Below are 53,471 nucleotides of genomic sequence, written 5' to 3'. Positions count from 1 at the left end.
AAAAGATACCGCATGCGCATTATACGTTCGCAAATGCCAAATATGAATGGAGAATAAAATATGCGTCGTATTTTGTTAGCTGCTGTTGCAACTGCTGCACTTGTTTCTTTTGCAAATGCGCAGAGCGCTACCGCAACGCAAGAAGAGGTATTTGTTACTGCAAAGCCTACCGACGTTATTACTAGTAATATTCTTAACCTTGATGTTACGAATTCTAACGATGAGAGCATCGGCAAGATCCAGGATGTAGTGATGGGCGACGGTGACGTCGAAGGCTATATCGTATCGGTTGGCGGCTTCTTGGGCGTCGGCGAAAAGTATGTAGTCGTTGATCCGGATGCCATCGAGATTGTCTATTCTGAGAATGATAAGAAATGGTCGGCGAAAATGAACGCCACCAAGGAACAGCTCGAAAAGGCCACAGAGTTTAAGTACGAAGGCCGATGGGCCAAGTAACCAGTTTTTGAGAGAGCGGCTTTCGGGCCGCTCTTTTCATTTTTGGTAAGCTAGAGGCGCGAGCAGCTAACAGCTGCTTTTCAGGTTCAAGCGCTCTCCGGATCATGTGAATGCAGACGGCTTAAAGAGAACTATCAGCCCCGCTGGGCCGTGGTTCCTATTTATGCCAGCGTGTAGAGCCAGATTACCGGCGCCACGATCAGGAATGCCACGCCGCTCCAGAAAGCGCGCCAGCCCACGCTCTTCGTTCCCACGAATGCCGTTATGGCTATAGCCGCCGCTATCATCACGGTAATCGGCCAGTAGATTGACATATAGACGAGGGCGGCAACCCACCAAGAAATTGAAATCATACGCGCTTGTAGCTGGTGGGTAGTGCTTCGGCAATATTGTGGTTGTTGATAGCAAGCAAAAAAATATGACAACTATCGGGCCACTGTTTTTACTCTGGCGTCATAAACGCGGCGGAGGGGCCACAAGTAACGCATTCCGTATGATGTCGGATTTCAATCGTCCCGGACTGAGACCGTGACGTAATTTTCGTAAATTTCGACATATATCAGCGGCGTTCCGTTTAGCACCGCGCTTTCGGCGCCACCGAGGTAATGGCCGTTGGCGATCATTCGTTCGAGTCGGGCGCGGTTAGCCTTGTCAGAAAACGTATAATCCGAATCATCTTCACGATCGCGCTTCCCATAAACATGGAAGTTTGCTCGATCCTGCCGAATAATCGCTGCCGCTGTAGTTAGGCGCTCACCCGCTGAATTGAAATGATCTTCGGCGCTTAATCGAGCGTAGTACGACTCGATGGGTTTTTCTGCCGCGCCCACATAAATACTGGATACAAGTAACGCGCCTAGGGCCAAAATCGCACGCATTTAAACACCTATGTTGTTTAATTTTGAAGTATTTATGGTGAGTCGGCGGCCGTACTCCAGCCCAAATTTTAATTATGAAATCGTTTCTTACATGAATATTTATTACTGAAATCATTCTTTCATGCGCCGTTAACACCACGTTTATCGAGACATTCCATCCTTCCTTTTGCGCCGCTCACCACGGTTACCAGGTCGGCGCCGGTCATTTCGTATCTTCTAACTGAAATTCCCGCCTGACCAGATCGGCAATATTCTCACGCCAGTTGGAATCAGTTGCTTGTATCCGGCGCACCAATTCCGCTTCCAACCGAATGGAAATACTGAGCTTTTCAATAGGATTCTTCGGGCGCCCACGGCGCTCACGCCTCTGGTCTTCGTTCATTGATTACCCCTCTTCCATATCCTCAAAACAGAAGCTGGGTGATGAACCTTGCCTGAAGGTTACGCGGCGTCTTTCTTATTCCAGCTTGACATCTCATCTCGAGACTCATTCTCTTTCCACTATCGGACGACCAATCCGCGCCGCGAGTCGGCTACCAAACCAAACACGAGGAGACTGTATGTCCCATGACAGACAGGGCGCGGTTGCGCGCCTTTCACACGAAGAACTCCTGCGCCGCGCTGAGGCTTACCGCGAGCACGGCACGCTGGTTAAGGCTGCCGCGGCGCTCGGCATAAAGAAGTCGGCATTCCACGAGAGCATCAAGCGGGCGGCAGAGCTGGGGCTATTGGGTCCGTCGCCGACGTTGCCTGGATACGCGATCAAAAGCCTGACCGAGACGCCGAACGGCACATATATGCGCCAGACGAAAGAGGCTGGTCAGGTTTACGAGCCGACGGTCGGCCTCGCGGTCAAGGGCAAGACGACGCTCGTCAATGCCGAAGGCCGGGTTATCACGCAACATATTATGGAGCGGGCGGATGCCAGCGCACAGCGTGCGGCGCTCGATGCCATGGTGGCAGCCTTGTCCGAAAGCCTACCGCGCGTCAGCATAATGCCGGCTCCGCGCGGCTGCAATGCCGACCTTCTCAACTTCTTCTGCTTGACGGATGCCCATTTCGGGATGCTGGCATGGCGTGAAGAAACCGGTGCCGATTACGATATCGAGATTGCAGAGCAGCTTGTTACGGACTGGTTTGCTGCCGCGATTGATCTTGCGCCAGATGCGCACACCGCTGTTTTGGCGCAACTCGGTGACCTTGCCCATTACGACAGCATGGAAACGGTCACGCCTGCCAGTAAGCACGTGTTGGATCCGGACTCACGACTGCAGAAGATAATTCGCGTCATCATCCGGACCGTTCGGCGTGTCATCGACATGCTGCTGCAAAAAAATCAGCACGTGCACATCATTATGGCGCAGGGCAACCACGACCCGGCCTCCTCGGCATGGCTTCGAGAAATGCTTGCAGCGATGTACGAAAACGAGCCCCGCATCACCGTCGATAACTCGCCCAGCCTTTATTACGCCTACGAGTGGGGCAAGACAGCGATCTTTGCGCATCACGGTCATAAGCGCGGCGTCAATAACGTCGATGCGACGCTCGCTGGCATGTTCCGCGAAATGTATGGACGGAGCAAATATGCCTATGCGCACATCGGCCATTTGCATTCGGACGAAGGGCGCAAGTCTGGTCTGATGTATGTCGAGCGCCACGAGACGCTGGCGGCGCCAGACGCATATGCTGCCGGCGGAGGTTGGCTGTCAGGCAGATCGGCGAAGGTCATCACGTACTCAAAGCTGTACGGCGAAGTTTCGCGCCTGACGCTCAGGCCTGAAATGGTCCAAGGCGCTGCGCGTTTGCTGGTGGCCGCGAATGATAACCAGCCTAAGCGGGCTGCAGCTTAAAAAGAAAAAGGCGGGTTTTGCCCGCCTCTCACTTCGTTGTCCTATTGTGCAGCAAGAATGCCTGCAATCAATCCGGTGGCACCTGCAATGAGAAGGAACTGATTATCGACCTTAACCCAATGCTGGCCACGACCAGGCTTACGAAGACCGTAGCGATTGTAGTCGCGGATTTCCTGATGGCGGCGCCAATCGCTGTAACGCTGACCCTTTGACCACTGATGACGGCCGTAGTCGCGGCGATCATGGCGATAGAACTCCTTGCCGTGATGCGGGCGCTGCGGCTCATAGCGCTGTGGAGCAGGCTTGCCGTGATGGTAATCGCGGGCCTGTGCCATTGGAGCGGCAACGAACGTCATAGCGATGGCGGCTAGTACAGCTTTCTTGAACATGAATGCTCTCCTTTGTTGTCCGCAAGATATCGGGAGCGAACTGAACGCTAGATGAACAGACGAAGGTGCAAACATTAAATAAAATCAATGTGATGTTAGTAAAATATTAACCAAAATACTAACCACCGCAGCCAAAAACACGAGGAGAGAATATGCTTGAAGAAGCAGAAGACCGCGCCGCGCGAGCGGCTGTTGAAGGATGGCAGATAAGGGCAGGTGGGAAGGTTATAAGTCGCCTGCCAAAACCTTATAACGACAACCTGCCAACTACCGGCAAGCCACTCGTCATCATCGAAAGCCCTTACAGCGGCGACGTGGAGCACAATACCGAATATGCGCGCGCTTGCCTTCTAGATAGTCTGCGCCGGGGCGAAGCACCGATTGCGAGCCATTTGCTGCATACGCAGGTGTTGGACGACTTGCGGCCTGATGAACGTGAACTCGGCATCGAGGCTGGCCTCGCGTGGTATCGGGTGGCGGATAAATGCGTTGTTTACGGTGACCGTGGCATTAACGGTGGTATGATCGAGGGCATCGAGCGGGCCAAGCGGTACGGAGTGTTGGTCGAGTTCCGCAATATTGAAGCAAGCGCCGCAGGAGAAAACCCATGAGTAACCTTGAAACAGCAATTGCGGTAGCGGCAGCGGCGCATATGGACCAGAAGAGCGACAACGGCGACCCGTACATTCTGCATCCACTGCGCGTTATGATGGCTCAGGAGACCCGCGAGACGCAGATCCTCGCAGTTATGCACGACATGATCGAGCACACGAATACCTCGCTGAACGATATCTATTCGTTCGGTTTTGATGACGACATCGTGCTCGCTCTAAACGCGATAACTCGGCGCGATGATGAAGACTATCTCGTCTACGTCAAACGGGCCTGCTCTAACCCTATCGCGCGACCGGTGAAGATCGCAGACCTGCGCGACAATCTACGTGCCTATGGCGACGATGAAGAGCACCGAGCGCGCTATACAAAAGCTCTCGAAATCATCGGGGAAGCGCCATGACCCCTTTCAAAGTTGGTGATCAGGTCGTCTGCATCGATGCCAAAGTCGGCTTCGAGCAGTTCATCGAGATCGAGGAAGGCAAAATTTACACCATAAGCTGGATCGGACCGTTCGAGCACTACACGCAGGGCAGCTACATCGGCGTTCGCCTTAAGGGCATTGATCGAGGCATCTGCCCGCAGTTCGGTTATGACAATCCGCCGTTCGCGGCGCGTCGGTTTCGCCCGCTTGTTCGCGACAAGCTGTCGTCAGTTCGAGGACTACTCGCAGGCGGTCCAGTAACTGAGAAGTTTGAAGAGCCGAAGCGTAAGGTGAGGGAGGTTGTCTAATGGGTGTTATTGGACCAAACGGCAAGTTTATGAGTGCGCCCCAGCGGATCGGCTCGCTGCCAGCCTATGCGCCAGCTATCAAATCCGACGGCGGCAGCACGAGCTATTACGAGCTGCCTCCCCATGCGACCGAGCTAAACGACCTGATCGAGCACAAAGGCATGTCCTTCGCGCTCGGCAACATCTTCAAGGCTTGCTATAGGTTCGGTGAGAAAGACGCGGCCAGCCGAATGTACGATCTGAATAAGATTATTTATTTCGCGGAGAGGCTGAAGGCATTGGAAACGAGAAGAAAAACCTAGCCAGTAACGCGGCTCCCTTGGGTTCTTATCTACGAAAAGAACGTTTTCGCGATGAGCCTCCGCACGACCGCCTAAGTATATTGGAAAGTTTTGTCCAATCTTCTGAGGGGGATGACATCTGTTTGTGCGCGTCTTCAATATCGCGCTGCGTAGCAACAGCATTTTTCACCACGCTAAAATTACTGTTCGGAATGGTAATTCCGATATTCACTTCATGGTTATTCATTCTAATCTCTCTTTCGTGTTGGCTCCCTTGCCGGGCAATAAAAAAAGGTCGGGCTATTGCCCGACCCCAAAAGTCAACTTCTTCCGATTGTGCCAGTACATCCGTGGTCACTAGAAAGAAGAAACTTCATTCAAGCCGCCTGCAAATTACAAACGGACATTTTTCCAGACTTGCGATCCTGTTCAAGATCATAAGTCAGCTTCTGACCTTCACTGAGCGTATGCATACCTGCTCGCTCAACAGCGGAGATGTGAACAAACGCATCCAAACCGCCGTTTTCAGGCTGAATGAAACCAAAGCCTTTTGCTGCGTTAAACCATTTAACTGTGCCGGTGCTCATATGAACCCCTTTCATAGCAATATTGATATCCGCGTTTGAATTAAACGCAGAGATGAAACGATTTTTTAAAGGGAGTTTTCGTTCGGCGCGCAGTGCTAATCGCGCAGGGAGCAAATCTCAGCAAGAAAATCTCGATTTCTAGCTTTTATCAGCTTAAATAAATTTTGTCAAATTATTAATATCTCACGATCTCTTTCATAGAGAGAAAAACTTAAATCTATTACTATTTCTGTTGTCTTCATATAGAGATAACGAGTTACTTGAGAGGCCCGGTGCGGGCTCCCTCAAATGATGATTGTTAAGCTGTGCCGTAAGAGAATGAGCCATCAGTGTGGGGGCCTGCATTCGCTTGAATGTCGCCCATGACCTCAGCCATAAAGCTATTTAAAATCAATACCGAGTCATTGTAATGAGGACCCGGCAGTGGCTTCATCCTGGCTGTTAAATAACCGGCTTTCATAATCATCTGCTTCAGTATGCGATGGTTTGAGTGAAAATCAATATTATGGATGTTGGAAGACATAGCGTCCTCCTTTCAAATTGCGGGCAAGGGCAGTTCAGCCCGCGTCAGCTGAGCCCGTATTCAATCAAAAGCTGACAACCTATGGTGGACGGACTGCACACGAATAGCAAGCGGACAATTAAGGTCACTTAAGGGCAAACCGTACTTTGTACCAACGGCCCTACAATTGATTCATTAGCGGAAGTTTAATTCGTATCAAAAAAGAACCCCGCAGCGAAAACCGCGCGGGGTAAGGCTACTGAGCCCTCTCTCCCAAGGGCGACAAAAATTTACCCATCTGGTCAAAAAAGTAAAGCCTGACATGAAGTCAGGCTTCAAACTTTCTGCCTTTCAGGGACGTAGGCCGCCTTCTTCGGCGGCTCGATGGCTGGCGGCCAAAGAGGTTGTCCATCTGGGAAAAAAATCAAAAGGGCCCCGGATTCCTCCAGAGCCCTTTTCGCCTAAGCGGATTGGTTATCTGTGGTAAGATAAGCCACCCCAAATTCTGCCTTCGTCACGATGACGGCCTCCGTGTATAGCTCCGACGTAGGCTGCCACAGCGGCAACGAGAGCAGATGCTGCAAGCAGGAATGCAGTGAGAATGCCAGTTATTCTGGCCTTTTCAGCAGTTTCAGCCGTTTGAGCCTTTACTTCTTCAGCAGCTTTCTCGGCCTGTGCTTGAGCGTCGGCGAGTGCCTTCTTTGCTTCTTCCACTTTCGCCTGAGCTTCGGAGCGCAGAGCCTGAACGCGCTCAACGGTCTGGTTCACTCGCGTCTGGGCGTCATTTTGACTAAGTCCCGTCCGCGTGGCGACTTGGTTTGTGAGCCAAGCGCGGTCAGCGTCAGAAATTTCGCCAGTACTAAGCAGGTTTCCCAGAATGCCGCTTATCTGACGTTGGAAATCCGCCAAGTTCTGTGCTTCCTGACCGGCCACAGAGCTTCCTTGGGCGTCTGTGCGCAGCAGGCTATCTGTAAGATAGTCTAATGGGTTGGTTTTCAGTCCTTGCGGCAACATCTGCTCTACGGATGGAGCGGCCGCTTGCCCTGCGCCTTGCGCAAGCCCCGAGACAGCTTGCCCTGCACCTGAAACGATGCCGCCCGCTAACTGACCGGCGCCCTGAGCGGCGCTGCCAACAACTGTACCAGCGGTTTGTACTGCTGTCTCAGCCGCGCTTCCAACCGCTTTTGCGCCACCTGAAATAGCGCTGACGAGTAGTAGCGTGGAAACGATCGTTCCCAAACCCCATACAACCAAGCCGTTCAGGCCGTCCCGAACGGTTAGTTCGTCACGAGTTGCGGTTCCAGCGGGGCGGCGCATTCTTCCGGTGATATATCCGCCGAGCATATAAGAGGCGACCGTCGATATGACGATAAAGAGCGCCGTAATAACGAGCCATACCGTACTTATATCCCCGCCTTCATCGACGGAAAATGAGCTTAAGCCAAGGCCGCCGGCGAATGTGGTCAGGACGGCCATCACACCTGATGCCACTGTAGCGCCAGCAAAGATTGCCGCCCAGTCTACATAGCCGCGATCAGACGTCTTTTCTACGACAGTTGGATCTACCATCAACGTAACCCCAGAAAAGAGAGAATGAACAACACGATGACAACTAGTCCTACTAAATAGATGATAGAGTTCATGTTGATTGTCTCCTTTGCATAGATTAAAAAAATGCCCGAAGGTCGGGATTTTAGTGATCGATGGATTGTGCTCTGGAGATGAGAACTCGGCAGCTATTAAAAAGTTTCATTCAGTATGAATTTTATTTATTCTAAAAATACTTAGTCGGGTCGGTGGGCACTGTCCGAACTGCTTACTTCGACTTTCGTGTCTCGTTCTTCAACGAATTCCGCAAAGTGTCCATGATGTTAATCATAATCGGCTGGTTCCATATTGGAGTTTGCGGCGGGAAAATGATCTTCTGGATGCCGGAATTGATATTTCTGGTGTGTCAATTTGGCGGCCAATTCTGACATGTAGCCGAGGTCTCGAAGCCCGCTCTCATAAAGCATGATAATTGTGCCAGAGAGATCTATCCCCACATACTCTCTTTCGCTTTCATCGAGCAGGACAACAGCATCGGAATAAATCCGTCGCATAAAGTTCACTTCCTCGATTGTATAAATGCGGCTTCCCTCGCTAAAAAACGGCATGATTAGCCTCCCTTCAGTCCTCAACCAAAGCAAAAGCCGTGGGGCATTGATTCAAGTGATATAGGTTAATGCGGAACGGCCCAGAAGGTTTCTGAAAAGTATGCCCTTGGCGCAGAAAAGGCTATTCCATGGGTGTGATAGGTTCCATGGTGTCATCGCCAGTGTAGCGACTGTTGTTGACCTGGGGCGACACGCGCCACGCTTGCAGTACGTCGTCATTTGCGGGTTTGAGCAAATCTTCACGTGGCTCTGACAACCAGAGGTGCCAGTCCTTCTGGTCCAAGATGACGGGCATTCGGGTGTGAATTTTTGCCATGAAGTCGTTAGCGGCACAGGTGATTATCGTGCAGCTTTTCACCTCTTCGCCGGTGGTTCGGTCGCGCCATGTCTCATGCAGGCCTGCGAAGGTCAGGGGCATTCCGTCCTTAGCAGAGATGAACCAGGGTTGGCGCGCTTCTTTCGGGCCCGTCCATTCAAAAAAACCAGAAGCCGGGATAAGGCAACGGGTGCTTTTGAAGGCGGAGCGAAACATTGGCTTGCTGGCGATCTCTTCAGACCGAGCGTTGAAAGTAGCCGGTACACTCTTCAGATCCTTCGACCACCAGTTGGGCACGAGCCACCAACGCATTTCGGAATAGTCGAGTGCGCCGTCTTTCTGCGTGATTACGCCCACCTGCGTGGTCGGCGCGATATTGTAGCGAGGCTGGATATTCCGAGGCGTAACTGCCGTCAGATTGTACATCGCGTGGATTTCAGCCCACGTATAGGTCTGGGTAAATCGTCCGCACATGCGCGCCTCCGGTTGCTGGAAATGTAGTGCGCTTATTGTTTTCGTCCAGCCAGCGCGAAATACGGCGGATGGCGTATTTAATCTACAAGCCTGAATTGGTTGAATGTACTCCAACCTTCCGCAGGGGAAGGGAATATTGGAGGGTGCTATGAAATTTGCAATTATCGCGATGGCTTTACTCTTGGCTGGGGCATCTACAGCGTCGGCTATGGCTAGCTGGAAGCCAGAAAGTCACTGCCGTACCGGCAAAGGATGCAAGACTGGAAGGTAATTCCAACGGGCGCCTGTGAACGGGCGCCTATTTCTTTCTGCCAGCCAGCGCGTCTTCGCCTTCCTGTTTATGCTCACGGCAAAACCAGAGCTGTCCAAAGGCCGTCTTGTAGCCAAACGAACCCCACGCTTTGCAGCCCTTCGAATCACAGTAGTGCTCAAAAAGCTTGCCGCCTTTGGTTGCGACGGTGTTCTCGCTCTTATATCCGCTCATTTTATCTCGGTGCCTTTGTTATCCCGAATTGAGCATCGCCCTTGGCCGTGCAGGCCTTGCACCGCATTCGAGGGTGCAGATCCACGAAATAGGTGTGCGTACCGAACTTTCGCAGAATGATGGTTCTGTCTACGGACCCGATATGGCCGCATCGGCAGCAATAGCCGTAAAGCTCGTACCAGCCGAACAGATCCATTATCCGTGCTGAAGCAGGCATTTCCTTCAGGAAGGTCGGTCTTATTCTCATTTCTCAAAATACGTCTCCCACGGCTTGGAAGACTTGTCGTGCGGGTTATGTGCCTTGCCGCCATAAAGCCGGATGAATTCTTGCTGGCCTTCCTCGGTCTGGAACATGGCCGCGCTGAAATCTTTCTTATCGTGATACACACTTCTCCATAGCCGATACCCGCCTAATCTCTCCCGGTCGTTCAACATCTGAACGAGGTTTGTTCGGTGCCAATCTGTGAGGTAAAGCACGACTTGAAACGGATATTCTTTGTTGATGAGCGTCTTAGGCGGCTCACCGCGTGACCTGCCGCTCATTTTACGAACACCGTCGGCTTCCATCCGCGGGCAAAGCCCATCGACATTGCGAGGCTAGCATATTCGATTTCCTTCACCAGAAAATCGCGGTCTTTCAGCAAGGTCTCTATTGCAGCTCGCACGTCACCGTCATGGAAGGCGAGTACCAGATCAATTTCGTCCTGGTATCCTTCTTTTTGCGCAAGCGCGTTCATTTGTCGTGCTCCTCATAAGCAGACATCTTCATTTCCAAACCTGTCTGAAATTTTATTACCGGTGCCTGCCCTGTTTTCAGGCGCAGGCTCATTCATTATCGCACGACGATTTTTTCCCACTTGTCGGCAGATGCAGAGCCGCCGAATGGCTTCCCGCCGTGCCGTCGCATAAAGGCGCCCATGAGCCTTTCTGTTGGGAAGCTGAATACGCAGAAATCCACGCCCGACTTTCGCGCCATGCGATGAGGCAAACGGGCGCCAAGACGGTCGGCATCGCGATGCACTTCGCGCCGGGCACATTTCAGAGCGTAAGCTTCAGGAAGAGCGACTTGGAACGTTTTCATCACGCAGCTCTCTTAAAAAGGTCGGCGCGTTGGCCATGTGTTACGGCAAGGCGAGCGAGTTCAACTTCACGCGCCAGAAAGTCGCGGTCTTTCAAAAGCGCTTCAATGGCCGCGTGCACATCGCCACCGTGGTAGGCGAGAACCTGCTGAATTTCATCTTCGTAATTTTGCACAAGAGCGTTCATGGCTTCCTCCTGCTAATTTAGATGTTCCTATTTTGTTCTCATTGTACTCCGTCGTCAAGACGCTAAATTTGACGTACTTTAACGTGCAACAACTTGTGCAACTAAGTGTGTAACAAACTGTGATACAATTACGGATGCGTAATTAAAATAATATAATAAAAACAATGACTAAGAGGTTAGTTTGATACCAACCGACCGTACCATTTTTTCAGCCACTCATCAGAAATTATAGTGCTATGTCAACCGCTTAGGCGGATTGATTGCCGTCCCGGCATAGACACCCTAATGAGGCAGGCGCCACAAAAGAATGCCGCCAGCCACTGCGGCGACAATTGCGCCGATGAGCAGGAATATGTGGTCGTATAAAGCGATATCGAACATCGTTAGTCTCGCTCTCGTTCAGCCCAAGCCGTGAATCCGATGAGCGCGAACAGCGACACCATCATTGTGCCAATGAACCATAAAAACCAGCTCATACCGGGTTCCTCCGGCGACCAAACAACCCCGACCGGCAAAAGTTCATCCGACTTACGCAAATTGAACGAAAAACCCCGGCGACGCGGCGCGTTACCGGGGTTATGTCGTCAGCGCACTTCGAGCACTTCGCCCGTGCGGCGGTCTATCACAACGCGCATATCGTCATTTCGACGGTCCACGCCCCGAACAACATACACGTTTCGACGTCGCGACACGCTTTCTACTTCATCCATACCCTCGTTGCGTGCGATTCTGGCAGCTCTACGCTCGCTTATCTCGTCGCCGTAACCGCGTCGATCACGATCCATGCGCCGATTATCGTCTGGATTGACCTGAATCCCGTTGGGCCCGATTTCGATGCTTTGGGCCTGTGCTGGAACGGTCGCCACAAGCGCTGTCACCATCACCGCTGCGATTGCCGAAAACTTATACATGGCACCTATCCTTATCTCGCGCCCGCCGTGCAAATGAACGGCCAGACCCGCCTGTGGTTCCTGTTGGCGCGGTCAACTCTTTATAACGGGGCGATATATTGATCGTTGCGCTGTTGGGCGTGGCGCGGTGCAGCGTCCATGAGAACGACAACGGGGGCGAGAGGCATAAGTGGTGTAGAAATTATGCCTCTCGCGGGGGCGGGCAATTGCTTAGGCTGCCCGGCTCGGGACTTAATACTCACGTGTTTTAGCTGCAACTTTTAAACGCATAGCGTGTGTCTTATTCGATCAGAACGGGACATTTCTGGCACGATTAGACAAGAAAGGGGGCCAGTCCGCTGCTTGTGCCGCAGAACGGCCCGAGCGGATGAATAAAAAAACCCCGGACAAGCCGGGGTTTCAAGCTATTGCCGCCGTCTGGTATCCCAGAAAAGCATCGATACGACCCAGAGAAACGCAAAGAGGATCGTTCCCTCAATCAGAAAATACCAATGCATTGCCATTCCCTCATACAGGAACGCGGCCACCGCCATTGCCATGCGAAATCATCCACGGCATGGCGGCTTCAGGTTTTTCGAGAATATTTCGCTTTCGCGCAAATCCTTCAAATGCGTTTTGCGCCACGATCAGCGGCTTTTGTCCGCTGTGAGCGTCGCAACAGGCGCTCCATACCACTTCATAGATGATATCGCGATCATCCTGTGGCCATTCATAAAGAAAATCGATTGCGTCGATCGGGCCTGCAATCTCCCTGATTAGAAATTTGCCGTCCTTCACAAAAACAGGACTGTCAAACAAACGGTCGCTCATCGGAACCTCCATTTGATCGAACGATAAAGTTGGAATGACGGCTTCGATTTAGTAATCGCTCCGACGGTTTCAAGAACCCCACAGCATGAATTTCACGAAAGTGCAGCGAGCAAAACAACACGCTTCGCAGATGCGAGGCGCGTGTTTTTAGCGACTATAAGAGGCGGCAGGCTTCAGCTGCAGAGGGGCGCGGCCCTGCTGCATGTGCAGATCAGTTTGCGGCAAGCAGCGCGCTTATTTTCTTCGTTCAGCCATGTCGAAATACGACAGATGACGTATGGCGTTTCATCCGGCTTTGTCGTCCTCTGTGTCAAGATCGTGCACGTCACCTGCACGGTCGTTTCTGTGTTTGGCGAATTGCTGGCGAGACCAGCAGAGGAGGGCATATGAAAGCCATAGCGATAATAGCAATCGGATCGATGATGGTGTCTGGCACTGCGCTTGCTGCGGCACCGGTCGTGGGCGCACAAAAACCTGCGGTAGCGACCAGCAAGGAAAACGGTAAGCCTGTTTTGCTGGCGGTCGGACCGACGCGAAATATAGGTCCAGGCAAAATATTTGGTACCAAAGGCGCTTAGCAGAGGCATTTGCCCCGGTTGACAGCGGGGCAAGTCTTCTATGACCCCATTCGTATACCAACGGCATTTCAGCGGGATTGGACAATCCCGCCGTGAAGCCGTTGTCGCTTGCGCGAAATCTCGCTAAATATGGGGCCACAAACGGGTGCACTTATGGGTGCACAAATATCGGATCGTGTTTGTAGGACCTCGCAATGATTGGATGCCTGCCGCCGCTTATCCTGCTGATTTTAGGGGCTGGCATTGGGGCATTGATCGGCGGCAACACCGATGCCGTCTATGGCGGTTTGATTGGTTTGGCGATCGGCCTCGTCGTAATGATCGTTCTCATCTGGATTCTGATGAAGGCCCGCAACCGATAGGCTCAGAGGCGCGCGTCGTCCTCATGCGCGCGCACTGGTGATAGCCTTTCATGGGCGCAGAAATAGTGAACTATCTCTGGCAGTTTTCTGTGCAATATTAAAAATATAACTATGCGTCATCTGTTACAGGAGTGGCGCATGCAGCGTATCGTTTTATCAATATTCTTATTGTTTTTAAATTTTCCTTTGGCCAATGCTGCGGACAAGGCCGCGGGGGTTCAATATACAAATATAGACAAAAGCTTCACCTTTTTAGGCGGTGTCGGCTACGCTTGGGTCAAGGCGGACGAAATCGTCTACAATGGCGGAAACCGCATGAGCCATTTGTTTTGGCAGTCGCAAATGCCTGTGCTGACCGGCGCTTTCAGGGCCGAGCCCATGAATAATATAACTGTGGTTGGCCGTGTGAAAATCGGGCTGGGTGGCACCCACAAGATGGAAGACTACGATTGGTTAGCGCCATATTTGAAAAGTTATGATTTTGATGACTGGACAGATCGTTCGGTTAGCGATGAGACAGATCTGGATCGTTACATCAATCTGGATATTGCCGTTGGGCATGATTTCGAGATCAATCAACATAACGTCTTCAATCTGCATGGCGGGTTCAAATATACGAATGTGAAATGGACCAGCGGTAACTCGCAATATGTCTACAGCGAAGAGGGATTTCGCGATAAAACGGGCGTCCTCTCTGGGAAGGGGATCAGCTACGAGCAAAGTTTGCCAGCGCTGTTTGTGGGCGGCGAATGGCGTTCAACATTCGAAAAATGGTCTTTTTCGTTGCTGGGGCGCGTAGGAGCAACTGTCGCTGCCAAGGACATCGACGATCATTGGCGCGGGGATAAGCGTTTTACCGATACGTTCGGAAGCCGGGCGTTTCTGGATACGCAGGCCGAAGTCGCTTATGCCTTTACCGAGCGCACAAATGTCTATCTCTCGGCGGCTTATGAAAAATACTTCCGCATGAGGGGCGACACGATGATGGAAAACAGAACAACGGGGGAGGTTAAGAGCTTCCCCGATGATGCAGGCGCCGGCTTGCAGGCGTTCACGCTTGGCGGCGGCCTGAAAGTCAGTTTCTAACATTGCAAAAAGAAAATCGGCCAGAGTTTTGCTCTGGCCGATTTTTAGGAATACTGAGGCTGGCGGCTTACCGGCCAGCGAGAATGCCCGCGATGATGCCCGTTGCCGTGGTGACCAGCAGGAACTGGTTGTCAACCTTCACCCAGCGCTGGCCCGGACCCGGACGGCGCAGACCATAACGCTTGTAGTCGCGCACTTCCGGCTGGCGGCGCCAGTCATTGTAGCGCTGGCCCTTGGACCAATGCTGACGGCCATGGTCACGCGGGTCTTTACGACCGAATTCCTTGCCATGCGGCGGACGCGGCTTCTGGTCCATGCGGTGCGGACCCGGCTTGCGCTGATAATCCTGCGCCTGTGCGGCCAGCGGTGCGCCGATGAAGGAAAGGGCTACGGCTGCAAGAATGACTTTTTTGAACATCATGTTCTCCTTTGCTGTTGGGTGGACACTATTGGGAGACGAATGAACGGAAGATGAATGTCTGCATTTTGAAACATTAAATAAAATCAATGTGATATTAACGCTTTGTTAACCATGGCTTTATGCGCTTGGGCAAACCGCCAAATGGAAACAGAGCCACTTGACCTCAGCGCAATGCGAACGTAATAGTATTACGACGGTTCCCCGACCGAGAGTGAAGGGGATTAATAGGGAACACGGTGAGGACGACCCGAAAAGGGACCGAGACCGTGGCTGCCCCCGCAACTGTAAGCGGATTGCTGTTCATCCTTGTGACGCCGACGGGCGTCATGCCACTGTGTTCAACCGGCGAAAGCTGAAAGACACGGGAAGGCAGATGGAAGCGATTATCTGCAAGCCAGGAGACCTGCCGTCATAGGGCCTTTGGGCCATCATTATCCATTGTCACGGGCGGGGATGCCCGGAGCAGGAGCAGGTTATGACAGCACATCGCGCCGCAAGGCGCTTTCTTTCATCGTCATCCATATCCCCGGATATCTCCGTTTGCTCACGGCGTCTTATCGCCGTCGCTTGCTGACGTGGCCATTTCTCTCACCATTTCGGGGTTTCCCATGACATTGCACGGCAAGACGTCGTTTCGCATCGCTTTATGCGCTCTTTTTCTGTTTGCAGGCGCGCCAGCACTGCAGGCGGCGGAAACGCAATATCCGCTGACGCTGAAGAACTGCGGACGCGACGTTACTTTCAAACAGGCCCCGACGCGCGCAGTGGCTGTCGGTCAAAGCAGCACGGAGATTTTGTACAGCCTTGGTCTGGGTGACAAGGTGGTCGGTACGGCGGTGTGGTTCGGCCCGGTACTGAAAGGCTTTGAAGAGGTCAACGCCAAGGTCAAGCGACTGGCCGATAACGACCCGAGCTTCGAAAGCGTGCTGGCGCAGAAGCCCGATATTGTGACGGCGGATTTCCAATGGCATGTCGGGCCGAATGGCATTGTCGCCAAGCCGGAGCAGTTCGAGGAACTGGGCATCCCGGCCTATACCTCGCCTTCGGATTGTGTCGGCAAGGATAATTCCGGCGGTGGCGACGGCGTGCGCACGGCAGCCTTCACGATGGATATCGTCTATCAGGAAATCGGCGAGCTGGCCGCAATCTTCAACGTGCAGGATCGCGGTGAAAAGCTCATTGCCGAGCTGAAAGGGCGCGAAGATGCGGCGCGCCGCAAGATTGGCGCCAGCGGGGCCAAGCTTTCCGCTGCGGTGTGGTTTTCCAGCACGCAGATTGACGCCGATCCCTATATCGCCGGAAAATTCGGCGCTCCGGCCTATATCCTGTCGGCGCTCGGCATCAGGAATGTGGTCGACAGCCAGGAAGAATGGCCGACCATCGGCTGGGAAACCATCGCCAAATCTGGCCCGTCGATGATCGTGGCAGCAAAACTTGATCGTCGCCGCTATCCGGCGGACGATATTGCCGTGAAGCGCAAATTCCTCGAAAGCGATCCGGTGACAAGCCTGATGCCTGCCGTCAAGGACGGCCACGTCTTTGACATGGATGCGCAGTCGATGAGCACCTCGCTGCGGGTGATTGAGGGCATCGAAACGCTGGCGGCGGCCATCGCTGCCTCGGACCTCAACAAATGACGGCATTGGTAGCCATAGGAAGGCTTCCGTTCAGCAACAAGGTGAGCGCCGGGGTTCTGGCGCTCATCCTGCTGCTTGCCGCCTTGTGGCTGGGCGCAGCGATTGGCGAAACCGCCATACCGCTCGATGTGGTGGCAAAGACCGTCGCCAACCGGCTGTGGCATGCAGGCTATGTGCTCGATCCCATCGATGAAGGGATTGTGTGGAGCTATCGTCTCAGCCGTGCCGTGGTGGCGGCGTGCTGCGGGGCGGCGCTGGCGCTTTCCGGCGTTGTGCTGCAATCGTTGCTGCGCAATTCTCTCGCTGACCCTTATATTCTTGGCATTTCCGCCGGGGCCTCGACCGGGGCTGTCAGCGTCGCCATTCTTGGCATCGGCGCTGGCGTTCTCACTTTGTCGCTTGGCGCATTCATCGGGGCGATTTTTGCCTTTGTGCTGGTGTCGCTGCTGGCGTTGAAGGCGGGGCGGGGCAACAGCGCGATCATTCTGGCCGGTATTGCCGGATCGCAGCTTTTCAACGCGCTGACCTCGTTCATCGTGACCAAGGCGGCCAATGCCGAGCAGGCGCGGGGCATTATGTTCTGGCTGCTTGGCAATCTGTCCGGCGTGCGTTGGCCGGATGTGACGCTGGCGCTGCCTGCTTGCCTGATCGGGCTGGTGGTCTGCCTGTGGCATGCGCGTGCGCTCGACGCCTTCACCTTCGGCGCGGAATCGGCTGCTTCGCTGGGCATTCCAGTGCGGCGTGTTTATGCCGTGCTGATTGGCGCAAGCGCCATGATGACGGCGGTTATGGTCTCCATTGTCGGGTCCATTGGCTTTATTGGCCTTGTCATTCCCCATGCGGCGCGGATGGTGGTGGGTGTCCGGCATGGCGTTTTGCTGCCCACATCCGCTTTGATCGGTGCGATCTTCATGATCGCAGCAGACATCGTGTCGCGCATCATCGTGCCGGGACAGGTGCTGCCCATCGGTGTGGTGACGGCGCTGGTCGGCGCTCCGGCCTTTGCGCTGCTGCTTGGACAGAGGAGGGCGCGGGCATGATGCTGTCGGCACAGAATCTTTCATGGTCGGCAGGCAGCGTCGAAATCCTGCGCGGGGTTTCGCTCGATGTCGTTGAAGGCGAGTTTCTTGGCATTATCGGGCCGAATGGTTCCGGCAAGACCACGCTTCTATCGCTGCTTTCAGGTTCTGAAGCGCCCGCGCAGCGGTACGGTTTATCTCGGCGAGGCGCCGATTGAACGCTTCAACCGCCGCGAGATTGCGCGCTTGCTGGCGCTGGTCGAACAGCAGGCGGAAACGACCGAGCGCATCACCGCCCGGCAGGCAGTGGAGCTTGGGCGCACGCCTTATCTCGGTGCGCTTTCACCATGGTCTGCGGAGGATGACGCCATCGTCGATCAGGCGCTTGCGCATGTGGACATGTCGCATCTGGCCAAACGCAACTGGCACACATTGTCGGGCGGTGAACGCCAGCGCCTGCATATTGCCCGCGCTCTGGCGCAGCAGCCGCGCATCCTGTTGCTGGACGAGCCGACCAATCATCTCGATATCGGCCACCAGATCGGCCTTCTCGATCTCGTCCGGCGTCAAAGTCGAACGATGGGCCTGACGGTAGTGGCAGCGCTGCATGATCTTAATCATGCAGCCATGTTCTGCGACCGCATTGCGGTGATGGACCGGGGGCGTCTGGCGGCGCTGGGCGCGCCGCGAGAGGTTTTAACCGTGGAACGCATTCGCTCCGTGTTCGGTGTCGATGTGGAGGTCGAGCATAGCGGCGAGCGCGGCTGTCATATCCGTTACTGCGCCTGCGCCGCTTGACGGCTTACAGCGCCGCTTTCAACCGGCGCTGTTCCAGACCGAGCCCCAGCTCTTCCGCCCGCGCGATGATGGGCGCAAAGCGGCGCTGCTTCTTTTCCGCGTGATTGGAAGCAATATCGGCGATGCGGTGCTTCAGGAACGGGTTGAGAAAACGATTGCGCACGGAAACCACATAGGCTTCCGCTTCCGCGCCAAGCCCGTCTGCTGCGAAAACCGGCAGCACTTCCTCACGCCACAGGGCTTCCAACTCGCTGCGGATGGTTTCATCCTGCATGGCTTCCAGCACGATTTCGTCTTTCGGGCGATTGCCCTTCAGCCAGCGTTCGGCAATGAAACTATGGCCGAGATTGAGCAGATAAAGCTTCAACAGCTCATAGCGCGCCAGATCGTCGGTGACGACGATATCCTTGTGACGGCACGGCAATGTCAGTCCGTCGGCCTGCTCGATGGCCCAGATCGCATAGGGTTCGGCAATAGCACCGACCGGTTCGATGGCCTCGGAGACGATGCGGTCCACCAGACTATTGGCAAAGATGCATCGCGTTTCCAGCCAGTGGGCAAAGCTGTCCGGCAGTTTCCAGTCCTGCGTCAGCCTGATCAGAATTGCGCGCAGCTTGTCGCCATTGCGGGAGATCAGCTCGCACGGAAAAATCGAGAGCGGTGCATCCGGGTTGTTCTGCCAGCGATTGTGCAGCAGCACGAGCAGCTTGGCCGGAAAGCTTTTCGGCAGGGTCTGCGGATTGGCGATGAGCGATGCGTCGTCGCTTGCATCCAGCTCATAACCTTTGTCGCCGGTGTTCGAGAGAATCACCTGGACCGTCGCGCCGAGATCGAGAATCGCGGCCCAGTCGGTATGCGCGGAATAGGCAGCGGTCACGCCCCTGGCGTTGTGCTCTGTTTCCGACGGCTTGCCATCGACCAGACCACGGATCACGACCGGATAACCCTTGCCCTCGTTCAGTGCGGCGATGCGTTGCGCGCTTTGCGGATTGGAGGTGGTCTGCACCACGGCAATCGTGCCGATTGCATCGCCCGTTGCCAGCGCTTCGGCGACGAAGAAATCGGCATGGGCGAGCAGAAAACGGCTGGTGCCGAACTGAAGAATCGCTGGCTTGTCTTGCATGGAATGCTCCCGAATTTGCAGGTCACAACTAAGCAATCCGCACTAAATTGGTCAAGCCAATAGGCTTTATAGCCCAAAAATAGCGTTGAACTTTTCGGTGGTACTGCGCGATTTGCCGCATTTTCGCACCGATTCAGGCATATTGCGCTTCTGGCTGACCGGAATTATGGTAAGGCCAATTTGGGAGCGACGATGAGCGACTTTGCGGCCACAGCGGAACCCCGCAGGCTTTACCAGCAGATTGCCGACCGGTTGAGAGGTCTCATTCAGGCCGGGCAGTTTCCGGCGGGAAGCAGGCTTCCGGCTGAGCGCGAGCTTGCCCAGCAATTGGGCGTGTCGCGCCCGTCGCTGCGCGAGGCGCTGATCGCTCTCGAAATTGCCGGCAATGTCGAAATCCGTATGGGTTCCGGCATTTATGTCAGCGCCGAGCCGGAAAAGCGCGTTGTGACGCAAGGCGTTTCGATCGGCGAAAGCCCGCTTGAAATCATGCAGGCGCGCGAGTTGATCGAAGGCAGTTTGGTGGTGATGGCCTGTGCGCGCATGACGCCGGAGACCTTGGCTGCCTTGCGCGCCACGCTCGACGAAATGCGCGCCCAGGTGCATGTCGACCGCCGGGCGATGGAGCTTGACCGGCAGTTTCACCTGTTGTTGGCCGAACAGGCAGGCAATTCGGTGGTGGTACGAATTATCCGCGATCTCTTCGATGAGCGGCACAGCCCGCTGACGTCGCAGATCAGAACGCGGTTTGAGAATAACGATACGTGGGTTCTGGCCTTGGCAGAACACGAAATCGTCTATGCAGCGCTGGAGGCGAGGAATCCGCTTCAGGCGCAGGCGGCCATGCGAACGCATCTGGAGCAATCCAAGCAGCGTTGGATGGATAACGAGCCGCGCGACAGATCGCCTATAGCGACATGACCGCGACGACATGAATTGGGAGTGAGGTCAGACCCATGAATATTTCCGTTTCTCCGGCTGCCGCAGCGCCGGTCATTCTCTTGCATCCGTCCGACGATGTCGCGGTTGCGCGTATTTCCGTTCGTGCTGGCGACCCCATCGGTCTGGAAGGCATCAATGCACGCGCACTGATCGGACGCGGCCACAAGGTGGCGATCCGCGCCATTCCAGAAGGCAAGGAAGTTCTGAAATACGGACAGGTCATCGGCGTTGCCACCAAGGACATTGCGCCCGGAGAGCATGTGCATCTGCAAAACCTCGCCATGCTGCCTTCCGAACATGAACACCAGTTCTCCATCGATATCGAAGAACGCGGCATGTTGCCGGAAGCCGAACGCCGCCATTTCATGGGCTATGATCGCGGCGCTGGTGGCGTGGGCACGCGCAACTATATCGGCGTCATTTCCTCGGTGAACTGTTCGGCCACCGTGTCGCGCTATATCGCTGACTATTTCAACCGCATGGGCGGTCTCGACGGATTCGACAATGTGGATGGCGTTGTGGCGCTGACCCATGGCAGCGGTTGCGCGCTCAACACCAAGTCTGAAGGCTATCGCCTTTTGACCCGCACCATTCAGGGTTATGCCAAGCACCCGAATTTCGGCGGTATCCTGCTGATTGGCCTTGGCTGCGAAACGAACCAGATCGCGCCGATCCTCGAACATTACCGCATGGAAGAAGGCTCGCGCCTGCGCACCATGACGATCCAGCAGCACGGCGGCACACGCAAGACCATTGATCATGCGATTGCCGAGATCAAGGAAATGCTGCCGCTGGTCAATTCGGCGGTGCGCACCAAGCAGCCGTTGTCGAAGCTTAAAGTGGCTCTGGAATGCGGCGGCTCGGATGGTTATTCCGGCATTTCGGCCAATCCGGCGTTGGGCTATGCCTCTGACCTGATCGTGCGTAATGGCGGCACGACCGTTCTGGCTGAAACGCCGGAAATCTATGGTGCAGAACATCTTTTGACGCGCCGCGCCGTGACGCCTGCGGTGGCGGAAAAGCTGTTGCAGCGCATCGACTGGTGGCGCGATTACACGGCGCGCAATGGCGACGAACTCAACAATAATCCATCGCATGGCAACAAGCTTGGCGGTCTCACCACCATTCTGGAAAAGTCGCTCGGCGCGGTCGCTAAGGGCGGCTCGATGCCGCTCAAGGCGGTCTATGAATTTGCAGAAACCGTCACGGAGCCCGGCTTCGTCTTCATGGATACGCCGGGCTATGATCCGGTTGCCGTGACCGGACAGGTGGCGGGCGGCTGCAATGTCATTTGCTTCACCACGGGCCGTGGTTCGGTTTCCGGCTTCAAGCCCTCGCCCTGCATCAAGATCGCCACGAATTCCGAAATGTACGAGCACATGAAGGAAGACATGGACATCAATTGCGGCGGCATCGTCACCGGCGAGGAGACCATCGAGGAATCCGGCACGCGCATCTTCGAATATATCATCGCGGCCGCCTCCGGCGAAAAGACGCTGAGCGAAATCTACGACTATGGCGACAATGAATTCGTGCCATGGCAGGTCGGCGCCGTTACCTGATCCGCATCTTTCAATCTGTAACCGACAGGAATATCCGATGGTCAAAGCTCTGCGTATAGAGAGCGAAAACGTTACCCGCTTCGCCGAAATCGACGAAGCGCCGCTGCTCCCCGGTCATGTGCGCGTCAAGGTGCGGCATGTCGGCCTGTGCGGCAGCGATCTGAACACCTTCAAGGGTCTCAATCCGCTGGTGCAGTTGCCGCGCATTCCGGGGCATGAAATCGGCGGAGAAATCATTGAAGCCGGTGCGGGCGTCAGTGCGGCCTATGCCGCAGGCAAGCGCGTCATCGTGCTGCCCTATACGAATTGCGGCGAATGCTCGTCCTGCCGCAAGGGACGTCTCAATGCGTGCCGCTACAACAAGACTCTCGGTGTGCAGCAGAATGGCGGTCTGGCCGACCAGATCGTGCTGCCAGCCGAAAAGCTGATCCTCAACGATACGCTGGAACCACGCCATTTGGCGCTGGTCGAGCCACTTTCGGTCGGTTTCCATGCCGTGGCGCGTGGCCGCGTCGAGGCGGGCGATACGGTTGCGGTGCTGGGCTGCGGCATGATCGGCATGGGTGTGCTGATCGGTGCCGTGGCGCGCGGCGCGAAGGTCATCGCCATCGATCCGAGCGCCGAAAAGCGCGAGCTGGCGCTGCAATTCGGTGCCACGCATGTTCTGGCGAGCGGCGAGGATGTGGTGCAAAAGGTCATGGAACTGACCGGCGATGACGGCGTCGATGTCGCTTTCGAAGCGGTCGGCCTGCCCATCACTTTCACGCAGGCCGTCGATCTTGCGGGCTTTGCGGGACGTGTGGTCTATGTCGGCTACTCCAAGGCACCTGTCACCTACCAGACCCAGTTCTTCAATCTGAAGGAACTCGACATCATGGGCTCGCGCAATGCGACGCTGACCGATTTCGAGGCAGTGGTTTCGCATCTGGAGAAGCTTGGTGCCGATGCCGACAAGCTGATTTCAAAGGTGTTCCCGTTCGATGAAGCCGAACAGGCGCTGCCCTATTGGGATGGCGATCGCAATGTGCTGAAAATCGTGATCGAGCGGGCGTAAGCCGTGGCAAATCGAATAAAGGGGAGCCGGTCTGGCTCCCTTTTTTTATCGCTTTAGGCAATGCCGATTCTCTTTCAGACCGCATTTGCCGGACCTTGCGTAAAAATTTTTTTTTGGGCGCTGCCGCGAGAAACCGGCAGCCACTTTCCTTTTGCCATCGCAAGGCCGTGCACCGAAAAAATACGGGCTTCGTCGGCTATAGCAGATGCCGCTAAAAATAGCGGATTCAGGCCGTTTGGGGCGCAAATGGGGCAGGTTTCTGCCCATTTTCATGTATAGACCAATACATATCGGACGACAGTATAATCATACTGTTTTTCTATAATTATAGCGATTTCGTCTTCAATCTATAGTCGTCGGTCTGATGTCGCAGCTGATGGCATATTTGTCGCACGCCGTTCGTGCAATTGAGTGGCGGAGGACTACTATTGTCCTCATGCTGGCCGACTTCGACCTACTTAAGTAATGCCCTGGCCAGCCTGCATATTTCGTCGCGCAACCTTTCAAAAAAGCATTAAAGGGGATGGGTGCGCTTGGATGAATTCACGGCTGTGGGTGGACATGTCGGGAAATGACCTATATAGAATCAGGCAATCTTTCGCTAATCATTCCGTGCGAACCGTTCGCGGTTCGCAGATTGTGTGTGCGCGATCCGCGCTGGAATGAAGTCATATCAATCTTGAAAAGGAGATTAAGTCCGCCAGCACAGCGGGGTTAAACTTAATGCATGGTATTTTATACAAGGATGAAAGTATGAAGTCGCCGGCTAAGACAAAGATAAGCTTGAATGGCGTGTTTAAAGTCTTCGGCGACGACCCGAAGCGTGCAATGGAAGCGTTGCGCGCAGGCAAGTCAAAAGCGCAGATTTACAGCGATCTCGGGGCTACAATCGGCGTCGATGATGCAAGTTTCGATATTTATGAAGGCGAAGTATTCGTCATCATGGGTCTGTCCGGCTCGGGCAAATCGACCCTCCTGCGCCTGCTCAACCGGCTTATCGAACCGACCGCCGGTTCCATCGAAGTGGAAGGCCGCGATATCGTCAAAATGACGAAGCGCGAGCTGATCGATCTTCGCCGCCGCGACATGAGCATGGTTTTCCAGTCATTCGCGCTGTTGCCCAATCGTTCGGTGCTGAACAACGCCGCCTTTGGCCTTGAAGTGGCCGGGATGGGCGAAGCCGAGCGCCACGCCAAGGCGCTGACCGCGCTCGCAGCCGTCGGTCTCGAACCCTATGCCAACAGCATGCCGGACCAGCTTTCCGGTGGTATGAAGCAGCGCGTCGGCCTGGCGCGGGCTCTGGCCAGCGAGCCGACGATCCTTTTGATGGATGAAGCGTTTTCTGCGCTCGATCCGCTGATCCGCACCGAAATGCAGGATGAGTTGAAGCGCCTTCAGGCCGAGCATAGCCGCACCATCATCTTCGTCAGCCATGACCTTGATGAAGCGATGCGCATCGGCGACCGTATCTGCATCATGCAGCACGGCAAGGTCGTGCAGGTGGGCACGCCGAACGAGATCGTCTCGGAGCCTGCCAATGATTATGTCCGGTCCTTCTTCCGCAATGTGGATGTGTCGCGTGTCTTCAAGGCCGCCGACGTCGCCCGCGAGGATGAGCTGATCGTGTTTGAACCCGAACAGCTTGCCACCGCTCTTGAGCGCTTTGACGCCAGCGGCAAGACCTTTGGCGTGCTGGTCGATGCAGACCGCACCTATCGTGGTCTTGTCAGCCGGGATGCGTTGGCCAAAGGTGTCCCCGCCGAGGCAGGAACGCGACTTGACGATGTGGCCGCCATCGAGGCGCAAGCGCCACTGTCGGGTCTCCTGACGCAGGTTGCCGCCAGCCCGTGGCCGATGCCCGTCACCGACCAGCATAACCGCTACGTGGGCGCGATCAGCAAGTCGGCATTGCTTGAAACCTTGGGCCGGGCGGGCTGATTGCCCGTCGCCAATTCGCTCTCGCACGCTTTGTGTGACGCATTTCCAGCAAAACCGGTTACCACTTTTGCTGGAAATGTTTCCCACCCAGTCCAGAAATACGGAAATGGACGGTAAAACATGGATTTGAATTTCAGTGTTGGTGGTGCGGCTGATGTTGTGGTCAATTACATTCTCGACCACTTCACGCCTGCACTCGACATAATCGCAGCGACCATCGGTTTTGTGACCGATGGTATTCAAAACGCTCTCATCGCTATTCCACCCGTTGCTGGTGTGGCCATCCTCACCTTGCTCGCGCTGTGGCGCGTGGGCTGGAAGTTTGCGATCTTCACCCTTCTCGCATTGGCGCTCATCATCCACATGGAATTGTGGAGCGGCACAATGGAAAGCCTGTCGCTGGTGCTGGCATCGACCGTTATCGCGGTGGTGATTGGCATCCCGCTTGGCATCGCCATGGCGCGCAGCGACACGGTGGCGTCAGTCGTGCGCCCGGTGCTCGACCTGATGCAGACGATGCCAGCCTTCGTCTATCTTATTCCGGCGGCGATGTTCTTCGGCCTTGGCGCCGTGCCCGGCACGATTGCGACGGTAATTTTCGCCATGCCGCCGGTGGTGCGCCTGACCAATCTCGGCATTCGGCAGGTTCATGCAGAATTCGTCGAAGCGGGTCTGGCCTTCGGCTGCACATCGCGCCAGCTTCTGTTCAAGGTGCAACTGCCAAACGCCATGCCGTCGATCATGGCCGGTGTAAACCAGACGATCATGCTGTCGCTGTCGATGGTGGTCATCGCATCGATGATTGGCGCGGGCGGCCTTGGAAATACGGTCCTGACCGGCATTCAGCGCCTCAATGTGGGGCTTGGCTTCGAAGGCGGACTGGCCGTGGTCATTCTGGCGGTCATTCTCGACCGGATTACCCAGAGCTTCGGCAAGGGAAATGGCACCGGTTTCTTCAAGAGACTGGCATCGTTGAGAAAGGCGGCGGGCACACAATCCGCCTCATCCTTTCGCAAGCAGGAAGCATGAGACAACCAGAAACAATAACGGGAACTGAATCCAATCGAAAAGGAGTAGGCATGTTGAAGAAACTTGCAGGTTTCGGTCTGGCTGCAGTGGTGGCGGGTACCATGACAATGGGCGCGGCCTTTGCGCAAGATAGCAAGACGGTGAAGATCGGCTGGGCCCCGTGGTCCGACGCCGAATTCGTCACCAAGCTGGCGAAGAAGCTGATCGAAGACAATCTCGGCCAGAAGGTCGAACTGGTGCAGACTGATGTTGCACCGCTTTATCAGGGCGTCAGCCGTGGCGATATCGACGCCATGATGATGGCCTGGTTGCCGGAAACCCACGCCGATTATTACAAGCGCGTCGAGGGCAAGGTTGAAGATCTCGGACCGCTTTATGAAGGCGCAAAGCTTGGCTGGATCGTGCCGGATTATATTCCGGAAAGCGAAATCAGCTCCATCGCCGATCTGAAGAAGCCGGAAGTGAAAGAAAAGCTGAAAGGCGAAATCCAGGGCATCGATCCGGGTGCTGGTCTGACGCGTCTTTCGCAGGAAGCAATCAAGAAATACGGGCTTGATTACAAGCTCAATATTTCGAGTGAAGCGGCAATGCTCACGACGGTTGACCGCGCGACGCGCTCGGATGGCTGGTTCGTGGCAACCTCGTGGAGCCCGCACTGGATGTTCGGCAAGTATAAGCTGCGCTACATTGCCGATCCGGAAGGCGCGCTGGGTGGCGCTGAACATATCAACGCCATTGCACGCAAGGGCTTCAAGGAAGACAACCCGAAAGTTGCTTCGCTGCTGACCAAGTTCAGCATTCCGATCAGCGAACTCGAAGCGGCGATGTTCGATGCGCAGGAAACCTCCTACGAGAAGGCTGTCGATAAATATATCGCCGACCATCCGGACCGCATCAAGGAATGGCTTGCCGAATAATTAGGTAGCTCTGACATGAAAAAGCCCCGCTCACGCGGGGCTTTTCTAGCCCCTGCGGGCGATCAGAATACCGGCAATGACGATTGCGCCGCCCAGCCCCTGCATCATGCCGAGTGGTTCGGACAAAATGGTCCAGGCGAGAAACGCCGCCACCACCGGCTGAAGCAGCAAGGTGAGCGACGAGAAGGAAGCCGGCAGAAATGCAAGCGCATAGGCGATCATGCTTTGCCCGGCGGCATGGGTGAGCCATGCAAGGCCCGCCAGTATCAGCCAGCCGTAGAGCGTGGTGGGCACGATCTGCCCTTCGGCAAAATAGGCGACTGGCAGCGAAACGATCGCCGCAATGGCGCTGCTCCAGAGCATGATGCGCATGGTCGAAAACCGGTTGCGCAGGCGTCCGACCGCCAGAATGTAACCGGCATAGAACACGGCAGCCAGCAGTGCGAGCGCATCGCCCGATGATTGCGAATGCAGGAGTTCGCCCGGCCCGCCTTTCAGCACGACCACACCCAGAATGGCCACAACCAACCCGATGATGAAGGACTGGCTGACACGCGCCTTGTAGAGCAGCCATGCGGCGAGCGTGACGAAGATCGGCGCCATATTGGCCAGAAGCGTCGCATTGGCGACCGACGTATAATGCAGCGACAAATGCCACGCGCCGAGATCGGCGGCGATGAACAGGCCGGGCACGGCCAGCAGCAGGCAATCCGTGAGGGTGAGGCGCTTGTTGTCTTTTATGTCGCTGCGTTCGCGTCCGCTCATCAGCATGAGCGGGATGACCGCCAACGCCACGCGCCAGAAGCCGGTGGCAAGGGGGGCCGACTTCCGACAGGCGGACAAAGATCGGCGAACTCGCAATGGCAAAGCCACCGGCCACCAGAATGGGCATGGCCCAACGCTGGCCAAAGGTCTGGGCGCTTGAAGGGGACGGGCCCGTTACGGGGCTTTCTGGAGCGGTCGTCTGCGACATTATCAAACTCGGGTCAAACTCGGGCGAAACCGGCGTTGCAGAGCGAATTCAGCATATTTGTTCTGCAACACATGTTCTGAAACCGTCTGTCATGTCGCAAAGCAGTCGAATTATAGAAATTCTTGACTGTTGGCATGCAGACGCCGAGATGCTTATTCCTGTTTGATGACAGCGTCCAGAAGAAAGAATGCGGGCATGACTGCTTTGCAGCCGTTGCTGCCACAACGCTTTCAGGAGGACGGCGAGAACAAAAAAGCGCCCCGCAGGGCGCTTTCCGATTGTCGATCTATGGCGCGTTACCGATAGGGCGAGACACATTGTCTGCGCGGGCCGCTGTTCGGCTGGAAGGTGTTATCCGATACGCGATAGGTGCGATAACGGCTCTGACACCAACGAACGTGGTTGTTGCTGTGAACAACGCGGGGCTGGTTCAGCGCGCCGCCGACGATTGCGCCTGCCGTGAAGGCTGCCAGCGGATACCACCAGCCATCACTGTGGCGGCGATAGCCGTTGCGGTAGTAGCGCGAGCCGTGATGGCCATGCCAGTAACCGGGACGGTTCGACGGACGGTGGCTGCTATGGGGCGGGCGACCGGGGCGATGGGCATTGCTTGGAGGGCGGCCCGGCCTGTGGGCGTTGCTCGGCGGACGTTTGTGGCGCTGGGCATGACCGCGCGGTGGACGGCGATCATCGCGAACCTGTTCGACGTTCTGATTGAGAGCAGGACGCTCAAGGTTCATCGGCGCAGCCATGGTTGGTACGATGGATGTAAATCCAAAGACCAGCGCCAAGGTCCCCGCGCACGCCTTTTTCAGAATTTTCATATGCAACCCTCCGTATGGAATGACGCAACTAAACGCCTGAAAACACAATTGGTTCCGTTTCCAGGCGATGATTGGCCCACAATTTTGACCGGAGGATTGTGAATCTATTCCGTGCCGATGCGCACGATCTTGTCGACCAGAGCGGACGCCAGATGGAGCGCGCTGCCGGTAGCAGCCACGATCTGGGGCAGGATCATCCATTCCAGCATCCATGCCGCGCCCGAACGTTCCTGCTCATGCACCATGGATTGATGCAGGCCGGAAACTTGCACCGCGTTGAAACGGGCAAGGCTGACCAGCACTTCCGCACCGACCGGATTTTGCTTGTGCGGCATGGCCGATGATCCGCCGCCGCCCGAAAGCGAAAGCTCTGCGCCAAGTTCGGCCATCAGCGCAATGTCCTGCCCGAATTTGCCGAGCGTTCCCGTGATCAGCGACAGGAGGCTGCCGAATTCTGCGATGAAAGCGCGCTGGCTTTGCCATTGCGGGCGGTCGTGCAGACCAAGTTTCTCTGCCAGAAGCGCGCGCAGGGCTGGGCCGCTCTCGCCGAACTTTTTCAAGCGTTCCCGCCGCGCCGCCAAATTGCAGCGGAAAGGCGAGGGTGCTGAGCTTCTGGTCGTAACCGCCGAGCGGCGTCTGCCAGCTCGCAATCCGGTCGGAAACCGTGACGGGAATGGCGGCCTGCATCCGGGTATAGGCGGTGAGGCTGTTTTTGCCGAAGGTCGCGTCAAGCCAGTTGAAGCGGTCGGAAAGCTGATGCAGCCGACCGCGCAGAATACCATTCACCGCCTGCAGCCGCAGCATCAGGCTTGTGTCGATGACATCCTGACTGGTGGCTCCGAAATGCAGCTGTGCGGCGAATTCCAGGCCTGTCGCCTTGCGCAGTTCCTTCACGAGTGCCGGAATGATCACGCCATCCCGTGCCGTCCCGCTTTCAAGAACGGACAGGTCCGGTTCGAAAGTCTCAGCCGCCAGCCTGATCGCATTGGCGGTTTCGACCGGGATTATGCCGAGCGAAGCCTGGGCATCCGACAATGCCACCTCGAAGCGGACCATTCCGGCGATGTCAGCCGCAGCCGTGAAGAGACTTAATATCTCTTCGTCATCGCCGAAAAGCCCGGCCAGAAACGGATGTTCGAATACCGAAATGCTCATGCGTCAAATATCGAAAAAGACGGTTTCTTTTTCGCCCTGCAAATAAATGTCGAAGTGATAGATGTCACCTTCGCGCTGGCCGATCAAGGTCTCAACGCGCGCACGATGCTCGACGCGCGCCAGAACCGGATCTTCCGCATTGGCGTCTGCCTCATCGGAGAAATACATACGCGTCTGCAAGCCGAGATTGATGCCGCGTGCAACGATCCAGAACGTGATATGCGGCGCCATCAGGCGTCCATCCCGGAAGGGAACGCGACCGGGCTTGATCGTCTCGAACACGAACTCGCCAGTTTCCATATGGCTGGGGCAGCGGCCCCATCCACGGAAATTGGGGTCGGCCTTGCCGCCGGTTTCCGAAGGGCTGTTGTAAAGCCCCTTGGCGTCGGCCTGCCAGATTTCCACCAGCGCATCGCGCAGCGGTGCGCCCATGCCATCGATAACGCGACCCTTGATGGTCACACGCTCGCCGGACGTCGTGTCGTTGGTGAGCGGGCCGGACCCGAGATCTTCCGCGAAAACGCCATTAATGCCGACGAAATTCGGCGTCAACCCGATATGGACGTAAGGGCCCGCAGTTTGCGATGCGCTTTCCTTGAGATAACCCAGTGGCTGTACCATATCAGTTGCCCTCCGGCCGGTTTTCAAAGAAGGTCGAGCGGCGTCCGCGCAACACTATGTCGAACTTGTAGGCCAGCATGTCCATCGGCAGGCTCGCATTCATGTCGAGCGGTGCGATAAGGCGCTCAACCGCGCTTCTGTCGGGAACAGTCTTGACGATCGGGCAACGCCAGATCAGCGGATCACCTTCGAAATACATTTGGGTGATCAGACGCTGCGAGAAGCCATGACCGAAGATCGAGAAATGGATATGCGCCGGGCGCCAGTCATTGACGCCATTTGGCCACGGATAAGCGCCGGGCTGGATCGTCTTGAACCAGTAATAGCCATTCTCGTCGGTGATCGTGCGGCCCACGCCGCCGAAATTCGGATCGATGGCCGCGAGATAGGTTTCCTTCTTGTGCCGGTAGCGACCGCCAGCATTGGCCTGCCAGAATTCGACAAGCGCACCAGGGATCGGGCGATTGCTTTCGTCCAGCACACGACCATGCACCAGAATGCGCGGGCCGACCGGCATTTCGCCGGGGCGCGCATAGTTGCGGATCAGGTCGTTATCGAGTTCGTTCAACATGCCATGGCCGAAAACCGGGCCGGTAATCTCGCTCTTGGTGCCTTCCAGCGAAAGCAGCGCGCGGGTGGGCGAGCGCAGAACGGATGTTTTGTACCACGGCGTATAGGCCGGTGGATGCATGGTGAGATCACGAGCGAAAAAAGGGCTCGCTTCCGGCGGTGTGTTTTTCATTTCTCGGCTTCCTCCGCTTCCATCTGTGCGTAGGTCTGTTTGGCGATCTTGAACGCGTGGTTCGATGCAGGCACGCCCGCATAAATCGCAACATGCAGCAGAGCTTCGCAGATGTCTTCCTTGGTTGCGCCCGTATTTTTCGTGGCGCGGATATGCATTGCAACTTCATCGTCCTGGCCAAGAGCGGCCAGAAGCGCAATCGTCACCATGGAGCGCTCGCGCTTTGTCCATTGCGGACGCGACCAGACCGTTCCCCATGCCGTTTCGGTAATAAGCTCCTGAAAGGGCTCATCAAGTCCCGTGGCGGCCTTCGATGCCCGGTCCACATGCGCATCGCCCAGAACCGAGCGACGGACGCTCATTCCAAGCTTGTAACGCTCGGAGCGCTCGACAGTGTCACCCATGGCTATTCTCCCTGTGGAAGCTTAATTTGAAAGTCGGGTTGAAAGAAAATCGCGCAATAGCGAGACATAGGCGTCTGGCTGTTCAACGCAGGGTATGTGGCCGCTATGCGCAATTTCAGCGAAATGCGCGCCGGGCACGAGGCTTGCCAGTTCCTTGACGAGCGCTGGCGGTGTTGCGCCATCCTGATCGCCGACGACACAAAGCACGGGCACGGCAATCGCCTTGGCCGCTTGCGTGAAATCCGCATCGCGCAGGGCTGCGCAGGTTGCCGCATAGCCATCGAGTGGCTGGCGCACGAACATGTTGCAATAGGCGCGGAAGGCGTCATTGTCGGGCTTGCGGAAATCGTCTGTGAACCAGCGCGGCATCGTGCCGTCGAGAATGCTGGCAAGACCGTTTTGCATAATGGCGTCGATGCGGGCGTTCCACATCTCCGCGGTGCCAATCTTGTGGGCGGTGTTGGACAGGACCAGACCGGCGACGAGATCGGGACGGGCGGCATAAGCGCCCTGCGCAATCAGTCCGCCGACCGAAAGGCCGCACAGAACCACGCGGCGGATGGACAGTTTTTCGAGAAGCGCGATCAGATCCTGCGCCAGAAGTTCGATGCTGTAGGGCGTATTGCCAATATCGGAAAGGCCGTGCCCGCGCTTGTCGTAAACCAGCGTCGGGATATCGTTGCCGAGCTTCGCCCTCACGTCATCCCAGATGCGCAGGTCGGTTCCCAGTGAATTGATGAAAACCAGAACGGGCTTTTCATCACCACTCCACTGCAAATCATAGTGAAGGACGATATCGTTGACGTTTGCGAACTGCACGGCTTTCTCCTCTTGATCAGCACTGTTGCGCTTTCCAATTGGTTAAGTAAAATGATATTATCAGTCAAAAACATAACTCATAGGTTATCCAATAAGTGATCGGAAACAGGATCAAGTTTCGCCATCTGCACACCTTTGTTGAAGTGGCGCGGCAGAAGAGCGTGGTCAAGGCGTCGGAAATTTTGAATATCAGCCAGCCCGCCGTCACCAAAACTATCCGTGAGCTGGAGGAGGTGCTGGGCGTTCCGGTTCTGGAGCGCGACGGTCGCGGCATTCGTATCACGCGGTTTGGCGAGGTATTCCTGCGCCATGCGGGCACGGCGCTGACGGCCTTGCGGCAGGGGCTGGATTCGGTCTCGCAGGAGCTCGACGGTTCCGGCCCGCCCATTCGTGTCGGCGCCTTGCCGACAGTTTCCACACGCATCATGCCCAAGGCCATGAGCCTGTTTCTGGCGGAAAAGGCGGGCAGCCGCGTGAAGATCGTCACGGGCGAGAATGCGGTTTTGCTGGAGCAGTTGCGCGTCGGCGATCTCGATTTGGTTGTCGGGCGTCTGGCCGCGCCGGAAAAGATGACCGGCTTTTCCTTCGAACACCTCTATTCCGAGCAGGTGCGGTTTCTGGTCCGGGCAGGGCATCCGCTGACCGACGGGCGACCCGTCTTCGACCATCTGGCGGATTATCCGGTGCTGATGCCGACTCAAAATTCGATCATCCGTCCTTTTGTGGAGCGGTTGCTGATTGCCAACGGCATTGGCGCGCTGCCCATTCAGGTTGAAACCGTGTCGGATGCTTTCGGGCGCGCTTTCGTTCGCGAGAGCGATGCAATCTGGATCATTTCCGAAGGTGTCGTGGCGCGCGATGTGGCGGAAGGCAAACTGGTCATGTTACCGATCGATACCAGCGAGACTGTCGGGCCGGTTGGTCTGACAATGCGGACGGATACGGTCAGCTCCGGGGCGCTGCAAATGCTTATCCAGATATTGCGCGACGTGTCCGGCGCGTCTCTGTCCCGCTCGTCCACAAGCAGACTGCGATGAGGCTAGTGGATTGAATTTGACGTTTGAATCCCGGCTGACATAGATGCTGTTTCAAACGTCAAATTCGAAAAATCCACTAGATACATATACTTGCTAGTGATCTTTTTGATTCCAACATTTGCTCAGCGCGTGAACCGAGGGATGCAAATGTTGGAATCAGACCACTAGTGGTGCAATAGTTCGCCCAGAAATTTGCGCGTGCGTTCCTGCTTCGGATTGGCGAAGAATTCGTCCGGGGGCGCCTGTTCAATAATCGCGCCTTCGGCCATGAAGATCACGCGGTCGGCCACCTGACGGGCAAAACCCATTTCATGGGTGACGCAGATCATCGTCATGCCTTCTTCGGCAAGGCTGACCATGGTGTCGAGCACTTCCTTGACCATTTCCGGATCAAGGGCCGAGGTCGGTTCATCGAAGAGCATGACCTTCGGCTTCATGCAGAGCGCTCGCGCAATCGCAACGCGCTGTTGCTGGCCGCCCGAAAGCTGCGACGGATATTTATCGGCCTGCTCGAGAATTTTCACCCGGTCCAGAAGCGCCCTGGCGCTTTTTTCCGCATCGGCCTTGCTGGCTCCAAGCGAGCGCATGGGCGCCAGCATGCAGTTTTGCAGCACAGTGAGATGCGGGAACAGGTTGAACTGCTGAAACACCATGCCGACCTCACGGCGCACCGCATCGATGGTTTTGCCCGCATGGCCGAGCAACATGCCGCCAACGTGGATTTCACCCTTCTGGTAGGTTTCGAGATGATTGATGCAGCGGATGAGCGTGGATTTTCCACTGCCGGAGGGACCGCAGAGAACGATCTTTTCTCCCTTGCGCACCGCCAGATTGACATCGTGCAAGGCTTGAAAATGGCCATACCATTTCTCGACATTCTGCAAGCGGATCATCGCTTCGGAGGGCTCGGCGGATGGCTGGTGGATCATCGGGTCACTCCGGGCATGGGTCAGGCTCAGCGGCTCGACGCGGCAAATTTACGTTCAAGATGCGCGCCGAAGATCGTCAGCGGGCAGCACATCAGGAAGTAGAGAATGCCCACAATGCCGAAGACGGTGAGCGGCTCGAAAATCTGGTTCGAAATGATGTTGCCAGCCCGCGTCAGCTCGGTGAAGCCGACGATGGAGGCAAGCGATGTTCCCTTGATAAGCTGCACCAGAAAGCCGATGGTTGCGGGCAGCGAAATGCGGATCGCCTGCGGCAGGATTACATCCTTCATGCGCCAGAAATAGCGAAGGCTCAGCGCTTTCGCGGCCTCCATCTGTCCCTTGGGAACCGCCTCAATCGAGCCGCGCCAGATTTCGCCAAGATAGGCGCTGGCATGCAGGGTCAGGCCGATGGCGACGGCCAGCCATGCATCGAGTTTCAGCCCGATCAGTGCAAGGCCATAATAGACGACGAAGAGCTGCATCAGGAGCGGCGTGCCCTGAAAGACCGCGATATAGCCAGCGGTCAATCGTTCCAGCACAGGAAAGCCCGATGTGCGAAGCAAGGCAATGCCAAGACCGGCCGTGCAGCCGCAGACGAAGCCCACGGCGGAGAGCGCGACCGTCCACTTCAATCCGATCAGCAGGAAGACGAATTCATCGTGACCCATGGGAATGCTCCTACTTGACCGGATAGGCGAAATAGCGCGCCGAAATGAAGGAGAAGAGGCGCATCATGACCCAGGAAATCACCAGATAGAACGCCGTGACGGTAAAATAGACCTCGAAGCTGCGGAAGCTGTCGGATTCGATGCGCTGGGCAACTGAGGTCAGTTCATAGGCCGAGATTGCCGAGGCGATGCTGGTCGTCAGCGTCAACAGGATGAACTGGCTGGTCAGCGATGGGAAAATTGCCCGCAAGGCCGGTTTCAGCACGATCAATCGGAAGACCTGCGCCTTATGCAGACCAAGCGCGATGCCCGCCTCGATCTGGCCTTTCGGAATGGATTGAACACCGCCACGAATGATTTCGATGGCATAGGCGCCGCCATTGATGCCGAGCGCAATGATGGCGGTCGGCGTCGGGTCGAGCCGGACACCGGCCAGCGGCAGAGCGAAATAGATGAAGAATATCTGGACGAGAAAGGGCGTGTTGCGGATGAGTTCGACAAAGCCGATGACCAGCCATCGCAAAAACCAGTAGCGCGAACCGCGCAGCAGAACACCGCCAATGCCGATGACGATTGCCAGCAACATGCCGAATATGGCCAGGGTAAAGGTGCCCAGACAGGCAAGCAGCAGGCTGGGGAGGCCATCGATGACCGGCGTGAAATCCAGAGTATAATTCATCGTTCGCTCTGTCTGTTTTTATCAAGGCGCGGCGAGATCGCCGTTGCTCTCTTGCTCCAATTGACCGGCGCGGCTGGCCAGATGTCTGTCGGTCAGTCCTTGTCGACCATTTTCGCCATGGCTTGCACGGCCAGTTCATACCCATTCGCGCCGAACCCGATCAGGATACCGGTTGCGACACGCGAAATGAGCGAATTGTGGTAGATGCTCTCGCGGGCATGGACGTTTGAGATATGCAGCTCGATCTTCGGGCCGTCGAACATTTTCAACGCATCGAGCAGGGCGACCGACGTGAAAGTATAGCCCGCGGGATTGACGATGATGCCGCAGGCTCCTTTGCGCGCCTGATGCACGCTTTCCACCAGTTCGCCCTCGAAATTGGTCTGGCGAAAATCGACCGCAAATCCCAGCGTCTCGGCCACCTGTGTCGCGCGGTCGCGAATATCGGCAAGCGTCGTGGTGCCATAGACTGTCGGCTCCCGCTCGCCGAGCAGATTGAGATTGGGGCCGTTCAAGATAAAGATTGTTCTGGACATGGTGCTTCCCGAAACGGCGGGTAAGCCGTTTTTACGACATGAGGAAACGGTTGCAGACGCTGGCGTTTTTAGGATCGGATTGGCGCCCCCCGGTGCCAATCCAAATCTTGTTTTTATGCATTTGAACGCAGAGCGGCTTCGCGCTTTTGCCGGGAATGCTTTTTTAGCCAGCGTCTGCAATCGGGATCGCTGAATTATCAGTTCGCCGTGAAGGAAACGCCTTCAAGCTTTTCCGGGAATTCCGGAACCGGCACCTTCATCCACTTGTCGTAGATTTTCTTCAGCTCGCCATTGTCCTTGATCTTGTCGATGAAGCTGTTGATGGCGGCGTTGAGTTCCTTTTCGCCCAGACGCGTGCAGGCGCCGTTATAGAGCTTCTGGAATTCCAGCTTGTTTTCGAATTCGCCCGGACGGGCCTTCTCGACGCGGTCCATGTAGAAGATGTTTCCGCCCAATGCCTGCACCTGACCCGAAGCCAGAGCCTGAACGCTTGGCGCATCGCCGTCATAGCGGCGGATGGTGGCGCTGGATGGTGCGTTCTTGGTCACCTGCGTGTCCTGCGCAGCGCCCTTCGCAACCGCGATGGTGAGATTGGCCATATCTTCATTGGTCTTGATCGACATGGATTTCGGGCCGATCAGCACAATGGCATTGGCCACATAGGGCTTGCTGAACTGTACCGCCTTGGCGCGTTCCGGCAGCATCGCCATGGTTGCGAACAGCACGTCGACGCGACCGGTGGTCAGCGCGGGAATGCGGTTGTTGACTTCGAGCGGTACGAATTCGACCGGCACGCCCAGTTCCTTGCCGAACAGATTGGCAATATCGGCGTCAAGACCGTCCTGCTGGCCAGCGCTCGTCACGAAACCCCATGGCGGATTGTCGCCCTGAATACCAACGATCAGCTTGCCGCGCGCCTTGATTTCCTCCGGCGTGATGGCGGATGCGGGCTTGGTCATCCCGGCGGCGGCAACCAGCGCCGCCGCACCCAGCATCATGTTGCGACGTGTCAGCATCGATTTAAACATTCGTTCCTCCTCCCAAAAACTGGCGCTCTGTCGATCCTCTCCCGTGGATCAGATGGCCGTATGAGTATATTTTTGTCAGATGATGCTTGGCAAATCAACCGAGTTTATAAAAATCATATGAGATTTTGTATTTTGCACAAAACGCATTTTTCCGACAGACAACCGACGGATATGTACGAGCGAATGCGGTTCAGACGATGCGCCCGCTTTTGAGAATATGATCCATGCCGCTCAGGATATGGCGGCGCACAACGGCTTGCGCGCCTTCGACATCGCGCGCCACGGCCAGTTCGAATAGCAATTTGTGGTCATCCACGACGGGCCGTCCGCGAAAGGTCTGCGCCAGCATGTGATAGCGCAAAAAGCGGTCGAACACCGAGGACAGCGCCGTCAGCAGTGTTTGCGAATCGCATGCCGAGACGATGGCCTGATGAAACTCCCAGTCGTAACGCACCCAGTCCATGGTGCGCGATGCATCGCCCGCAAGCAGCACTCTTTCCGCAGCGGCGAGCTTGTGGTGGGCCGCAACGATACGCCCTTCCCATTCCAGATCGCCGACCGCGAAGGAAAGCCCGATGGCGTGGGTTTCGAGAACCGAGCGCAGATCGGCCAGTTCCTCAAGCTCCTTGCGGGAAGCCGGGCTCACTTCAAAACCGCGCTGCCCTTCAGCGACGACCAGATTTTCCGTGGTCAGCCGGTTGAGGATCTCGCGCAGCGACGAGACGCTGATCGAATAGCGCTCCTTTGCCTGTTCCAGCTTGATCTTGGCCCGTGGCGGTAATGTCCCGGAGATGATGTCCTTGCGGATCTGCCGGAAAACTACATCGCTGACGGTTTCGGTGGGTGCGCTTTCTTCCCGCAGCATGGTGTTTCCTTTTCCGTGGCGGTCACGATCAACGGCAGTGGCAAATCAGGGCAAGGTGCCCCCGGCCAGCGCATGTTGGACGCCGCCATCTATGTGCTTGATAAGAATAGCTTTTGCTTCGGTCGCATTGCGCGCTAGCGCAGCGTCGAGCAATTGCTTGTGTTCCTTTTCGGCGACATCGCCGCGATAGGACAACGCAACCATCTGATAGCGCAGATATTTGTCGAAGACGGTGGCGTGGGTTTCCATCAGCAATCTTGAACCGCAGGCGGAAATTAGCGCCTGATGAAACTCCCAGTCATAGCGTTTCCATTCTTCCGCCCGGCTGGCGTCGCCTGACGCCATGATCTGCTCCATCCGCGAAAGCTTGTAGTGCGCGGAGACCAGTTGCGCCTCCCAATCCATCCCGCCGAAAGCGAAGGATTGCTCCAGCGCGTGGGTTTCGAGCAACAGGCGCAATGCAGCGATTTCCTTGAGATCGGCATCCGACATGGGCGCGACTTCGAAGCCGCGCTGGCCTTCGGCAACGACAAAACCTTCCGATGACAGCCGGTTGAGGATTTCGCGCAACGTACTCACGCTGGTGTCGTAGGAATCCTTCAGGCTTTCCAGCCGCAACCGCTGCGCAGGCGCCAGCCGCCCGAAAATAATATCGGTCCGAATGCGGCGATAGCAGCTTTCAGCAATGGACTCATTGGAAGATTCGTAACGCATTTGGAGATATCTCAGATATTCGACACTTTATCATACATGTCTCGCGCTGCGGTTACAATGTGATATCCTGTCTTGCGGCAAGGTCCGACATTTTCTCGGATGATTTTTGGATCGTCCCTGAATACGGAGGCTGACCGGCCTCCACGGAATATCGCGGCAGCAGCACGATACGGACAGATCATTTGATATATTGCTGTTGGTGGATCGTGCTTACGGTTGGCGCTGTTGCAAGCTGATGGCTCCGCCTCGTCTTCGACTTGGATGTGGTTGCGGGATAGGCGCTGTTAGTGAAATCCGTAAAGAAGTCGGCGAAGCGAAGCTGATAGTACGAGCGGCTTGGCTCTTCCTTCTTGGGGTGTAAACTCTCAATAGTTGCATCTTTAGGTGGCAAAATGTGGGAAGAAGAATTAATAGAGGAAGTCGGCGTTACCGGCGAGGTGATTGCCGCCAGAGAATCGCGTGCTGCGGCAAAAGGAATGCGCGGCAACTCATCGTCGCCGCTTCGGCGAACCCAAAGCTTATCGAGCGGCAGTCGCGATGTTATTGGGAGCTTTAGCGTTGAACCAGTAAGTTATGGAAAAAACTCTAAGGTTCTTGGGCGTGTCCCGACCAATGTGACGCATCGCGCAAGCAACGGTTTCTTTTCAGAATTGCAGGCTCGCTCGTCGGAATTTGGAAAAGCGGCCAAAGACATAAACGACCGATATTTGAATCATATTGAGGCGGCATGGTCCAAATCAGAAGAGATATTAATAAGCAGATTAACATATCCTATTCCTGTGAATATTTTGGCAGATTTTGCAAAGTTAAATTATGAGGAAGCGTTGTCAAAAAAATTTGGGTTGTTCTCTAAATCGAATCATATCTTCGCAATAACGATTCTATAAATTGGCACGGTGAAGGTATTACTCTACCAGAATTAAATTTAAGATGGAAAAAGTTTATTAAATGGAAAGATAGAGTAACTAGGGCTGAAGAAGGTATAAGGCCAATAATTGATGAGCTTTCTGAATTCAATCGAATAATTGCAAATCATAAATAATAACTTAAAATATGTTTTTTTTGGATAGTGATATTTTATGATTTTACATTCGGATCTTTGGATCTATATTATTTCTACGAGACGAAGGTTATTTGACTTCGCCCGACGTGGAGTTATCGTGCTACGAAAGCTTCAATAGCAACCGGCAGAAACCGGTGCTACGACTTCTGCCGATCTTCATTTCGTTCCCGGTAGAAATAGCATGACCTCACAAACACCTATCCGTAAACCGCGTGGCCGCGATCTTGGCATCCCTTTCACCGGGCGCACTGGTCCGCATAATGCGATCACCGATGTTGATGGCGTCGGTGTCGGCTTTCAAACGATCATCGAGAACGAGCCGCGCCCGGGCCGCAAGCGTCCTGTCCGCAGTGGCGTGACGGCCATTCTGCCGCACATGCAGTCGGAAACGCCTGTTCCAGTCTATGCTGGTGTGCATCGTTTCAACGGCAATGGCGAAATGACCGGCACGCACTGGATCGCGGATGGCGGTTATTTTCTGGGACCCGTCGTCATCACCAATACGCATGGCATTGGCATGGCGCATCACGCCACCACCCGCTGGATGGTTGACCGCTATGCCTCGACCTACAAGACCGACGATTTTCTCTGGATCATGCCCGTTATTGCCGAGACCTATGACGGCGTGTTGAACGACATCAACTGCTTTCCGGTTACCGAAGCCGATGTGCGCAAGTCGCTCGACAGCGTTGCCTCCGGCCCGGTGCAGGAAGGCAATTGCGGCGGCGGCACGGGCATGATCACCTATGGTTTCAAGGGCGGCACGGGCACGGCATCGCGCGTCGTGGAATTCGGTGGTCGCAGCTTCACCATTGGCGCGCTGGTGCAGGCCAATCACGGCCAGCGCGACTGGCTGACCATTGCCGGTGTTCCGGTTGGCCAGCATATGCGCGACGGCACGCCGCAAAGCCAGTTGCAGGAGCGCGGTTCCATCATCGTGGTGCTGGCAACGGACCTGCCCTTGATGCCACATCAGTTGCAGCGGCTGGCACGTCGCGCCGCGATCGGCATCGGTCGCAATGGCACGCCGGGCGGCAACAATTCGGGCGATATTTTCCTGGCCTTCTCGACGGCCAATCAGCGCCCGATGCAACACCGTTCCGCGCCGTTCCTCCAGATGGAAGTGGTGAATGACGAGCCGCTCGATCCATTCTATCTCGCTGCGGTCGATAGCGTGGAGGAAGCAGTGGTCAATGCGATGCTGGCAGCTGAAGATATGGGCGGCACGCCTTACGACCGTCTGCGCGTTCAGGCTATCGATCACGACAGGCTGCGCGAAGTGCTGGCCCGTTACGGACGGCTGTCTGCATAAAGACGGCTGATTGCAAATATAGAAAGCAGCGACAGATGCGGGTTCTGTCGCTGCTCCCCCTTTTGTGATGCCCTTTTGACTGGAGGTCAGATCATCACAAACTGGTAGTGTTGGTGGGGCCCATTTTTGCCACTAGAACGACCGCTGGAAGCGCACCGTGCCGCCCCAGGCATCGTTGACCTTGTTGTCGCGAAAATCGGCTTCGTAACGCCTCCAGTTCCCACCGAATTTGGTGTAGTTGACTTCCGGCGTGATGGTGAAGCCGGGGACAATTTGGTAGGCAATATTGGCGGCAGCAGCCGTCTTGCCCCAATCGTCATGCGCACCTTGGAGATTGAACGCGACCTTGTCGGTTGCCAGGAATTTCAGGCCGCCCCAAACAGCCCAGTCGCCGCCCCATTGGCCGTACATCTGGTCCGGGTCTTCTTCCGAAGCATAGCCGCCCTGTAACCAGAGCGAGAAACGGTCGGTCAGATTGACGTCGCCGCGAAGCTTGGCCGCCCATTCTTCGATAACGGAATCATACGCAACGACGCCCGCAATAGAGCCCCAGCCGCCTGCATATTTCAGGCCGCCGACGACATGCGGCACATAACCGTCGATCGTGTAATGATGGCCTGTCGGATTTCTGTAACCGTTATCGTTGTCGCCGCCCTCTTCGAGAGCGATCACTGCGGAGAAGCCGCTGCTGCTTGCGAATGTGTAAGAGATCTTGCCTGTGCGATAGGCGCCGGGAGAAACCACGTCGTCGTTAATGACGTCGCCGAGATAGCCGGTGAAAGTGTGGAATTCTGACTCGTCGATGCCGACTTTGAGACCACCCAGTTCGATATAGGCGAATTGGAGAACGACTTCCGAGCCGCTCCAGCCATAAACGTCGGTTCTGCGCGAATTATTTGCCCAATAGTTGAATCGGGTCTCGGTGAAAGTCTTCAACGTGCCCAGTTCGGTTTCGGAAGCAGTCGAGGTGCGCAACGCAAAACGGGCGCCCTTGTCCCAGCCTTCTCGATCTATGCCCGAAAAGACATTATCAGCGCCATTCATGTCGTAACGCACATAGCCATGAATGCGCAGGCAGGTCTCGGTGCCGGGGATGTAAAAATAGCCCGCGCCATAGGTGTCGCAAACACGCACATATTCAACGGCTTCCGGCTCCGGTGCGATGATTGCGTCGGCAGCGTAAGATGAAAAAGACATCATCGTCGCTGCCGAAGAGATCAGAACGGTCTTCATTTTCATAAGAGTTGCCTCGATTCAGCGTGAACTTTGAGAGAGTTCATGTATATCGCGGCAAAGCTTCGGTCTCAATGGAACTTAAAGTAATTAAATCCAATAGAGTTGTTATGTTGCATAAGAGATACCAATTTATATAATAAATATCGATTTGTATTTTTACTTTTACATGATTAGATATGGATTACCAATAAATCAAACTATGAAATAGTTATATAACTAATTATAAAATTCTCATTATTTTTCAAAAAAGTTGCGATTTTGCGAATTTGATTGATAGTATAATCATGCATTTCAAAATGAGAGGATTTAATCGTTCCTTTGGAGCGGCTAATTGGAAAAGAAGTTTATCGATGACGATTGACGCAGAAAAAATGATTTTATTGCGCGACTTGATGGCGAATATACTTGTCTCCGCGAAAATATGGCGATCACTGGCCAATGAGGCGCTGCTGGACCTTGGACTTGATTCCGGGGTTGCGGCCTGCCTGTTCTGGATCGCCTATGTGGGCGATGGCGCCAAGCAAATCGATATCGCGACGGAAATGGGGCTGACGGCTGCATCGCTGGTGCGGATGATCGATTCACTCGAAGCGCTGCAGCTGGCGCGCCGCGAGGTGGATGAGAACAACCGGCGGGCCAACCGGATCAGGCTGACCGACGAGGGGCGTCGTGTCGTTTCCATCATGCAGACGATCCTGGATAGTGTGCACCAGAATCTGTTCCGGGAATTTGAGAGTTCCGATATCAACACGGCCAATACTCTTTTGCGGCGCGTCATCAGTGAAAGGGCGTGATCCCTGTTCGATCACGGCCGAGCCGGCACGGTGTTGAAGAAACTGCGCCTGGTCCGGTTGTTGCCGGACAGGCGATTCAAGGCTCATTTGTTGCGGAATGTTTCTGGCTTCGACGCGGAAATATTCGGTTACAAAAAAATGAAAACCGCCCGCCGTGAAGTGGCTATAGTGTTTTTCAACAACACCTGATTGATAACGTCACGAGCCCGAATGAGCGTTCCGCCCCATATACTGATCGTCGATGACGACCCGGAAATCCGCTCGTTGTTGTCGCGCTATATCAGCGAGCAGGGTTTTCGCGTTTCGGTGGCGGGCGATCGCCGCGAATGCGAAAAGCGTCTCACGGAGACCAACCCCAATCTGATTGTTCTGGATGTCATGTTGCCGGATGGTTCGGGCCTCGACATTTGCAGGCGGCTGCGTGACCGGGAGCCTAGCATTCCGGTCATCCTGCTGACTGCATTGAAAGAGGATGTGGATCGCATCATCGGTCTGGAAATCGGCGCGGATGACTATCTGGGCAAGCCGTTCAATCCGCGCGAACTGACGGCTCGCATCAAGGCTGTGCTGCGCCGCAGCCAGCATGTTCCATTATCCACTAATGATGATGTTACGCTTTTCCATTTCGGCGCCTTCGTCCTCGACCCGCAGCTGCGCAAGGTTGCGAGGGATGATGGCGCGCAGGTCGATCTGACGGCGGCTGAATTCGATCTGCTCAAAGTATTCGTGGAGCGTCCTGGTCGGCTATTGTCGCGTGACCAGCTGCTCGATTTCACACAGGGGCGGGGACGCGGCCCGCTTGATCGCTCGATTGACGTTCTTATGAGCCGGTTGCGCCGCAAGCTTGATGACAGTCAGGCTGGCGATGTATTCAAGACCGTGCGCAATGGCGGCTATCAGCTGACGATACCGGTCAAAACATCGGTTGTGACGCGATGAACACATTGCGCAATCGCATCGCTCTGTTGTTGATCTGCGCCATCGTCTCCGTTGTGGGACTGGCGACATTTGCGGCGGACCGCGTACTCAGTCCGCCGCCGCGCGAACTGACGTCTGATCCGCTGGCGCGCCAGATCATGCTGCAGGTGTCGCTGTTCACTCAGAACCCGGCAGCAGCGCAAGCCTATGGCCTTGTCGTTCAGGACAAACCCATTGATACGAATGTCGATGAGAGGGGAACCCGCTTCATCTCGCGCGCGCTGGCTGCAAACGGTAAGGACTGGCCGCTGATCGTCAGCCATGCGGACACGCCGAGGACGGACAATGTCTCGGTCAAACTTGGCGAGGATCGGTGGATCATTTTGCAAATTCCGCAAATGGGGCCGCCGGAAGGCGCCGCTCGCGTGCTGGCTTTGTGGGTCTGCCTGATTGTGCTGGGCAGTGCTGTCATTTCATTGTTCGCCGCTGCCAAGATCACGAAGCCGCTGCGCCTGCTCGAAGGGGCGGTGACGCGCATCGGGCCGGATGGCGTCCTGCCGCTGATCCCCGAAACCGGATCGGGCGAAGTGCGCGCAACTGCAAAGGCCATCAACCGCCTGTCAACGAGGCTCAAGACGGCAATGGAAAGCCGCATGCGGCTGGTTGCCGCCGCCGGTCATGATCTGCGCACACCGATGACGCGGATGCGGCTGCGCGCCGAATTCGTCGCAGATGAGGCGGAGCGTGCGAAATGGCTGGCAGATCTCGAAGAGCTCGATTCCATCGCCGACAGCGCCATTCGTCTCGTGCGCGAGGAAGTGGACAGCAACGGCGCGACGGAGATTTTGCAGCTCGACCGCCTCGTGACCGAACTGGTCGCGGAACTGCGGGCGATTGGCTATTCGGCAGAGTTGCAGCCGGTGAAAACCGCGCAGCCCCTCGTCGTGCAGGCCAACCCGATTGCGCTGACGCGCGCCTTGCGCAACCTGATGATCAACGCGGCAACCCATGGCCATCACGCTGTTGTGTCGAGTGTTGAGAAGAACGGCGAAGCAGTCGTTCTTATAGAAGATAACGGTCCGGGCATTCCTGAAGAATTGATAGGGCGCATTTTCGAGCCCTTCTTCCGGGTCGATGCGGGACGCCGGAAAATGCATCCCGGTGCGGGGCTTGGGCTGGCCATCGCCAAGGAAATTATCGAGCGCATGGGAGGGCGCATCGATATCGCCAACAAAACGCCGAACGGCATCGCGCAAACCGTGACGCTGCCGGTCGCAACCAAATCGCTCAGTAAACAAGGTTTATAGTATGGTTCAGCCGCTGATTTCCCGTAGCAAACCGTGTCGCTTCCTCCCAGATGCGCGGTCTTTCGGAATGGCGCTGGCCGCCGTGTCGCTTCTGCTGGTTTCTGCCTGTTCGCAGGAGCAATCCCAGAAGGCGGGCACCAATGCCGCGGCGCTGCCGAAACCGGAGGTTGGCGTTGTGACCTTGCAGCCGCAATCGGTCTCGATCAATGCCGAAATGCCGGGGCGCACCACCGCGTCGCTAGTGGCGGAAGTCAGACCACAGGTTGGCGGTATCATCGAGCAGAGGCTGTTTACGGAAGGCAGCGAGGTCAAAGAGGGCGATGCGCTCTATCAGATCGAACCTGCCAGCTATAAGGCTGCCTATGAGAGTGCAGCTGCCGATCTCCAGCGGGCGGAAGCGACTGTACCCAGCGCGCAATCCATGGTGACGCGCTATCAGGGGCTGATCAAGCAGAACGCCGTCAGCAAGCAGGACCTCGACAATGCGGTTGCATCGCTGGCGCAGGCCAAGGCCGATGTTGCGGCAGCGAAAGCCGCGCTGGAAACGGCGCGTATCAACCTTGATTATACGTCGATCAAGGCGCCGATCAGCGGACGCATCGACCGCTCGACCCTGACGCCCGGCGCGCTGGTGACAGCCAGCCAGGACACGGCGCTGACCACCATCCGCACGCTTGACCCCATCAATGTCGATGTGACGCAATCGAGCACCAATCTGCTCAATCTTCGTCAGGCCATCCAGGATGGGCGCATCAAGATCAGTGGTGAAAATGTCAGCGTGCGGCTCAAGTTGGAAAACGGCGCGATCTATCCGCTGCCGGGCAAGCTGGAATTTGCAGAATCCGCAGTCAGCGAGACGACGGGCACCTTTACGCTCCGCGCCACATTCCCCAATCCGGATCGACTGCTTCTGCCGGGCATGTACGTGCGCGCGCTGGTGGAAGAGGGCGTTGCGCCCAACAGCTTCCTCCTGCCGCAGCGCGGCGTTTCGCGCAATGCCAAGGGCGAGCCGACCGGCCTTTTCGTCAATGCCGAGAACAAGGTAGAGGAGCGCGTCCTCGAAGTCCGCCAGAGCGTCGGCAATAATTGGCTGGTCAACGGCGGCGTTGCGGCTGGCGACCGGGTCATCGTGGAAGGATCGCAGCTCGTCCGCGCCGGTCAGGAAGTGCAGGCGGTCGATGTCATTGTTGATGATACGACCGGCGAGGTGCGCGAGCGCAAACAGGCGCAGACGACCGATGGCGCTGGCAGTCAGTTGACCCAGAACCAGACCGGCAACGCGGCGGTGAAGGAATAGTCCATGTCGAATTTCTTCATCAACAGGCCCAATTTTGCCTGGGTCATTGCGATTGTCATCATGCTTGGCGGTTTGCTGGCGCTGAGTTCCCTGTCGATCTCGCAATATCCGCAGATCGCGCCGACCACGGTGCGCATCAGCGCCACTTACGCGGGCGCAGATGCCGAAACGGTCGAAAACTCGGTTACCAAGGTGATCGAGCAGGGCATGACCGGCATCGACAATCTGGATTACATGACGGCCAACTCGACCTCGACCGGCTCGGCAACGATTACGTTGACCTTCACCAGCGCCGCCGATCCCGACGTGGCGCAAATGCAGGTGCAAAACAAGCTGCAGCTCGTCCAGTCGCAGCTGCCGGAGAGCGTACAGAGCACGGGTCTGACAGTCAGCAAGTCGTCCGAAAGCTTTCTGATGGTCATCGGCTTTGTCTCGACCGATAGCAAGCTGACAGCCAACGATCTGGCTGACTATATCGACAGCTCGCTCAACGATACGCTGAAGCGCGTCGAAGGCGTGGGCGATACGCGCATTTTCGGTTCCGGCTATGCAATGCGCATCTGGCTGGACCCCGACCAGCTTGCGAAATATGCGCTGATGCCGGGCGATGTCGCTTCGGCGATTGAGGCGCAGAACACGCAGGTTTCGGCTGGTCAGCTGGGCGCAATGCCAGCCAATAAGGGTCAACAGCTCAATGCGACGGTGACGGCGCAAAGCCGTCTTCAAACGCCGGAACAGTTCCGCAACATTATTTTGAAAAGTACGACCGATGGCGCGCTGGTGCGGTTGAACGATGTGGCCCGCGTGGAACTGGGTTCGGAAAGCTATACGAGTGAATCCAGTTATAACGGTCTGCCTTCGGGCGCCATCGGCATTTATCTCGCCACCGGCGCAAATGCGATCAGCACGGCGGAAGGGGTGCAGGAAGCAATCGGGAACCTGAAGGAAACGCTGCCAGCGGGGGTGGAGGTCGTTTATCCTTATGACACGACGCCCTTCGTGCGCTTGTCTATCGAGGAAGTGATCAAGACACTGATCGAGGCGATCATTCTGGTTTTCGTCGTGATGCTGGTGTTCCTGCAAAACATCCGCGCCACGCTTATTCCAACGCTGGCCGTTCCGGTGGTTCTGTTGGGCACGTTCGGGGTGCTGGCGATCTTCGGCTATTCCGTCAATACGCTCACCATGTTCGCCATGGTGCTGGCCATCGGCCTTCTGGTGGATGACGCGATTGTCGTCGTGGAAAATGTCGAGCGCGTGATGGAGGAGGAAGGACTTCCGCCAAGGGAGGCCACGATCAAATCCATGGGCGAGATCACCGGCGCACTGGTTGGCATCGCGACGGTGCTTTCGGCGGTGTTTATTCCGATGGCCTTTTTCGGCGGATCGGTCGGCGTCATCTATCGCCAGTTCTCGGTCACCATCGTATCGGCGATGATCCTGTCGGTGGTGGTCGCGCTGATCCTGACGCCCGCTTTGTGCGCCACGCTTTTGAAGCCGGTCCAAGGCCATGCGAAGCAGCGCGGCATTTCCGGTTGGTTCAATCGCGGTTTCGACCGGACAACGAATGCCTATCGCCGTGGCGTGAATGGAATCCTCACGCGGTCATTCCGTTACCTTCTGGTCTTCGCGCTGATCGTGGTTGCCATGGGCTGGATGTTCAACCGTCTGCCAAGCTCGTTCCTGCCGCAGGAAGATCAGGGCACGCTGATGACCAGCGTTCAGCTTCCCGTGGGCGCTACGCAGGACCGTACCGAACGGGTCATGAAGCAGGTGACGGATTTCTATCTCAATCAGGAGAAGGATGCGGTCGAAGGCGTGATGAGCGTAATCGGCTTTGGTTATGGCGGGCAGGGACAGAATGTCGGTCTGGCCTTCGTGCGTCTGAAAGATTTCGAAGCGCGCCAATCTGCTGATCTGTCGGCAAGCGCGGTCGCCGGACGCGCCATGAAATTCTTCTCGACAATTCGCGACGGCAAGGTTTTTGCGCTGGCGCCGCCTGCCATTCAGGGCATGGGCAATTCGAGCGGCTTCGATTTCTTTCTGCAAGATGTCAATGGCGCCGGTCACGCCAAGCTGATCGAGGCACGCAACCAGTTGCTGGCGCTGGCGGGCAAAAGCAACCTTCTGGCCAATACGCGCCCGAACGGGCAGGAAGATACGCCTGAATTCGCGATCAATATCGATCAGGAAAAGGCGAGTGCTTTGGGCGTTTCGCTGGCCGATATCAACAGCACGCTGTCGACAGCCTGGGGCAGCGCCTATGTCAATGATTTCATCGACAGGGGTCGCATCAAACCGGTCTATGTTCAGGGCGACAGCAATTTCCGCATGCAGCCGGAAGATCTGGAGAAATGGCAGGTCCGCAACGCCGATGGCATCATGGTGCCGTTTTCAGCCTTTGCAACCGGCTACTGGAAATATGGCTCGCCGCGACTGGAACGCTATAACGGCTCGTCCGCCGTGGAAATTCAGGGCGAAGCGGCACCCGGCGTCAGTTCCGGTGTCGCTATGGATGAAATAGACAATCTGATGACGCAATTGCCGTCCGGATTTGCCCATGAATGGACCGGACTTTCCTATCAGGAACAGCTTTCCGGCAATCAGGCAGCCTCACTCTATGCGATTTCGGTTCTGGTGGTGTTCCTATGTCTCGTCGCGCTTTATGAAAGCTGGTCCATCCCGTTTGCAGTCATGCTTTCCGTGCCGATCGGCATTTTCGGCGCACTTTTGGGCGCAACGATTTTCGGGCAGAGTAACGACGTTTATTTCAAGGTCGGTCTTCTCACCACCATCGGTCTTGCCGCAAAGAATGCTATTCTGATCGTCGAATTTGCGATAGAGCGGCAAGCGGCAGGCATGGGGCTGGTCGAGGCGACGCTGGAGGCCGCTCGACAGCGCCTGCGACCGATCCTGATGACATCATTCGCCTTCATTCTGGGCGTCACTCCGCTGGCCATTGCAAGCGGTGCCGGTTCGGGTGCGCAGAACGCAATCGGTATCGGCGTCATGGGCGGGATGATCGCCGCAACCGTGATAGGTGTCTTTCTTGTTCCGCTGCTCTTCGTTGCCGTTCGGCGCATCTTCAAGGGCAAATCCAGTCAAACTCAATCGGTGTCGCCGCAGACGCAGACGGAATCAAACCATGTCGACAAATGATCTCACCCGCCTTGCAGCGACTTTTGACCACAACCCCTGCACCAGACAGGATCAGCGCGTCCGCCGCACGATGAAAGTGCTGGCCACGTTGTGTCTTGTTGCGACCGTCAGCGGTTGTGTGGTCGGGCCGGACTATCAGTCGCCCCTGATCAACATGCCTTCCAACTGGGGCAACAAGAAGCAGCAAAAACCGGCAAAGCCCGCGGAACTGGCCGAATGGTGGAAGCGGCTCAACGATCCATTGCTCAATGCTTTCGTAGAGGAAGCGGTTGCGGGCAATCTGGATGTTGCAACCGCCAAGGCCCGCGTGCGCGAGGCGCGCGCTACCTATCGTCAGTCGGTCGGCACGCTGCTGCCGTCACTGGACGGTTCCGCTTCGGCGACCCGCAGCCGCACAGGCTCTTCGGTCAGTGGCACGGCGAGCACCAGCAGCCAGTTCCAGAGCGGACTGGATGCAAGCTGGGAAATCGATCTGTTCGGCGCCAACCGCCGGTCGGTGGAAGCCGCCAAATACGGCATGGATGCCTCGGAAGAAGACCTGCGCAATACGCTCGTGACGCTGATTGGCGATGTAACCACGAATTATGTCGAAGCGCGCGGTTATCAGGCGCGTGCCGCGCTGGCCCGGCGGACCGCCGCTTCACAGCGCGAAACGGCTACCCTGACGCGCAACAAATTCGAGGCGGGCGCATCGTCGGCGGTCGATCTTTCCAACGCATCCGGTCAGGCGGCTTCGACAGAGGCCAATATACCGGACCTTGAAGCGGCCTATGCCGCTTCCGTGCATCGGCTTTCCGTGTTGACGGGTCGTGCGCCTGCCGCACTTGCAGAGCGCATGAAGAAGGTCAAGGCGATCCCCAAGCCGAAACTGCCGATGCCCACGGGCATTCCGGCAGACATTCTTCTCTCCCGCCCGGATGTGCGGCTGGCTGAACGTCAATATGCGCAATACACGGCCAAGGTCGGTCAGGCGGAAGCCGCCCGCTATCCGGGTCTCAGCCTGACGGGCGATATTGCGACCTCGGCCACCAAGATCGGCGATCTCGGCAAAAGTTCGTCGATCAGCTGGTCGTTCGGCCCAACCCTCACGGTTCCGATCTTCAATGGCGGCCAGCTGAAGGCAGTCGTCGAGATGGCGCAGGCGCAGCGCGACCAGTATTTCATCGCCTACCGCTCTTCGATCCTGACCGGGCTTGAAGAAGTCGAAAACGCTATCGTTTCGCTGGCGCAGGAGCGCATCAAATCGTCCAAGCTTGCAACATCGGCTCGCCATTATCGCGAGGCGGCGTCGCTTGGACGTTCGCTCTATCAGTCGGGTACGCAGAGCTTCCTCGATCTTCTGGAGGCCCAGCGTTCGCTCTATTCGGCGGAGGATTCACTGATCGCCAGCCAGGTTCTGATCACTACCGACTATATCGCGCTCAACAAGGCGCTTGGCGGTGGCTGGAGTGGCGCCATTGAAGTTTCCAAACCGGAAGTCGTGGACGTGAATACGGGTCCGCGTCTTCCGAAGAGAAATGCGGTGGCCACTGCCGCCGCCAACTAAGTTAAATCCCCCTCATACGGATTTGGTGGTCGCATTCCGGCATGTGCTGCCAATGTCACACATTGGCCAAGGCAGATGCCGGAATTGAAAAGATTGCTGGCAATTATAGATTTCTACTGGATTTTTCGAATTCGACCCTTGATCATGCGGCCCTGTGAGGCCGATTTCCGAGGTCACGTTCAATCCACGAGCATATGCAAGGTTCCCTGAATGCGCTTTAAACGTCTCGTCGTCACGACCGCAGTCCTCATCGCTGTGGCCGTGTGCGGATATTTTTACTGGCGCAGCCAATCGTCGTCCCAGACACCATCGATGATGACCGCCACTGCGACCCGCAGCGACATCGAAGTCACGGTGCTTGCCACGGGAACCATCAAGCCGGTTCGTCTGGTTGCGGTCGGCGCGCAGGCATCGGGCCGCATCACATCGGTCAAGGTGAAGCTTGGGCAGGTCGTGAAGGCGAATGACCTTATCGCCGAGATCGACTCCACCACCCAGAAAAACGACCTGCGAACATCAGAGGCGTCACTTGCCAACATGCAAGCGCAGTTGAAGGAAAAGCAGGCGACGCTGGCGCTGAACCAGCAGACGCTGAACCGCCAGAAAGCTATGCTTGCCAAACATGCTGTTTCGCAGGCCGATTACGACACGGCTGCTGCCGATCTGAATGTGACGCAGGCGCAGATTGAATCGCTCAGGGCCCAGATCAAGGCAGCCGAAGTTGCCGTCGAGACCGCCAGAGCCAATCTCGGCTATACGCAGATCACCGCGCCGATTGAGGGAACCGTTCTTTCCATCGTCAGCCAGGAAGGCCAGACGGTCAACGCAACGCAATCCGCACCGACGATTGTTATTCTCGGCCAGCTTGACCGGATGACGGTTTATACGGAAATTTCCGAAGCTGATATCGTCCGGGTGAAGCCCGGCCTGCCGCTTTATTTCACGGTGCTCGGCGATCAGGACCGCCGCTATGAAGCAAGCCTTGAATCGGTGGAACCGGCGCCGGAATCGATCAAAAGCGACAGCAGCTTCAGTTCCTCAAGCTCGTCCTCGTCGTCCTCTTCGAGCAGTGCGTCGTCGGAGGCGATCTATTATAATGGCCTTTTCACCATCCCGAATGAAGACGGGCATCTGCGCACCTATATGACGGCGGAAGTGCACATCGTTCTCGGGCAGGAGAACAATGTCCTGACCATTCCGTCCTCTGCCTTGGGTGCGCGCGATGCGGATGGCCGCTATACGGTGCGCGTGGTCGATGACAAGGGGCAGATCTCAAGCAAGAAGATTGAAATCGGCCTGAACAACAAGGTGATGGTTCAGGTGAAATCGGGCCTCGATGAAGGCGAACGCGTCGTCACCGGCCAATTGGCGGCAGGTGCTGCGGCAAGCCCCAGCCCGGGTGGCCGTCGCGGCCCGCCGATGGGCTTCTGATCATGACGGAACCGTTGATCCGCCTCAGAAAAGTCCGGCGGGAGTACCCGTCGGGGGACAGTTCCATCGCGGTCCTTAAAGACATCGACCTCACCATCAATTCTGGCGAGATGGTGGCGATTGTCGGTGCGTCGGGGTCGGGTAAATCCACGCTGATGAATATTCTCGGTTGTCTGGACCGTCCAACGTCCGGCAGCTACGAAATCGGCGGTCGCGAAACCGCCTCCATGGATGTGGATGAACTGGC

General features: G+C 56.1%; 61 protein-coding genes, 3 pseudogenes and 1 riboswitch (1 of these 65 cut by a window edge). Of the genes and pseudogenes, 31 read left to right on the top strand and 33 right to left on the bottom strand.

Going from position 1 to position 53,471, the window contains the following annotated elements; all coding sequences use genetic code 11:
• Positions 1-60 precede the first annotated feature (60 nt).
• Positions 61-456, top strand: a complete 396-nt coding sequence (locus QLQ11_RS15520; RefSeq protein WP_025089957.1) for a PRC-barrel domain-containing protein — start codon at positions 61-63, stop codon at positions 454-456.
• 161 nt (positions 457-617) lie between these two features.
• Here QLQ11_RS15520 and QLQ11_RS15515 read toward each other — a convergent pair whose 3' ends face one another.
• The 3 genes from QLQ11_RS15515 to QLQ11_RS15505 all read right to left on the bottom strand — a co-directional run bounded on the left by QLQ11_RS15515 (position 618) and on the right by QLQ11_RS15505 (position 1,716).
• The gene (locus tag QLQ11_RS15515; protein WP_283736189.1) at positions 618-809 is read right to left on the bottom strand and encodes a hypothetical protein; all 192 of its coding nucleotides are present in this window, start codon (positions 807-809) and stop codon (positions 618-620) included.
• Between the two features lie 153 nt (positions 810-962).
• A complete protein-coding gene (locus QLQ11_RS15510) occupies positions 963-1,334 on the bottom strand; it encodes a hypothetical protein (protein ID WP_109367105.1) in 372 nt (123 codons plus the stop codon).
• Between the two features lie 202 nt (positions 1,335-1,536).
• The gene (locus tag QLQ11_RS15505; RefSeq protein ID WP_283736188.1) at positions 1,537-1,716 is read right to left on the bottom strand and encodes a hypothetical protein; all 180 of its coding nucleotides are present in this window, start codon (positions 1,714-1,716) and stop codon (positions 1,537-1,539) included.
• A 178-nt stretch (positions 1,717-1,894) separates the two neighbouring features.
• Between QLQ11_RS15505 and QLQ11_RS15500 the strand changes: the two genes are divergently transcribed.
• On the top strand, positions 1,895-3,184 hold the full coding sequence (locus QLQ11_RS15500; protein ID WP_371835962.1) for an oxidoreductase: 1,290 nt from the start codon (positions 1,895-1,897) through the stop codon (positions 3,182-3,184).
• A gap of 41 nt (positions 3,185-3,225) precedes the next feature.
• On the opposite strand, the gene QLQ11_RS15495 is transcribed toward QLQ11_RS15500, so the two are convergent.
• On the bottom strand, positions 3,226-3,573 hold the full coding sequence (locus QLQ11_RS15495; protein ID WP_283736186.1) for an RcnB family protein: 348 nt from the start codon (positions 3,571-3,573) through the stop codon (positions 3,226-3,228).
• Between the two features lie 152 nt (positions 3,574-3,725).
• On the opposite strand from QLQ11_RS15495, the gene QLQ11_RS15490 reads away from it, so the two are divergent.
• The 4 genes from QLQ11_RS15490 to QLQ11_RS15475 are packed head-to-tail and all read left to right on the top strand — an operon-like array spanning position 3,726 to position 5,219.
• Positions 3,726-4,184, top strand: a complete 459-nt coding sequence (locus QLQ11_RS15490) for a hypothetical protein (RefSeq protein WP_283736185.1) — start codon at positions 3,726-3,728, stop codon at positions 4,182-4,184.
• Positions 4,181-4,588 carry a GTP pyrophosphokinase gene (locus QLQ11_RS15485; protein WP_283736184.1) on the top strand — a complete coding sequence of 136 codons (408 nt, stop codon included), beginning with the start codon at positions 4,181-4,183 and terminating at the stop codon, positions 4,586-4,588. Before QLQ11_RS15490 ends, QLQ11_RS15485 begins: the two co-directional genes overlap by 4 nt.
• Positions 4,585-4,917 (top strand): hypothetical protein, encoded by a 333-nt coding sequence (locus QLQ11_RS15480; RefSeq protein WP_283736183.1) that lies wholly within the window; start codon positions 4,585-4,587, stop codon positions 4,915-4,917. The genes QLQ11_RS15485 and QLQ11_RS15480 overlap by 4 nt, the downstream gene beginning before the upstream one ends.
• Positions 4,917-5,219, top strand: coding sequence for a hypothetical protein (locus QLQ11_RS15475; protein WP_283736182.1), 303 nt, complete (start codon positions 4,917-4,919; stop codon positions 5,217-5,219). Before QLQ11_RS15480 ends, QLQ11_RS15475 begins: the two co-directional genes overlap by 1 nt.
• Positions 5,220-5,575: 356 nt before the next feature.
• On the opposite strand, the gene QLQ11_RS15470 is transcribed toward QLQ11_RS15475, so the two are convergent.
• The 12 genes from QLQ11_RS15470 to QLQ11_RS15415 form a co-directional block, all read right to left on the bottom strand.
• Complete coding sequence (locus tag QLQ11_RS15470) at positions 5,576-5,785, bottom strand: cold-shock protein (protein WP_167836075.1); 210 nt, start codon at positions 5,783-5,785, stop codon at positions 5,576-5,578.
• A 298-nt stretch (positions 5,786-6,083) separates the two neighbouring features.
• Complete coding sequence (locus QLQ11_RS15465) at positions 6,084-6,308, bottom strand: hypothetical protein (RefSeq protein WP_109705692.1); 225 nt, start codon at positions 6,306-6,308, stop codon at positions 6,084-6,086.
• Between the two features lie 453 nt (positions 6,309-6,761).
• Positions 6,762-7,856, bottom strand: coding sequence for a hypothetical protein (locus QLQ11_RS15460; RefSeq protein WP_283736181.1), 1,095 nt, complete (start codon positions 7,854-7,856; stop codon positions 6,762-6,764).
• Between the two features lie 302 nt (positions 7,857-8,158).
• Entirely contained in the window at positions 8,159-8,443 is a 285-nt protein-coding gene (locus QLQ11_RS15455) for a hypothetical protein (protein ID WP_109367109.1), read from the bottom strand.
• Positions 8,444-8,564: 121 nt separating this feature from the next.
• Positions 8,565-9,233 (bottom strand): SOS response-associated peptidase, encoded by a 669-nt coding sequence (locus QLQ11_RS15450; RefSeq protein ID WP_283736180.1) that lies wholly within the window; start codon positions 9,231-9,233, stop codon positions 8,565-8,567.
• A gap of 298 nt (positions 9,234-9,531) precedes the next feature.
• Positions 9,532-9,717 carry a hypothetical protein gene (locus QLQ11_RS15445; protein ID WP_109705688.1) on the bottom strand — a complete coding sequence of 62 codons (186 nt, stop codon included), beginning with the start codon at positions 9,715-9,717 and terminating at the stop codon, positions 9,532-9,534.
• 243 nt (positions 9,718-9,960) lie between these two features.
• Positions 9,961-10,284: a hypothetical protein gene (locus QLQ11_RS15440; protein WP_121538173.1), complete on the bottom strand. Its 324-nt coding sequence runs from the start codon at positions 10,282-10,284 to the stop codon at positions 9,961-9,963.
• Positions 10,257-10,454, bottom strand: coding sequence for a hypothetical protein (locus QLQ11_RS15435; protein WP_121538175.1), 198 nt, complete (start codon positions 10,452-10,454; stop codon positions 10,257-10,259). The genes QLQ11_RS15440 and QLQ11_RS15435 overlap by 28 nt, the downstream gene beginning before the upstream one ends.
• A gap of 95 nt (positions 10,455-10,549) precedes the next feature.
• Positions 10,550-10,798, bottom strand: a complete 249-nt coding sequence (locus QLQ11_RS15430; protein WP_109367114.1) for a hypothetical protein — start codon at positions 10,796-10,798, stop codon at positions 10,550-10,552.
• A complete protein-coding gene (locus QLQ11_RS15425; protein WP_109367115.1) occupies positions 10,798-10,983 on the bottom strand; it encodes a CUE domain-containing protein in 186 nt (61 codons plus the stop codon). The genes QLQ11_RS15430 and QLQ11_RS15425 overlap by 1 nt, the downstream gene beginning before the upstream one ends.
• Positions 10,984-11,567: 584 nt before the next feature.
• Positions 11,568-11,894 (bottom strand): hypothetical protein, encoded by a 327-nt coding sequence (locus QLQ11_RS15420; protein ID WP_109367116.1) that lies wholly within the window; start codon positions 11,892-11,894, stop codon positions 11,568-11,570.
• 507 nt (positions 11,895-12,401) lie between these two features.
• The gene (locus tag QLQ11_RS15415; RefSeq protein ID WP_283736179.1) at positions 12,402-12,704 is read right to left on the bottom strand and encodes a DUF982 domain-containing protein; all 303 of its coding nucleotides are present in this window, start codon (positions 12,702-12,704) and stop codon (positions 12,402-12,404) included.
• 386 nt (positions 12,705-13,090) lie between these two features.
• Between QLQ11_RS15415 and QLQ11_RS15410 the strand changes: the two genes are divergently transcribed.
• The 3 genes from QLQ11_RS15410 to QLQ11_RS15400 all read left to right on the top strand — a co-directional run bounded on the left by QLQ11_RS15410 (position 13,091) and on the right by QLQ11_RS15400 (position 14,730).
• Positions 13,091-13,282, top strand: coding sequence for a hypothetical protein (locus tag QLQ11_RS15410; protein WP_109367119.1), 192 nt, complete (start codon positions 13,091-13,093; stop codon positions 13,280-13,282).
• A gap of 194 nt (positions 13,283-13,476) precedes the next feature.
• Positions 13,477-13,644, top strand: coding sequence for a hypothetical protein (locus tag QLQ11_RS15405; protein ID WP_167836071.1), 168 nt, complete (start codon positions 13,477-13,479; stop codon positions 13,642-13,644).
• A gap of 138 nt (positions 13,645-13,782) precedes the next feature.
• On the top strand, positions 13,783-14,730 hold the full coding sequence (locus QLQ11_RS15400) for an omptin family outer membrane protease (RefSeq protein ID WP_109367120.1): 948 nt from the start codon (positions 13,783-13,785) through the stop codon (positions 14,728-14,730).
• Positions 14,731-14,797: 67 nt separating this feature from the next.
• Here the strand turns inward: QLQ11_RS15400 and QLQ11_RS15395 are convergent, their stop codons facing one another.
• Positions 14,798-15,148, bottom strand: a complete 351-nt coding sequence (locus QLQ11_RS15395; protein ID WP_109367121.1) for an RcnB family protein — start codon at positions 15,146-15,148, stop codon at positions 14,798-14,800.
• Between the two features lie 180 nt (positions 15,149-15,328).
• A riboswitch (cobalamin riboswitch) is annotated at positions 15,329-15,577 on the top strand.
• A gap of 182 nt (positions 15,578-15,759) precedes the next feature.
• On the opposite strand from QLQ11_RS15395, the gene QLQ11_RS15390 reads away from it, so the two are divergent.
• The 3 genes and pseudogenes from QLQ11_RS15390 to QLQ11_RS15380 all read left to right on the top strand — a co-directional run bounded on the left by QLQ11_RS15390 (position 15,760) and on the right by QLQ11_RS15380 (position 18,605).
• Positions 15,760-16,788 carry an ABC transporter substrate-binding protein gene (locus tag QLQ11_RS15390; protein WP_109367122.1) on the top strand — a complete coding sequence of 343 codons (1,029 nt, stop codon included), beginning with the start codon at positions 15,760-15,762 and terminating at the stop codon, positions 16,786-16,788.
• A complete protein-coding gene (locus tag QLQ11_RS15385) occupies positions 16,785-17,828 on the top strand; it encodes an iron ABC transporter permease (RefSeq protein ID WP_109367123.1) in 1,044 nt (347 codons plus the stop codon). The genes QLQ11_RS15390 and QLQ11_RS15385 overlap by 4 nt, the downstream gene beginning before the upstream one ends.
• Positions 17,825-18,605, top strand: a pseudogene (locus tag QLQ11_RS15380) (ABC transporter ATP-binding protein). Before QLQ11_RS15385 ends, QLQ11_RS15380 begins: the two are co-directional and overlap by 4 nt.
• A gap of 4 nt (positions 18,606-18,609) precedes the next feature.
• Here the strand turns inward: QLQ11_RS15380 and QLQ11_RS15375 are convergent.
• Positions 18,610-19,728 (bottom strand): mannitol dehydrogenase family protein, encoded by a 1,119-nt coding sequence (locus QLQ11_RS15375; protein WP_283736178.1) that lies wholly within the window; start codon positions 19,726-19,728, stop codon positions 18,610-18,612.
• A 192-nt stretch (positions 19,729-19,920) separates the two neighbouring features.
• On the opposite strand from QLQ11_RS15375, the gene QLQ11_RS15370 reads away from it, so the two are divergent.
• From QLQ11_RS15370 to QLQ11_RS15345, 6 genes are all read left to right on the top strand, one after another.
• The gene (locus QLQ11_RS15370; RefSeq protein WP_109367126.1) at positions 19,921-20,646 is read left to right on the top strand and encodes a FadR/GntR family transcriptional regulator; all 726 of its coding nucleotides are present in this window, start codon (positions 19,921-19,923) and stop codon (positions 20,644-20,646) included.
• Positions 20,647-20,681: 35 nt separating this feature from the next.
• Positions 20,682-22,229: a UxaA family hydrolase gene (locus QLQ11_RS15365; RefSeq protein ID WP_109367127.1), complete on the top strand. Its 1,548-nt coding sequence runs from the start codon at positions 20,682-20,684 to the stop codon at positions 22,227-22,229.
• A gap of 37 nt (positions 22,230-22,266) precedes the next feature.
• The gene (locus QLQ11_RS15360; protein WP_109367128.1) at positions 22,267-23,283 is read left to right on the top strand and encodes a zinc-binding alcohol dehydrogenase family protein; all 1,017 of its coding nucleotides are present in this window, start codon (positions 22,267-22,269) and stop codon (positions 23,281-23,283) included.
• A gap of 753 nt (positions 23,284-24,036) precedes the next feature.
• Positions 24,037-25,221, top strand: a complete 1,185-nt coding sequence (gene proV, locus QLQ11_RS15355) for a glycine betaine/L-proline ABC transporter ATP-binding protein ProV (RefSeq protein WP_283736177.1) — start codon at positions 24,037-24,039, stop codon at positions 25,219-25,221.
• 120 nt (positions 25,222-25,341) lie between these two features.
• Complete coding sequence (locus tag QLQ11_RS15350; RefSeq protein WP_109367129.1) at positions 25,342-26,250, top strand: proline/glycine betaine ABC transporter permease; 909 nt, start codon at positions 25,342-25,344, stop codon at positions 26,248-26,250.
• A gap of 50 nt (positions 26,251-26,300) precedes the next feature.
• Positions 26,301-27,167, top strand: a complete 867-nt coding sequence (locus QLQ11_RS15345; RefSeq protein ID WP_109367130.1) for a glycine betaine ABC transporter substrate-binding protein — start codon at positions 26,301-26,303, stop codon at positions 27,165-27,167.
• Positions 27,168-27,212: 45 nt separating this feature from the next.
• On the opposite strand, the pseudogene QLQ11_RS15340 reads toward QLQ11_RS15345, so the two are convergent.
• Positions 27,213-28,140 (bottom strand): annotated as a pseudogene (locus tag QLQ11_RS15340) (DMT family transporter).
• Between QLQ11_RS15340 and QLQ11_RS15335 the strand changes: the two are divergent.
• Positions 28,028-28,306 (top strand): hypothetical protein, encoded by a 279-nt coding sequence (locus QLQ11_RS15335; RefSeq protein ID WP_283736294.1) that lies wholly within the window; start codon positions 28,028-28,030, stop codon positions 28,304-28,306. The pseudogene QLQ11_RS15340 and the gene QLQ11_RS15335 sit on opposite strands and share 113 nt — an antisense overlap.
• Positions 28,307-28,436: 130 nt before the next feature.
• Here QLQ11_RS15335 and QLQ11_RS15330 read toward each other — a convergent pair whose 3' ends face one another.
• The 6 genes and pseudogenes from QLQ11_RS15330 to pcaD form a co-directional block, all read right to left on the bottom strand.
• Positions 28,437-28,964 carry a BA14K family protein gene (locus QLQ11_RS15330; protein WP_109367132.1) on the bottom strand — a complete coding sequence of 176 codons (528 nt, stop codon included), beginning with the start codon at positions 28,962-28,964 and terminating at the stop codon, positions 28,437-28,439.
• Positions 28,965-29,068: 104 nt separating this feature from the next.
• Positions 29,069-30,119: pseudogene (locus QLQ11_RS15325) on the bottom strand (3-carboxy-cis,cis-muconate cycloisomerase).
• A 3-nt stretch (positions 30,120-30,122) separates the two neighbouring features.
• Positions 30,123-30,740, bottom strand: coding sequence for a protocatechuate 3,4-dioxygenase subunit alpha (gene pcaG, locus QLQ11_RS15320; RefSeq protein WP_109367134.1), 618 nt, complete (start codon positions 30,738-30,740; stop codon positions 30,123-30,125).
• 1 nt (position 30,741) lies between these two features.
• On the bottom strand, positions 30,742-31,482 hold the full coding sequence (pcaH, locus tag QLQ11_RS15315) for a protocatechuate 3,4-dioxygenase subunit beta (protein ID WP_109367135.1): 741 nt from the start codon (positions 31,480-31,482) through the stop codon (positions 30,742-30,744).
• A complete protein-coding gene (gene pcaC / locus QLQ11_RS15310; RefSeq protein WP_109367136.1) occupies positions 31,479-31,886 on the bottom strand; it encodes a 4-carboxymuconolactone decarboxylase in 408 nt (135 codons plus the stop codon). Before pcaC ends, pcaH begins: the two co-directional genes overlap by 4 nt.
• Before the next feature lie 21 nt (positions 31,887-31,907).
• Complete coding sequence (gene pcaD / locus QLQ11_RS15305; RefSeq protein ID WP_109367137.1) at positions 31,908-32,705, bottom strand: 3-oxoadipate enol-lactonase; 798 nt, start codon at positions 32,703-32,705, stop codon at positions 31,908-31,910.
• A gap of 95 nt (positions 32,706-32,800) precedes the next feature.
• On the opposite strand from pcaD, the gene pcaQ reads away from it, so the two are divergent.
• The gene (gene pcaQ / locus QLQ11_RS15300; protein WP_109367138.1) at positions 32,801-33,742 is read left to right on the top strand and encodes a pca operon transcription factor PcaQ; all 942 of its coding nucleotides are present in this window, start codon (positions 32,801-32,803) and stop codon (positions 33,740-33,742) included.
• 164 nt (positions 33,743-33,906) lie between these two features.
• Here pcaQ and QLQ11_RS15295 read toward each other — a convergent pair whose 3' ends face one another.
• The 7 genes from QLQ11_RS15295 to QLQ11_RS15265 all read right to left on the bottom strand — a co-directional run bounded on the left by QLQ11_RS15295 (position 33,907) and on the right by QLQ11_RS15265 (position 39,161).
• Complete coding sequence (locus tag QLQ11_RS15295; protein WP_109367965.1) at positions 33,907-34,635, bottom strand: amino acid ABC transporter ATP-binding protein; 729 nt, start codon at positions 34,633-34,635, stop codon at positions 33,907-33,909.
• 62 nt (positions 34,636-34,697) lie between these two features.
• On the bottom strand, positions 34,698-35,339 hold the full coding sequence (locus QLQ11_RS15290; RefSeq protein ID WP_109367139.1) for an amino acid ABC transporter permease: 642 nt from the start codon (positions 35,337-35,339) through the stop codon (positions 34,698-34,700).
• A gap of 10 nt (positions 35,340-35,349) precedes the next feature.
• Positions 35,350-36,018 (bottom strand): amino acid ABC transporter permease, encoded by a 669-nt coding sequence (locus QLQ11_RS15285; RefSeq protein ID WP_109367140.1) that lies wholly within the window; start codon positions 36,016-36,018, stop codon positions 35,350-35,352.
• Between the two features lie 92 nt (positions 36,019-36,110).
• Positions 36,111-36,554 (bottom strand): type II 3-dehydroquinate dehydratase, encoded by a 444-nt coding sequence (locus QLQ11_RS15280; protein ID WP_109367141.1) that lies wholly within the window; start codon positions 36,552-36,554, stop codon positions 36,111-36,113.
• A gap of 197 nt (positions 36,555-36,751) precedes the next feature.
• Complete coding sequence (locus QLQ11_RS15275) at positions 36,752-37,582, bottom strand: transporter substrate-binding domain-containing protein (protein WP_109367142.1); 831 nt, start codon at positions 37,580-37,582, stop codon at positions 36,752-36,754.
• Between the two features lie 190 nt (positions 37,583-37,772).
• Positions 37,773-38,447 carry a GntR family transcriptional regulator gene (locus QLQ11_RS15270; protein ID WP_109367143.1) on the bottom strand — a complete coding sequence of 225 codons (675 nt, stop codon included), beginning with the start codon at positions 38,445-38,447 and terminating at the stop codon, positions 37,773-37,775.
• Positions 38,448-38,492: 45 nt separating this feature from the next.
• Entirely contained in the window at positions 38,493-39,161 is a 669-nt protein-coding gene (locus QLQ11_RS15265) for a GntR family transcriptional regulator (protein ID WP_109367144.1), read from the bottom strand.
• 392 nt (positions 39,162-39,553) lie between these two features.
• Here QLQ11_RS15265 and QLQ11_RS15260 point away from each other — a divergent pair, with 392 nt between their 5' ends.
• Both QLQ11_RS15260 and QLQ11_RS15255 read left to right on the top strand, forming a co-directional pair.
• A complete protein-coding gene (locus QLQ11_RS15260) occupies positions 39,554-40,048 on the top strand; it encodes a hypothetical protein (protein ID WP_109367145.1) in 495 nt (164 codons plus the stop codon).
• A gap of 357 nt (positions 40,049-40,405) precedes the next feature.
• Positions 40,406-41,536, top strand: coding sequence for a P1 family peptidase (locus tag QLQ11_RS15255; RefSeq protein WP_124916280.1), 1,131 nt, complete (start codon positions 40,406-40,408; stop codon positions 41,534-41,536).
• A gap of 132 nt (positions 41,537-41,668) precedes the next feature.
• Here the strand turns inward: QLQ11_RS15255 and QLQ11_RS15250 are convergent, their stop codons facing one another.
• A complete protein-coding gene (locus QLQ11_RS15250; protein ID WP_109367147.1) occupies positions 41,669-42,775 on the bottom strand; it encodes a porin in 1,107 nt (368 codons plus the stop codon).
• A gap of 281 nt (positions 42,776-43,056) precedes the next feature.
• On the opposite strand from QLQ11_RS15250, the gene QLQ11_RS15245 reads away from it, so the two are divergent.
• The 9 genes from QLQ11_RS15245 to QLQ11_RS15205 form a co-directional block, all read left to right on the top strand.
• On the top strand, positions 43,057-43,566 hold the full coding sequence (locus QLQ11_RS15245; RefSeq protein ID WP_121538201.1) for a MarR family winged helix-turn-helix transcriptional regulator: 510 nt from the start codon (positions 43,057-43,059) through the stop codon (positions 43,564-43,566).
• A gap of 30 nt (positions 43,567-43,596) precedes the next feature.
• Complete coding sequence (locus tag QLQ11_RS15240; RefSeq protein WP_167836076.1) at positions 43,597-43,755, top strand: hypothetical protein; 159 nt, start codon at positions 43,597-43,599, stop codon at positions 43,753-43,755.
• A 21-nt stretch (positions 43,756-43,776) separates the two neighbouring features.
• Entirely contained in the window at positions 43,777-44,505 is a 729-nt protein-coding gene (locus tag QLQ11_RS15235) for a response regulator (protein WP_109367149.1), read from the top strand.
• Positions 44,502-45,791, top strand: a complete 1,290-nt coding sequence (locus tag QLQ11_RS15230; RefSeq protein WP_109367150.1) for an ATP-binding protein — start codon at positions 44,502-44,504, stop codon at positions 45,789-45,791. The genes QLQ11_RS15235 and QLQ11_RS15230 overlap by 4 nt, the downstream gene beginning before the upstream one ends.
• 1 nt (position 45,792) lies before the next feature.
• Positions 45,793-47,088 carry an efflux RND transporter periplasmic adaptor subunit gene (locus QLQ11_RS15225; RefSeq protein WP_371835961.1) on the top strand — a complete coding sequence of 432 codons (1,296 nt, stop codon included), beginning with the start codon at positions 45,793-45,795 and terminating at the stop codon, positions 47,086-47,088.
• Positions 47,089-47,091: 3 nt separating this feature from the next.
• Positions 47,092-50,247, top strand: a complete 3,156-nt coding sequence (locus tag QLQ11_RS15220; RefSeq protein WP_121538205.1) for an efflux RND transporter permease subunit — start codon at positions 47,092-47,094, stop codon at positions 50,245-50,247.
• 70 nt (positions 50,248-50,317) lie between these two features.
• Positions 50,318-51,793: an efflux transporter outer membrane subunit gene (locus tag QLQ11_RS15215; protein ID WP_283736291.1), complete on the top strand. Its 1,476-nt coding sequence runs from the start codon at positions 50,318-50,320 to the stop codon at positions 51,791-51,793.
• A gap of 210 nt (positions 51,794-52,003) precedes the next feature.
• On the top strand, positions 52,004-53,224 hold the full coding sequence (locus QLQ11_RS15210) for an efflux RND transporter periplasmic adaptor subunit (RefSeq protein ID WP_109367153.1): 1,221 nt from the start codon (positions 52,004-52,006) through the stop codon (positions 53,222-53,224).
• A 2-nt stretch (positions 53,225-53,226) separates the two neighbouring features.
• Positions 53,227-53,471, top strand: partial view of a MacB family efflux pump subunit gene (locus QLQ11_RS15205; RefSeq protein WP_283736173.1) — the beginning only. 1,717 nt of this gene lie beyond the right edge of the window; only the first 245 of its 1,962 coding nucleotides appear in the window; the start codon lies at positions 53,227-53,229; the stop codon falls past the right edge of the window.

Source organism: Ochrobactrum sp. SSR, from assembly GCF_030067775.1.
Lineage (GTDB): Bacteria > Pseudomonadota > Alphaproteobacteria > Rhizobiales > Rhizobiaceae > Brucella > Brucella teleogrylli.
This window is presented reverse-complemented; position numbering and strand designations above follow the sequence as displayed.

Excerpts from the sequence above, each read along its gene's own strand:
- QLQ11_RS15420 (WP_109367116.1), bottom strand. The coding sequence starts at position 11,894 with ATGTATAAGTTTTCGGCAATCGCAGCGGTGATGGTGACAGCGCTTGTG.
- QLQ11_RS15425 (WP_109367115.1), bottom strand. The coding sequence starts at position 10,983 with ATGAACGCTCTTGTGCAAAATTACGAAGATGAAATTCAGCAGGTTCTC.
- QLQ11_RS15375 (WP_283736178.1), bottom strand. The coding sequence starts at position 19,728 with ATGCAAGACAAGCCAGCGATTCTTCAGTTCGGCACCAGCCGTTTTCTG.
- QLQ11_RS15395 (WP_109367121.1), bottom strand. The coding sequence starts at position 15,148 with ATGTTCAAAAAAGTCATTCTTGCAGCCGTAGCCCTTTCCTTCATCGGC.
- pcaG (WP_109367134.1), bottom strand. The coding sequence starts at position 30,740 with ATGGTACAGCCACTGGGTTATCTCAAGGAAAGCGCATCGCAAACTGCG.
- QLQ11_RS15430 (WP_109367114.1), bottom strand. The coding sequence starts at position 10,798 with ATGAAAACGTTCCAAGTCGCTCTTCCTGAAGCTTACGCTCTGAAATGT.
- QLQ11_RS15510 (WP_109367105.1), bottom strand. The coding sequence starts at position 1,334 with ATGCGTGCGATTTTGGCCCTAGGCGCGTTACTTGTATCCAGTATTTAT.
- QLQ11_RS15350 (WP_109367129.1), top strand. The coding sequence starts at position 25,342 with ATGGATTTGAATTTCAGTGTTGGTGGTGCGGCTGATGTTGTGGTCAAT.
- QLQ11_RS15500 (WP_371835962.1), top strand. The coding sequence starts at position 1,895 with ATGTCCCATGACAGACAGGGCGCGGTTGCGCGCCTTTCACACGAAGAA.
- proV (WP_283736177.1), top strand. The coding sequence starts at position 24,037 with ATGAAGTCGCCGGCTAAGACAAAGATAAGCTTGAATGGCGTGTTTAAA.
- QLQ11_RS15290 (WP_109367139.1), bottom strand. The coding sequence starts at position 35,339 with ATGGGTCACGATGAATTCGTCTTCCTGCTGATCGGATTGAAGTGGACG.
- QLQ11_RS15520 (WP_025089957.1), top strand. The coding sequence starts at position 61 with ATGCGTCGTATTTTGTTAGCTGCTGTTGCAACTGCTGCACTTGTTTCT.
- QLQ11_RS15360 (WP_109367128.1), top strand. The coding sequence starts at position 22,267 with ATGGTCAAAGCTCTGCGTATAGAGAGCGAAAACGTTACCCGCTTCGCC.
- QLQ11_RS15450 (WP_283736180.1), bottom strand. The coding sequence starts at position 9,233 with ATGTGCGGACGATTTACCCAGACCTATACGTGGGCTGAAATCCACGCG.
- QLQ11_RS15480 (WP_283736183.1), top strand. The coding sequence starts at position 4,585 with ATGACCCCTTTCAAAGTTGGTGATCAGGTCGTCTGCATCGATGCCAAA.
- QLQ11_RS15465 (WP_109705692.1), bottom strand. The coding sequence starts at position 6,308 with ATGTCTTCCAACATCCATAATATTGATTTTCACTCAAACCATCGCATA.
- QLQ11_RS15415 (WP_283736179.1), bottom strand. The coding sequence starts at position 12,704 with ATGAGCGACCGTTTGTTTGACAGTCCTGTTTTTGTGAAGGACGGCAAA.
- QLQ11_RS15245 (WP_121538201.1), top strand. The coding sequence starts at position 43,057 with ATGCATTTCAAAATGAGAGGATTTAATCGTTCCTTTGGAGCGGCTAAT.
- QLQ11_RS15505 (WP_283736188.1), bottom strand. The coding sequence starts at position 1,716 with ATGAACGAAGACCAGAGGCGTGAGCGCCGTGGGCGCCCGAAGAATCCT.
- QLQ11_RS15370 (WP_109367126.1), top strand. The coding sequence starts at position 19,921 with ATGAGCGACTTTGCGGCCACAGCGGAACCCCGCAGGCTTTACCAGCAG.
- QLQ11_RS15235 (WP_109367149.1), top strand. The coding sequence starts at position 43,777 with ATGAGCGTTCCGCCCCATATACTGATCGTCGATGACGACCCGGAAATC.
- QLQ11_RS15485 (WP_283736184.1), top strand. The coding sequence starts at position 4,181 with ATGAGTAACCTTGAAACAGCAATTGCGGTAGCGGCAGCGGCGCATATG.
- QLQ11_RS15220 (WP_121538205.1), top strand. The coding sequence starts at position 47,092 with ATGTCGAATTTCTTCATCAACAGGCCCAATTTTGCCTGGGTCATTGCG.
- QLQ11_RS15255 (WP_124916280.1), top strand. The coding sequence starts at position 40,406 with ATGACCTCACAAACACCTATCCGTAAACCGCGTGGCCGCGATCTTGGC.
- QLQ11_RS15275 (WP_109367142.1), bottom strand. The coding sequence starts at position 37,582 with ATGTTTAAATCGATGCTGACACGTCGCAACATGATGCTGGGTGCGGCG.
- QLQ11_RS15280 (WP_109367141.1), bottom strand. The coding sequence starts at position 36,554 with ATGTCCAGAACAATCTTTATCTTGAACGGCCCCAATCTCAATCTGCTC.
- QLQ11_RS15225 (WP_371835961.1), top strand. The coding sequence starts at position 45,793 with ATGGTTCAGCCGCTGATTTCCCGTAGCAAACCGTGTCGCTTCCTCCCA.
- QLQ11_RS15345 (WP_109367130.1), top strand. The coding sequence starts at position 26,301 with ATGTTGAAGAAACTTGCAGGTTTCGGTCTGGCTGCAGTGGTGGCGGGT.
- QLQ11_RS15440 (WP_121538173.1), bottom strand. The coding sequence starts at position 10,284 with ATGGAAGCCGACGGTGTTCGTAAAATGAGCGGCAGGTCACGCGGTGAG.
- QLQ11_RS15260 (WP_109367145.1), top strand. The coding sequence starts at position 39,554 with ATGTGGGAAGAAGAATTAATAGAGGAAGTCGGCGTTACCGGCGAGGTG.
- QLQ11_RS15295 (WP_109367965.1), bottom strand. The coding sequence starts at position 34,635 with ATGATCCGCTTGCAGAATGTCGAGAAATGGTATGGCCATTTTCAAGCC.
- QLQ11_RS15390 (WP_109367122.1), top strand. The coding sequence starts at position 15,760 with ATGACATTGCACGGCAAGACGTCGTTTCGCATCGCTTTATGCGCTCTT.
- QLQ11_RS15335 (WP_283736294.1), top strand. The coding sequence starts at position 28,028 with ATGGCAAAGCCACCGGCCACCAGAATGGGCATGGCCCAACGCTGGCCA.
- pcaC (WP_109367136.1), bottom strand. The coding sequence starts at position 31,886 with ATGGGTGACACTGTCGAGCGCTCCGAGCGTTACAAGCTTGGAATGAGC.
- QLQ11_RS15445 (WP_109705688.1), bottom strand. The coding sequence starts at position 9,717 with ATGAGCGGATATAAGAGCGAGAACACCGTCGCAACCAAAGGCGGCAAG.
- QLQ11_RS15270 (WP_109367143.1), bottom strand. The coding sequence starts at position 38,447 with ATGCTGCGGGAAGAAAGCGCACCCACCGAAACCGTCAGCGATGTAGTT.
- QLQ11_RS15330 (WP_109367132.1), bottom strand. The coding sequence starts at position 28,964 with ATGAAAATTCTGAAAAAGGCGTGCGCGGGGACCTTGGCGCTGGTCTTT.
- QLQ11_RS15265 (WP_109367144.1), bottom strand. The coding sequence starts at position 39,161 with ATGCGTTACGAATCTTCCAATGAGTCCATTGCTGAAAGCTGCTATCGC.
- QLQ11_RS15470 (WP_167836075.1), bottom strand. The coding sequence starts at position 5,785 with ATGAGCACCGGCACAGTTAAATGGTTTAACGCAGCAAAAGGCTTTGGT.
- QLQ11_RS15455 (WP_109367109.1), bottom strand. The coding sequence starts at position 8,443 with ATGCCGTTTTTTAGCGAGGGAAGCCGCATTTATACAATCGAGGAAGTG.
- QLQ11_RS15400 (WP_109367120.1), top strand. The coding sequence starts at position 13,783 with ATGCAGCGTATCGTTTTATCAATATTCTTATTGTTTTTAAATTTTCCT.
- QLQ11_RS15385 (WP_109367123.1), top strand. The coding sequence starts at position 16,785 with ATGACGGCATTGGTAGCCATAGGAAGGCTTCCGTTCAGCAACAAGGTG.
- QLQ11_RS15285 (WP_109367140.1), bottom strand. The coding sequence starts at position 36,018 with ATGAATTATACTCTGGATTTCACGCCGGTCATCGATGGCCTCCCCAGC.
- QLQ11_RS15210 (WP_109367153.1), top strand. The coding sequence starts at position 52,004 with ATGCGCTTTAAACGTCTCGTCGTCACGACCGCAGTCCTCATCGCTGTG.
- QLQ11_RS15490 (WP_283736185.1), top strand. The coding sequence starts at position 3,726 with ATGCTTGAAGAAGCAGAAGACCGCGCCGCGCGAGCGGCTGTTGAAGGA.
- QLQ11_RS15365 (WP_109367127.1), top strand. The coding sequence starts at position 20,682 with ATGAATATTTCCGTTTCTCCGGCTGCCGCAGCGCCGGTCATTCTCTTG.
- QLQ11_RS15405 (WP_167836071.1), top strand. The coding sequence starts at position 13,477 with ATGATTGGATGCCTGCCGCCGCTTATCCTGCTGATTTTAGGGGCTGGC.
- QLQ11_RS15410 (WP_109367119.1), top strand. The coding sequence starts at position 13,091 with ATGAAAGCCATAGCGATAATAGCAATCGGATCGATGATGGTGTCTGGC.
- QLQ11_RS15435 (WP_121538175.1), bottom strand. The coding sequence starts at position 10,454 with ATGAACGCGCTTGCGCAAAAAGAAGGATACCAGGACGAAATTGATCTG.
- QLQ11_RS15250 (WP_109367147.1), bottom strand. The coding sequence starts at position 42,775 with ATGAAAATGAAGACCGTTCTGATCTCTTCGGCAGCGACGATGATGTCT.
- QLQ11_RS15215 (WP_283736291.1), top strand. The coding sequence starts at position 50,318 with ATGAAAGTGCTGGCCACGTTGTGTCTTGTTGCGACCGTCAGCGGTTGT.
- QLQ11_RS15495 (WP_283736186.1), bottom strand. The coding sequence starts at position 3,573 with ATGTTCAAGAAAGCTGTACTAGCCGCCATCGCTATGACGTTCGTTGCC.
- QLQ11_RS15460 (WP_283736181.1), bottom strand. The coding sequence starts at position 7,856 with ATGGTAGATCCAACTGTCGTAGAAAAGACGTCTGATCGCGGCTATGTA.
- QLQ11_RS15475 (WP_283736182.1), top strand. The coding sequence starts at position 4,917 with ATGGGTGTTATTGGACCAAACGGCAAGTTTATGAGTGCGCCCCAGCGG.
- pcaH (WP_109367135.1), bottom strand. The coding sequence starts at position 31,482 with ATGAAAAACACACCGCCGGAAGCGAGCCCTTTTTTCGCTCGTGATCTC.
- QLQ11_RS15230 (WP_109367150.1), top strand. The coding sequence starts at position 44,502 with ATGAACACATTGCGCAATCGCATCGCTCTGTTGTTGATCTGCGCCATC.
- QLQ11_RS15515 (WP_283736189.1), bottom strand. The coding sequence starts at position 809 with ATGATTTCAATTTCTTGGTGGGTTGCCGCCCTCGTCTATATGTCAATC.